We start from the raw sequence: 57671 nt of genomic DNA, 5'->3' as shown, positions 1-57671 counted from the left end.
TCAATACGGCCATGCCGGCGGCGAGCGGCGGCCAGACCTTCGCGAACACGGCCGCAGCGAGCGACGCGTTCGAGATCGCCACCTCGCAGCTTGCCGAAGCCAACGGCCAGTCGGCGGCCGTCAAGAAATTCGCAGAGCAGATGATCAAGGCGCACACCGAATCGACGGCGAAGCTCAAGACCGTCACGGCCGGGCTTGCCACGCCGATCACGCCAAGCCCGACGCTCAGTGCTCAGCAGCAAGGCGTGGTCGACGACCTCCGCTCAAAGACGGGCGCGAGCTTCGATCAGGCCTATATCGCCGCCCAGCAGGCCGCCCATCAGCAGACCCTCGACGCGCTGCGCACCTATGCCGGAACCGGCGATGTCGCCGAATTGCGGACCTTCGCTTCGGACCTCACGCCGACGGTGGCGGCGCACCTCAACATGGCCAAGGGCCTGAAGCCCTGATCCGGCGGTGGTCGGCGGCGCTTATCGGGAGCCGCCGCCGACGGCCGTGCCGCGCGCCTCGACCGCGTCCGCGGGGTGATCGCTGAACACGCCGTCGACACCGAGACGCAGGAATTGACGGAGCTCGCCGACGGCATCGCCGCGCTCCTGCGGAGCAGCGCCGCGGCGCGCTTCCAACGGCAGGAAGTAATTCTCGCTTCGGAACGTCTAGGGGTGGACGAGCAATCCGGCCTTGTGAGCATCGCGCACCAGGCTCGTCGCGGCGAGACTCCTTCCTGCGGGGTCCCGCGGGACGATCAGCGCCTTGGCTGGACCGATTCCGGCAGCATAGCGGCGGATCGCGGCGAGGCCTGCCGGGGTCACCATCGCGGCGTAGCTTTCCTCCGCCGGACGATCGGCCGGATGGCCGCTTGCGTCGACAAGCTGGATCAGCGGCAGGTCGGTCAGCCGGTGAAGCCGTTGCAGATTGCCGACCTCGAACGATTCGATGAAGATCCGGGCGCCCTTTCCGGACAGCCCGTTGCGTTCGAGCAGCCCGACCAGCGCTTCGTCCATCGCGAGCCCTAGGCTGCGGTGATAGCTTGGATGTTTCGTTTCGATGTACAGGCCGATCATGCCGCGGCGTGCTTTCTCTTCCGCACGCACGAGATCGATGACCTCCTGGAGCGTCGGGATCGCCTCGTCGCCGTCGTGGCGGCGGCTTTCAGCCGCAAGTCGGGCAGGCGCTCGCGCGCGCGCAACGTCTTGAGCTCGGCCAGGGTGAAGTCCTCCGCGAACCAGCCGCTGACCGAGGCTCCGTCGATGGTCTTCGTGGTGCGGCGCGCCGCGAACTCCGGATGGTCGGCGACATCGGTGGTGCCGCCGATCTCATTCTCGTGCCGGGCGACGAGCACGCCGTCGCGGGTCATCACCGCATCGGCCTCGATGAAATCGGCGCCCTGCGCGATTGCAAGCCGATAGGCCGCGATCGTGTGCTCGGGACGAAGGCCGCTGGCGCCGCGATGGGCGATCACGATCGGCTGGGCATATGCATCGCCCGGCATGGCAGACATCATGGCGGCGGCGGCGAGAAGCGCTGAGCGGAAAAGCATGCCCCCTGCTCTAGTCCGCGGGCGTGACAATTTTGCTGCGACACAGCAGCTTTATGAGACTGCCACATAGGCTTCACATCCCCGCAACGGCCCTGCCACGGAGCGGCCCTAGGCATCCCCCGAACGCGCAGACTCGCGCACCTTTGGGAAACGACATGAAGCTTTTCCGCACCTCGATCCTGCTCACCGGCACCGCCACGATGCTGCTGGCGGCGCCCGCGTTCGCGCAGGAAGCGGCCATCGTCGACGCGGAAACCGCGGCCGGTGGCGGCGAGGAGGAGATCGTGATCATCGGTACGGGTCAAACCCGGCAGGTGCAGGAACTCGACGCCGCCGACATTGCGCTCGAAGTGCCCGGCATCAGCCCGTTGAAGGCGATCGACAAATTGCCGGGCGTCAACTTCCAGTCGTCGGACCCGTTCGGCAGCTACGAATGGTCGAGCCGAATCTCGATCCGCGGCTTCAACCAGGCCCAGCTCGGCTTCACGCTCGACGGCATTCCGTTGGGCGACATGAGCTACGGCAACCACAATGGCCTGCACATCAGCCGGGCGATCGCCAGCGAGAATGTCGGGCGCGTCGAAGTGGCGCAGGGTGCCGGCTCGCTTGCCGCAGCCTCCTCGAGCAATCTCGGCGGAACGATCGAATTCTTCACCCGCGCGCCGAAGGACGAGTTCGGGATCGAGGCCAGCGGCACCTATGGCAGCGAAGACAATGTGCGCGCATTCGTGCGCATGGACAGCGGTCAGCTCGTCGAGGGCGGCTCGGCTTTGTCGCTCAGCTATGCCTTCCAGGATGCGGACAAGTGGAAGGGCGACGGGATCCAGCGCCAGCACCAGGTCAATGCCCGCATCGAGCAGAAGCTGCCCGACGGTCGCTTGTTCGGCTTCGTCAACTTCTCCGATCGGCGCGAGAACGACTATCAGGATCTCTCCAAGGAGATGATCGACCGGCTCGGCTACGATTGGGACAATTTCGCCAAGGATTGGGACCTGGCCGTCCGGGTCGCGCACATCGCCAACAATCGCGGCGACACCGGTGCCCCGGTCAGCAACCCCGCCGCAGGAACGGTCTATCCGGCGCCGATCAAGACCGCGGATGACGCCTATTATGACGCCGCCGGCCTCCGCAAGGATTGGCTGGGCGCGGTCGGCTTCGACACCGGCCTCAGCGATGCCTGGAGCATCGCCGGCACCGCTTATTACCACCGCAACCGCGGCCGCGGCATCTGGTACACGCCCTACGTTCCCACCCCCGGGGGCGCGCCGATCAGCATCCGTACCACCGAATATGAAGTCGATCGCTACGGCTTCATCGGCTCGACCGCGCTCGAGCTCGGCGCCAATCGAATCGAGGCGGGGGTCTGGTACGAGGATAACGACTTCAACCAGGCGCGGCGCTTCTACGGCCTTGCCAATACCAGCGGCGCCCCGAGCCGCAGCAGCATCGACTGGCCGAAGAATCCGTTCGCCACCCAGTGGGAACTCGATTTCAACACCAAGACGTTCCAATATCATGTTCAGGACACGCTCACCGCGGGCCGGCTGACGGTCAATGCCGGCTGGAAGGGCCTGCGCGTCCGCAACCGGGCCGAGCCCGTCGTGCAGGGCAGTCTTGCCGTCGGCGAGATCACCGCTCGCGACTGGTTCCTGCCCCAGGTCGGCGCCCTGTTCGAGATCACGCCCGATCAGGAGATCTTCGGCACCTTCTCGCAGAACATGCGCGCTTACGCCTCGTCGGCGACAGAAGGGCCGTTCGCGACCACCCAGGCCGGCTTCGACGCCCTCGATCTCAAGCCGGAAAAATCCTCCACCTACGAGCTCGGCATTCGCACCAAAAGCCGCCGGTTCCAGGGCGTGCTCGCCGCCTATTACGTCGATTTCCGCAACCGCCTGGTCGCCTTTTCCAGCGGATCCGGAATCCAGGGCAATCCGGCCATTCTCCAGAATGTCGGCAGCGTCCGCTCCTACGGCATCGAGGCGGCCGGAACCTACCGGCTCACCCCCCAACTGTCGGTGTTCGCGTCCTACGCCTTCAACCAGTCGGAATATCAGGACGACGTGCTGAATGCAGCCGGCGCGGTGGTCGCCGCCACCGACGGCAAGATCGTGGTGAACTCGCCCAAGCATCTCGCCAAAGCGGAGATCACCTACGACAGCAACGGCGCCTTCGCGCGGCTGGGCGCGAACTACACCTCCAAGCGTTACTACTCCTACGAGAACGACGCGTCGGTCGGCGGCTTCGTCGTGCTCGATGCGAGCCTCGGCTATCGTTTCACTTCGGGAACGCTGGACGGCGTCACCCTCCAGGCGAATGCGGTGAACCTGCTCGACAAGAAATACGTCTCGACGATCGGCACCAACGGCTTCGCCAATCGCGGCGACAGCCAGACTTTGCTGGCCGGCACGCCGCGCCAGCTGTTCGTCACGCTGAAAACGCAATTCTGAGCGGCGGGATGCGGCGGTTCTTTGCGAACCGCCGCATCTTCCCGGTTCGACACAAAGCGGAAAAGCTCCGGACATGATCGGGCTGCACAAGCGCCCCCTCGATTCAGCTTCGGAGACAGACATGATCGATCACGACGGACCGGCCCGCCGCTATGAAGTGCGCGGCGCGGATGTTCTGGGCGACCTCCACAGCTTCCGGACCGACGACCGCCAGCGCGCGCTTGAGGTTGCAGAGTTGCTCCGCGAGGAAATCGGCACGGTCACGTTCATCGATCATGCGGCCGAGGGCAGGCCGGACCGCGCGCGGTTGCGCGTGGCCTGATCGCCGGGCTCAGTCGAGCACCATTTCGGTCACGTAGAAGCGCGGGATGTCCTTGTCCGTGGCGTTCTGAACCCAGAATCCCTCGATGGTCTTGTCCCCCGCACCGAGCGCGGTCAGCGGCACCTCCATCTTCGCCCAGCCGCTCGCCGGCAAGGTCACCAATTTGCCCTCGGCGTTGACCGGCTTGCCATCGGCGATGGCGAGGATGCGCAGCTTCTGCCCGCCGGGCGCGGCGCCTTGGACCAGCAACGAGAGCCGGCGGAGCCCGGCCGTGCTGAACGGCGCGTGGTGCAGATACAGCGCCTGCCACGCGCCCGCATCGACTCCGATCGGCGTGCGCGTCGAGCCGTTGACGGCGAGGCTGAGCTCGGTCTTCGCCCAGCTCCAATTCTGCCAACCCTCGCCCAGGGCCTTGTCGTAGACGACCATCGGCGCCGCGTCTGCCGCTGCAGCCGGCGTCGCGGGAATCGCCACGGTACCAAGTGCGATCAGCACGGCACCGAAGCAGCGCATGTTTACTCTCATATCAGCTCCCCCTCCTGCTTTCTTCTTGGGCGCATCTCACACTGGAATCGCGCTGAAAGCAAAGCGGAAAATCGGGCGCCGCGACATGAAAAGGGGCGGCCCCGCGGCCAGGGCGATCGCATTTGAGTTTGTGGGGTCTTGCCTCGAAGATCGCCAATCCTCCCTGTCGCCGTAGGCGATGGGGAGGGATGATCCGGTATGAACTGCCCCGCAGTTCATAGCCATGCCAGCGGCATGGCGGTCGGATCATCACGAAGTGCGGTGGAGGGGCGCTCCGGCGCCGGAGCGCCCCTCCACCAGCTTTCAGCTGGTCCCCCCTCCCCATCCGCTTCGCGGACAGGGAGGATGAGAAGGTCAAATGCAATCGCCCTAGCGCCGCGGCACCGCCCCTTTACGCCTTCGTCGCGGTCGATCAGCCTTGCGGCGTGGTCGCGCTGTGCACGGCGGCGTCGAATTCCGCCTTGCTGATCTGCAGCAACAGGCCCTTCTTGTCCTTGCCGAACGCTTCGGTCGGCACCTTGACCTTGCCTGCGGCAGAAGCGACGACGACACCATCGGCCTCGACGCCTTCGATCATGCCGATCTCGGCGCCGCTCTTGTCACGCACCTGACTGCCGACGACCAGATCCCCAGCGCTCGCCGGCACCGCCTTGATCCGGCGCCCGGGCTTGCTGTCCTTCGCGCCGAGCTGCCGATTGTAATCGGCCTGCGACTCCCGATTGCCAGCGACCACCGCCTTGGAATCGGCAGCACCGGGCAGAGGCGCTGCGCCGCCCGCCCCTTGCGCCAGAACAGCATCCGCGGCGCACAGGGCGAGCACCCCAGCGATCGCGCCCTTCAAACGAATGTTCATCAGTCCGCCTCCCACAATCTCGTACGATTTCAGCCTGCAATGCCCGCTTTGAATGCGGCGCGCAACGCTGCGACAAAGGCTGTGCACTGCCCTGAAATGCGCTAGCACCTTCGCAACGCGGCGCCACGGGAGCGCGATGGCATGGGGGCAATGAGCGCAGCATGAATGCACGGCAGCCGATCCGGGACGTGGTGATCGTGGGAGGCGGCACCGCCGGCTGGATGACCGCGGCGGCGGCGGCACGCTTTCTCGCCGGCGGCGGCAAGCGCCGCATCCGTTTGATCGAATCCGAGGAGATCGGGACGGTCGGCGTCGGCGAAGGCACGATCCCGCCGATGATCGAGTTCAACCAGCTGCTCGGCATCCCCGAGGCCGATTTCCTCGCCGCGACCAAGGCCACCTACAAGCTCGGCATCGATTTCGTCGGCTGGGGGGCTGAGGGCGAGCGCTATTTTCATCCGTTCGGCAAGCTCGGCCTCAACCTCGATGGGATCGATTTCCATCAGGTCTGGCTCAAATATCGCGATCATCCCGCGATCGGCCCGATTTCCGATTATTCGATCGCAGCACTCGCCGCGCGCGATCATCGCTTCGCCCACCCGGACAAAAGCGGGCGCTCGCCGCTCGCCAATCTCGGCTACGCTTATCATCTCGATGCCGGCCTCTATGCGGCGATGCTGCGCCGATATGCGGAGCGCGGCGGCGTCGAACGGATCGAAGGGAGGATCACGACCGTCGATCGCGATCCGGAAACCGGCAATGTCGCCGCCGTCGTCCTGGAGAGCGGGCTACGCATCGAGGGCGAATTGTTCATCGACTGCTCGGGGTTTCGAAGCCTTCTGCTCGGCCAGACGCTGGGCGTCGAGTTCGAGGACTGGAGCCATTGGCTTCCTTGCGACCGGGCGATTGCGGTGCCGAGCGCCCGATCCGAACCGATCACGCCCTTTACCCGCGCCATAGCCCACAAGGCGGGTTGGCAATGGCGAATCCCTCTCCAGCACCGCACCGGTAACGGTCACGTCTATGCGAGCGCCCATATCGACGATGGCGAAGCCGAGGAGATACTCGTCGCCAATCTCGACACCCAGCCGATCGGCGCGTTCAACCGCCTGCGCTTCAAAGCCGGGCGGCGGGTGAAATCGTGGGAGGGCAACGTCGTCGCAATCGGCCTGTCGTCCGGCTTTCTGGAGCCGCTGGAATCGACCAGCATCTACCTCATCCAGTACGGCATCCAGCGGCTGTTCGGCCTGTTCCCCGACAGTCGCTTCTCGGCCAGCGAGCGCACCGAGTATAACCGATTCATGGCCGACGCGTACGAGCTCGTCCGCGATTTCATCATCCTCCATTATCAGGCCACACGGCGCCCGGAACCCTTCTGGCAGGAGGTCCGCTCCGTCGAAATGCCCGCGAGCCTTCGGCGCAAGATCGATCTGTTCGCCGACAAGGGCCGCATCTTCCGCTACAGCGACGAATTGTTCGAGCTGCCGAGCTGGGTCGCGGTGATGCTCGGTCAGGGCATCGTGCCCGCCGGCCACGACCCGTTGGCCGACTCCCTGCCGGACGACCAGGTCATTCCCGCCATTGCCGAATTGCGGCGAGGTTATGCGCGGATCGCCCAGGGTCTGCCCCGCCATGCGGACTTCATCAGCCAGGCGCTCGCTGCGGCCAAAACCGGCTGATCAATTCGCGCGCGCGACAATCCGGTCGAGGAACGCGCGGTGAGACGGCAGACCGTCGACCCTCTCCCGGATCGCCGCCCGAATTTGCGCCAGAGCCAGACGGAGATCGTCGTCCGGCATCGCATCGGCGAGCGGGTGATAGCCCTGCGGCGTCAGGCCCTGGCCGTACAGCACCGCGAACCAGTTCGTTTCGGCGAAGACGTCGTGCGCTTCGACGAGCACCTGGCCGCGAGTGCGGAACAGGTCGAACTTGTCCTGAAGGCTCGCGGGTATCTCCATCGCGCGGCAATAGCGCCAGAAGTCTGTGTCGTCGCGTTCGGTCAGCCTGTAGTGCGCGATCAGGAAATCGCGGACGGCCTCGTAGAGCGAGTCCATCTCCGCATTGAAGCGCCGCAGGATCGCAGGATGGAAGTCGCGGTCCGGGAACATGTCGAGCAGCTTGGTGATTGCGACCTGGATGAAGTGGATGCTGGTCGATTCCAGCGGTTCCAGGAAGCCGCTCGACAGACCGATCGCAAGGCAGTTGCCGACGAAGGAAGAGGTCCGTCGCCCAGCCTTGAAGCGGAGAAGCCTCGGATCGGCCTGCGCTGCTCCATCGAGACGCGACAGCAGCAGCGACGTCGCCTCGTCCTCGCCGAGGAAGGCATCGGAGAAGACATAGCCGTTGCCGGTGCGATGCTGCAGCGGAATGCGCCACTGCCAGCCGGCCTCGCGCGCCGTTGCCCGGGTGATCGGCGCGGGATCGCCGGCCGATGCGCACGGCACCGCCACCGCGCGATTGGCAGGCAGCCAGCGGCTCCAGTCGTCATAGGCCACGCCGAGCGTCTCTCCAAGCAACAGGCTTCTAAAGCCGGAACAGTCGATGAAGAAGTCGGCGGCGACGCGCCGTCCGTCGGCGAGCGCCACGTCCGCGATGAAGCCGTTCTCGGGATCGCGGCGAACATCGACGACCCGTCCTTCACAGCGCACCACACCTCTCGCTTCCGCAAAGCGGCGCAGAAAGGCGGCATAGCGCGCCGCATCGAACTGGAAGGCATAATTGATGTTGGGCAGCGCCCCTCCGGTCGGCGGCGTTCGCCCGAAACGGCCGAGCCGCGCCGCCTCGCCCTCGGCGCTGAACAAGATGTTGTCCGGATTGCCCCCCTCTTTCACCCAGCGCAGCCAATAGTGGCTGAAGGAGACGCCGGTCTTGAGATCGGCTCCGGCGAGCCCGAACGGATGCAGATAGTGATGACCGTGACGGCGCCAGTCGACGAATTCGATGCCAAGCTTGAAGGTCGCCTGAGTCTCGCGAACGAACGCATCCTCGTCGATGCCGATCAGCTTGTTGAACGCCTGGATCGGGGGAATTGTGGCTTCGCCGACGCCGACGGTGCCGATATCCTCCGATTCCACCAGGGTGATCGAGAGCGAGTGGGTTCCCGCCGATCTTGCAAGCGCAGCCGCAGCCATCCAGCCGGCGGTGCCGCCGCCGACGACCACAATGCTGCGGATCCTTCGATCGTCCGTCATCGGGCTACCCGCGGGACGAAAGGGTCGCCGCGACATAGGCCGCTGCACTCGGCATCGCGCGAACCTGCGCGGCGATATCGCGGAGCCGCTGCTGGATGCGCTGGAGGTGCTGCTCCTGCGGGACGAGATCGACGCGCGGGTCCCAGCCGGCGGGAACGACTCCATGGCCCACGAGCATCCCGCTCCAGCTCTGCTCCTGAAACGTCTCGTCCTCGCGCAGCGCCACCAGCCCACGACTGGCGAACAGGCGGATCCTCTCGTCGAGGGCGCCGGGCCCTGGAGCGACGCGGACGTGGTCCCAGAACGGCTCCCCGTCGCGCCGATTGAGCTTGAAATGCGCCGCCTGGAAGTCGCGGAGGTTGGCGACGTGCGAGGCCACCACACGGTTGTAGACGAGCGCTTCGGGCATCCTTTCGGCATTCGCCGGAAACAAAGCGACCAGGTGTGAAACCCCGATATGGATCAGGTGCAGCGAGATCGCATCGAGTGGTTCGAGGCTCGCCGCCGCATCGCCGATCGCGACGCAATTGCCGCGCCACGGCCGATCACGCATTCCAGGCTGCAGAGACGTCACGAACGCGTCGCCGTCGATGGCGATGCCGGCCAGGATCGGCAGGCGCTCGACCATCTCCGCATCCTCCATCGCTCCGCTAGCGTAGCAGGCAATGACGGCGGTGCGATCCTGCAATGGATAGAGGCCGATCCAACCAGCCTTGAACGCCGAAATCTCGCTGAACGCCGGCAATTCCGGCAGACGTGGCCCCGACGCCGCGAGCAGCCGATCGCAGGGAAGCCATTGCGACCAGGACGAGAATTCACCCTCCTCCGGCGGGCCGATCAGCGCGCCTTGGACACCTGACGCATCGACATAGAGATCGGCCTGAAGCTGCTCTCCGCCGCGAAGCGTTACGGCATCGATCCGCTCGCCATCCCGCCTGATCTGCGCCACCGGCTCCGAGCGGACGTCGACGCCGCTCGCGAGCGCGCGCCGCCGAAGCAGTTCGACATAACGGAGTGCATCGACATTGTAGCCGGGCGCGGCGCTCAGGCCGCCCTCGCCCGCGCCCGCCGACGGGATGCGGCCCTGCTTGGCAGCGGCGGCCGCAAGACTGAAATCCTCCAGTTCGACCCGGAGCCCTTCGCTGCGTGCCTTCAGCCAATATTGCAGGAATCCGACCTCGGCGCCCGTCGGAACCGGCGTATCATAACCGAGCACGAAGCCGCCGCGCGCCCGCGCCCAGTTCGAAAAACGCTGCCCGATCACGGGCGCCGCAGCGCAGGCCGACAGCAGCTCGGCTTCCCCGATCCCGAGCAATCGGTTGAGTGCGAGGAAGGCGGGAAGGGTCGGATAGGCGTCGACGGACCTGAGCACGGAGGGCAGCTCGAGCAATTGCACGCGAACCCCGGCGGGGCCGAGCGAGCGCTGAACGGCAAGCGCCGCAATCCATGCTGCCGCATCGCGCCCGACGACGAGCACGCGCTCGATCCGGCGAGTCACGAGCGGACCGTCCCGGCACCCGCCTGGAGACCGTCGGCCGACGCGTAGCGCGCCACGAAATCTGCATGGTCCGGCATCTGCTCGACACGCGTGCGCACCTGATCGCGCAAAACGCCAAGTTGCTCGATCAGGCGATCGCGGGGCAACACGTCGGCCATCGGATGATGGCCGGTGGGCCTGACGTCCTGCCCCGCATAGAGCGAGACCCAGCTCGGCAGTGTGAACAGGCCGTCGCGATATTGCTCGATGAAGCCGGAATGACGGTACAAGGCGAGCCTGCGTTCAAGACTCTCCGGCACCTCCATCGCCCGGCAATAGCGCCAGAGCTCGGAATCCTCGCGGGTGTTGGCGTGATAGTGAAGGATCAGGAAATCGCGGATGCGCTCATATTCGATGTCGGTGCGCCGGTTGAATTCGTCCGCCAGCACTGGATCGCGCGGGCCGCGCGGCAGCAACGGCAGCAAATTCACGATCGCGACCTGCACGAGATAGATGCTCGTCGATTCGAGCGGCTCCAGAAAGCCGCTGGCGAGGCCGAGCGCGACGCAATTGCGGGTCCACGATTTGAGCCGACGCCCCGCCTTGAAGCGCAGCATGCGCGGTTCCCCGAGAGCCTTCGCATCCAGGTTGCGCATCAGCGTATCGGCCGCTTCGTCCTCGCTGATGAAAGCGGAGGAGAAAACGTGGCCATTGCCGGTACGATGTTGCAGCGGGATCCGCCATTGCCAGCCTGCGGCGCGGGCAGTCGAGCGCGTATAGGGGGTGAAATCGGTCGCACGTTCAGAGGGAACGGCGAAGGCGCGGTCGCACGGCAGCCATTTGCTCCAATCGTCCCATTGGCTGCCCAGCGCCTCGCCGAGGAGCAGCGAGCGGAAACCGGAGCAATCGATGAAGAAATCGCCCGTGATCGTTTCGCCCGATTGCAGGCGCAGCGCGGCGATGTCTCCGCTTTCCGGATCGAGGACGACGTCCTGGATCTTGCCCTCGGTTCTGCGCACGCCGCTCGCTTCCGAAAGACGTCTCAGCAGGCGCGCGTAAAGCGATGCGTCGAAATGGTAGGCGTAACTGTAGGTGTGCTCGATCTTGTCCGGATCCGCGCTCGGGAAATCGAAGCGATTGAGACGGCTCGCGACGATCGCGTAGGAGAAATCGCCGATGTCGAACTCGGCACCGGACTGGGCGGCGCGCAGCCAATGCTGGTGGAAGGGCAAGCCGGCAAGCGGCCGTCCGTGGTCGCCGAACGGATGGACGTAGCGCCTGCCCATGGCGCCCCAGTCGACGAATTCGATGCCGAGCTTGAAGGTGCCGTTCGTCGCCCGCATCATCTCTGCCTCGTCGAGGCCGATGCTGTCGTTGAACGACTTCATGTGCGGCAAAGTCGCCTCGCCGACGCCAACGGTGCCGATCTCGTCCGATTCGATCAGCTGGACGCTGCAGATGCGCGGACCGAGGATACGGGACAGAGCCGCCGCCGCCATCCACCCGGCCGTTCCGCCGCCGACGATCACAATCTTCAAAGGCTCATTCACGACCAACCTCAACGCAGCGATACCTCCAACGTCCGCGAGCCGAACGTTCTTGGCAAGTCGGCCAAAACCCAGGGCCGCCGCAAACGAAAAGGGAGACGTCGCCTTTCGGGCAACGCCTCCCTCTCCTCCCCCTGCGAAGCTTAGAAGCGGACGCGGACGCCGGCCGTGAAGCGGCGGTCGTTCTGGAACCAGCCGTTCGGCACGAGGACATTCTTCCCCTCGGGACTCTCCGAGTCGGCGACCTGGGTCCTCAGGACTGACTTGGTGTTCAAGAGGTTGCTGCCTTGCAGACTGAGCTCGACATTCTCCGTGATGCCGTAGCGGATCGAGGCGTCCAGATAGCCGGCTGATTGCTGCCACACCGGAAGGTACACGCAACAGTCGACGACGGTGACAAGATATTTCGAACGCCAATTGTAGGCGACACGGGTGGCCAGCTTGCCCTTCTCGTACATGCCGACGACGTTGAACGAGTGCTTCGACAATCCCTCGAGCGAACCCGGCTCGAGCGCCGTGCCGGCATTGCCCGCATTCGTCTGAGCACCGCCGGTGCTGCCGACCGGCGTCAGCGCGCTGTTCGGAACACCGCTATTCTTGACGTAAGTGTAGTTGGTCTGGATGCCGAGTCCGTTCAGCGGCTCGGGCAGGAAGTCGAAGAAGCGCTGATAGGCAACCTCGAAACCATAGATCTTCGCACCTGCACCATTTGACGGGCCTCGGACGAACACGTCGCGCGTCACATCGCCACGGGTGATCGTCTGCACGAACGTACCGTATTGGATGTAATTGGAGAACGTCTTGTAGAAGGCAGCTGCCGAGAACGAGCCGACGGCCGCAAAGTAGTTCTCGATGCTAACATCGAACTGCCAAGCAGTAGTCGGCTTCAGCAGGGGATTATAGGCTTCCGCCTCGTAGGACGGATTTACCCCGGTGATTTCCCCGGCCGCGTTCTTGATCCAGCGTGGATCGCTAGTCTGCGATTCGGATGGAAGGCCGGCCGTAACCGAAACGAAATTCTTCAGGAACCCGATATCGGGGCGAGACAGCGCCCGCGACGCCGCGAACCGAACGAGCCACTGGTCGCTGAGGTCAATTCGCAAGTTGAAGCTCGGCAACCAATGATGATGGGTCGCCTTCGCCGTGTTCTCCTCGCCACCTCCGTTGATGAACGACCGGTCTGCCGGAGACAAGAGGCAGTGCGCGGGGTCGACGGGTTTAGTCTTGTCAACCTCGCCTGTGACCGGATCCTTAGGCGGAATGCCATCGCACTCCAGTCGATTGTAATCGTATTCGGGGTATCGGAGGAATCCGGTGCTTTCGTTCTTTGTCTCGACGTAGCGAAGACCGAGGTTACCCGACACGCGCAGCCCTGCGACGGTGGCATTCTCGCCGCCGAAGCGGAGCATGGCATAAATCGATTTTACCTCTTCCGAGACATCGGCGATTTCGTTGTCGACGAAGCAGCTGTCCGGCATCTCGTTCAGGCGCTCGCAAATCGGACGGTATTCGCCGACGCCGATCAGGTCACGATTGAACTTGTCGGCATCGCGATTCTTGAGCGCGTTGAACGGAACGAACGGGAACGCGCCGAGGTTGCCGCCGAAGAACGACTCGCCAAAGGGCGAGACTTCGATCAGGCCGGTCGGATAGCCGTTGAAGCTTCCCGACGGTGCGTAGCTGTTGGCGTTCCAATAGGGGTTCGGCCCGCCGGTGTCCGTCCAGGTGTTGGCGACATTGGCCCAATTGTAGGTGCTCCAACGGACCGTTTGATCGCGCTTGGCATAACGGCCGCCGACCTTGATCGATTCGAGCCAGTCGGTGTTGAAATCATATTCCGCGTCACCGCGGAATGCCCATTGATGGCCTTCGCTCTCCTCGAGGTGATCGTTGATGCTGCGGAGATACCAGTTGCTCGGATTGGAAAGACCACCAGGCGACTGGTTGATATTGCTCGGCGGGTTGAGCGCCGTGATCCGCGGATATTTGCCGCTCGCGTCGAGACCGACGTCCGCGAAGGAATGGTATTCAACACCGACGTCGTAATTGTCGACGGTCGAATCGACATATTGACCGTCGAAGTTGAAGCGCAGGCGATCGCTCGCCTCCCATTTGATGTTCAGGCCCGCATCCTGAGTCATGTTGCGGTTCTGATTGATGCGGCTGCCGGTACCTACGTCGATGCCGTAGAGGGGACGTCCGAAGGAATCGCGTGTACAGCCTGGCGAATTGCCCCATTCGTAACAGGCGTTGAACATCGGCTGACCGGCCTCATTGACGCCGTAGCCCGGATTTGCACCCGGATTGCCCCACCACATGGTTTGGCCCTGACGAGCGATCGTTCCGCTCTGGAAGAAGCCGTCCTCGTCGAAGGTGAATGCGGGCGTTGTGCCCGACGGTACCGGGATCCGATCTTTGAGATTGGTCGGGCTGACCCGCGTTCTGATGTTGAGGCCGTAGAGATCCGGCCCAATTCCGAACGAACCGAACGAACGTTCCTGCCAATCGTTCTTGTACACGGAGCGGTTGAACTGCGCCGTAACCAGGAACTTGTTGTCGACATCGCGCCATTGCGCCGCGAAGGCATAGCCGTTGCGCTCGCGGCGATATTCGTTGTCGAGGAAGTTGATCGAGGCCGGAATGTACGCAGTGGTCGGTGCTCCGGTGCCAAGCAGGTCAGCGGCATTGGCATTGTCGATGATTGCGGTGCGGCCGTACTGGATACCCTGCGACGCAGTCCGAATCTTCGAATAGGCGATGTTCGCCATGATGCCGAACTCGCCGATGCCGGTCATCCAGCGGTTCGAGTAGAAGACGTTGGCGTCGGGCGTAATCGCATCGGCGAGATCGTTGTAGTTGAGATTCGCGCCGAACTGGAACAGCTGCCCCTGCGCATCGAACGGGACACGGGTGCGCAGGTTGATCGAGCCGGCGATGCCGCCCTCGATCATCTCGGCCGTCTGGTTCTTGTAGGTGTCGACGCCCGCCATCAGCTCCGGCGTGATGTCACCCCAGCTGAGACCGCGCGAGGAATTGGCGCTGAACGTGTCGCGGCCGTTGAACTCGGACCGGACCTGCGGAAGGCCGCGCACGATCACGCCCGAAGGCTCGGCGGAGAAGTGGGCGGTGTCGCTGGTCGCGGCAAAGCGATTGACGGTGATGCCGGGCACGCGCTGCAGCGCTTCGGCGACCGACTTGTCTGGGAACGAGCCGATGTCGGTGGCGGTGATCGAATCGACCAGAGTGTCCGCATTGCGCTTGATGTTCTGCGACGTGCCCAGCGCGCGGCGCGTGCCGGTGACGATGATGGCATCGTCGTCCGCGGCGGCCTCACCCGAATTGACGGCACCAGTCGGATCGGTGTCGGCACTGACCGACGTCGATTCCTGGTCGGCAGCCGCCTGATCCTGCGCCCAAGCGGCAGACGGGGCGAACAGCATCGCCAGGCCGAGCGCGAGACTGGAGGCGCTGCCCTTCAAAAGGCGCGCCTGGACGGACAGATTATCCGAAGAAACGTTCATTCATCACCTCCCCAACACCCCCGCGACAGGATGTCGCCAGGGGGGCCGCCGCACCGCCGTCTCCACGCGGCCGTTACGACGAGCCAATCGCCCGATGTCCGTCGGCATTGGTAGCGCTAACAAAGGGAGGAAACTAAGGTTCAGCGCGTATCGCCCGACCGCCAGTCACGGTCGATCCCGCCCGAACATTGCCCCCTGAAATCGCATCCTCGGCCGTTCGTATCACTCGAACTTGACAGCTGTGTAAGCGGGATTTCGGCGGCCGGTCAATGGCTTCGGACAGGGCCGCGCAATAAACAAACGGAATGCGTCAAATATGTTGCAAGCCCATCACAGTCCAATTTTCGGCAAGAAAGTTGGAAGCGGTTCCAAGGCCTGGCACCGCGGATGAACCGCTCGTGGCCATGATCTTGGGGCTGTGATCGCGTCCGCGGCGAGCAAGGCCGGGTCCTTTCTCCGGGCGCGCCTCATTTGCTGCGAGGCACCCAAGCACCTAAGGACATGACTGATGGCTGGACGGGGAGATGCGTGTGCGGGGAGTGTTTTGGAGTTTGGCATGTCTGCTGCTCCTTGGCGGGTGTGTCGGCTCTCCCCGCCCGGCCGCCGTTTCCGCGCCGACCGGCGCAGCGGAGTTCGACTGGTTCCTTTATGAAGGCAACGATCCGCAGGATGCGGCATCGCTGGTGACGGCGGACCGCTATCGCAACCCGATCCTGCAGGGCTTCTATCCCGATCCGAGCACCACCCGCGTCGGTGACGATTATTACCTCGTCGGTTCGACCTTCTCGTGGTTCCCGGGCATTCCGATCTTCCACAGCCGCGATCTCGTGCGCTGGACACAGATCGGCAATGCCATCGATCGCCCCGAGCAGCTCGATTTCGGCACCCTCGGCATGTCGCGAGGCGTGTTCGCGCCGGACATCTCGAATCACGCCGACACCTTCTACATCGTCAACACCTGTGTCGATTGCGGCGGCAATTTCGTGATTACCGCCGGCGATCCGGCCGGGCCATGGTCGGATCCGATTTGGCTTCGGGATCTTGAGGGCGGCATCGACCCGTCGCTGTTCTTCGATGACGACGGCAGCGCCTGGATCGTTAACAATGGGCCGCCGGTCGGCGCGCCCCTGTACGAAGGCCACCGCGCGCTCTGGATCCAGCGCTTCGATCCGGTCGCGCGCAGGACGTTCGGTCCCCGCACCCTACTCGTCAACGGCGGAGTCGACCTTGCACGAAAGCCCGTCTGGATCGAAGGTCCGCACATATTTCGCAAGGACGGCTTCTATTACCTGACCGCTGCCGAAGGCGGGACCGAGGTCAATCATTCCCAGGTCGTGCTTCGCAGCCGTTCGGTAACCGGCCCGTACGAGCCGTACGCCGGCAATCCGATCCTCACGCAGCGCGACCTCCCCGCGGATCGTCCGAACCCGATCACCTCGGCGGGACATGCGGACTTCGTCGAAACACAGACCGGCGAATGGTGGGCGACGTTCCTGGCCGTGCGCCCCTATCAGGGCGATTTCTACAATACCGGCCGCGAGACGTTCCTGCTGCCGGTCAGCTGGCAGAATGGCTGGCCTCGGATCACCGCGCCGGGCGCGCCGATCCCCCTCACCCACCCCCGTCCCGATCTGCCTATCGGCGCGTCGGCGCCGGTGCCGACCAACGGGGCGTTCTCGGTGCGGGAAGATTTCGACGGTACGGCCCTTCCGCCCACCTGGCTAATGATGCGCAACCCGCGCCAACGCTGGTACGCCCTCGCCAACGGCCGTCTCTCGCTACAGCCGCGGGCGGTATCCCTCGGCGACTTCGGCAATCCCTCGCTGCTGGGCCGGCGCCAGCAGCATCTGAACGCAACGGCGTCTACGAGCGTCCGCTTCGCACCGCACGGCGAGGGCGATGAAGCGGGCCTGGTCGCCCTGCAGAATGACGAATATTGGTTCTTCCTGTCGGTGTCGCAGCGAGACGGCCACCGCATCGTCAAGCTCGAGCGCCGTGCCGGCCCCTCCGATCCGGCCGGCGGCGTCGAAATCGCAGCGGCCCCACTGCCGGGGAATGCCGAGGCGCCGGTCTCCCTGCGCATTCGGGCGCGCGGCGGAAGCTACGACTTCTTCTACGCGACGCGCGACGGCGCCTGGCAGGCTTTGCGGCAAGGCGAGGACGGAAAGATCCTCAGCACTCGTATCGCCGGCGGTTTCGTCGGGAGCTTCTTCGGTCTCCACGCGTATCGAGGGTCCTCGCCTCCCAACCGCTGACGGATTCCCGTCTGATGACGAAAAGCCGCCAGCGATGGGAGCCTGAAGGCAGCGCTCAGTCGATCACGCTCAGCGTGGCGCTCTTCAAGTCCACCGAATTGGGACCGGCCGAGATGGTGAACGTGCCTGGCTCGACCACCTTCTTCATCTCGCGGTTCCAGAAGGCGAAATCGTCCGGCGTGAGGTCGAACGTCACCGTTCGCCGCTCCCCGGGCTTCAGCGTCACGCGCTCGAACCGCTTCAGTTCCTTGACCGGGCGAGTGACGGAGGCCTCGTCGTCGCGGACGTAGAGCTGGACGACCTCGTCCCCGGCGCGACGGCCGCTATTGGTCACGTCGACGCTGACCCGGACATTCCGGCCCATCTTCACTTTCGCGTCCGCCAGACGGGGCGCCGAGATCGCGAAGCTGGTGTAGCTGAGACCATAGCCGAACGGATAAAGCGGGCTGGTCTGATCGAACAGATAGCCGCGCCGCGCCGTCGGCTTGTGATTGTAGTAGACCGGCAGCTGGCCGACGTTGCGGGCGATCGACACCGGCAGCTTGCCACCCGGATTGGCGCGACCGAACAGCACGTCCGCGACCGCATTGCCGGTCTCCTGCCCCAGGTACCAGCCTTCGATCAGCGCCGGCGCCTGTTCGGCGAGATAGTTGACCGAGAGCGGACGCCCGTTGAGCAGCAGCACGACCGTCGGCTTGCCGAGGGCGAAGATCGCCCTGGCCAGTTCCTCCTGCTGGCCGATCAGGTCGAGCGACGCGCGGTCGCCGAGATGGGCATCGGCCCAGGCCTCACGGCTGGTCTGCTCGTTGTCGCCGAGCACCATCACGACGACGTCGGCCTTCTTCGCCATTTCGACCGCTTCGGCGATCAGCTTTCGATTCTCCTCCGGCGGCACGAGATCGACCGGACCGGCCGACCAGGATCGGCTGCGGGTGATTCGCACGCCTTCCGCATAATCGACCTGGAACTTGCCTTGCCCTTCCTTCTGGATGCCCTCAAGTACGCTGACGACATGGCGCGGCACGTCCGAATAGCCGCCGATCGGCGTGTCGCGCGCATGGGTGCCGAGCACGGCCACGCGCTTCAACGCGCTTGCGTCGAGCGGCAGCACCTGCTTGTCGTTCTTGAGCAGCACCATCGCCTTGCGCGCCGCTTCGCGCGCGAGCGCCACGGCGTCGGGTGTGGCGGTGCGTGCATCGGCGGCTGCAACATCGACATAGGGGTTCTCGAACAGACCCGCCTGAAACTTCATGGTGAGGATCCGGCGCACCGAATCATCGATCAGCGCCTGCGGAACCACCCCCTTGCGGACCAGTTCCGGGAGGTGAACATAGGCTTCGCCGTCGGGCGTTTCGGCATCGACTCCGGCTTTCACTGCCATCTCGGCGGCGACCGTCGGATCATCGGTCATCTTGTGACGGGTGATGAGTTCGCGAATGGCGAAGTAATCGCTGATCACGGCGCCCTTGAAGCCCCACTCGCCGCGCAGCACGTCCGTCAGCAGCCACTTGTTGCTGTGCGATGGGATGCCGTCGATCTCGTTATACGAGGCCATCACCGACATCACCGGCAGTTCCTTCACCGCACGCTCGAACGGCGGGAAGAAGTTGGTGCGCAGATTGCGCTCGGAGATGTCGGCCGGGCCGACATTGGTGCCGTTCTCCGGCTGGCCATGTCCGGTCAGGTGCTTGAGCGTGACGAAGACCTTGTCCCGCGCAAGCGGCAGGCTGGTGCCCTGATAGCCCCTGATCGCCGCGAGGCCGATGGTGCCGACGAGGTACGGATCCTCGCCATAGGTTTCCTCGATCCGCCCCCAGCGCGGATCGCGGGCGACGTCGACCACCGGTGCCAGCGCCAGATTGGCGCCAGCCGCCCGCATTTCGCGCGATGCGACGGAAAAGACCCGCTCGACCAGGGCCGGATCCCAGGTGCTGGCGAGGCCGATCGACTGCGGAAAGCTGGTCGCACCGCGCGCGACATAACCGTGCAGAGCCTCCTCGTGCATCAGCAGCGGAATGCCGAGGCGAGTCTTCTCGACCGCCCAGCGCTGCGCGGCATTGGCATAGTCCGCGGCCTCGCCGGCGGTCCGATTGACGACACCGGCGGCAGCTCCGGCCGCGCCGTTGCTGCCCGGCGCGTTCTCGGCCTTGACCCCGCGACGGTCGGAAGGTCGGGAAATCTGACCAAGCCCGTTCGGGAAATTCCTGGAGGCGAGCGCGGGCGAGAAATCGCCGCGCGGAGTCTGGATCTTGTCCTTATGCTCCCAGATCGAGAGCATCTGCGCCACCTTTTCCTCCAGGCTCATGCGCTGGAGCAAATCCTCCACCCTCCGCTCGACCGGCTGCGAGGCCTCCTTGTAGAGCATCTTCTCGGAAGCCGTGCGGCGCGCGGTCTGCGCCCATGCTCCGGACACGGAGATTGTCGCGGTGGCGGCCAGCAGCCCCAAAGCAAGCACCCGCGCGGCAGTGCGCGGGGTCGAGAGCGTGGCGGTCATTTCTGGATTCCTCTCCTGCGGCCATGCCGTTCCGCGGGTGCGGCCAGCCTTTTGTGTTAGCGCTACCAAAGACTTGGCACGACGCTTCCCGGCGGTCAACACGCGCGGTCCGGACAGGCGAGACCATTTACAAGCGCTCCGCTGTCACCATAGGCTCCGCGTCGAATGTAGGGGGATACGGATGAGCAGGCCGAGCCGAAGAAGCCGAGGCACCGTCACGATCGAGGACGTCGCGCGCGCCGCGGGCGTTTCGGCGATGACCGTCTCGCGCGTGATCAACGGCGGCAAGAACGTGCGCGAGAGCACCCGCGTCTCTGTGCTCGAGGCCGTCAAGACCCTGAATTACTCCCCCAATAGCGCGGCGCGGAACCTCGCGGCGGGGGAGGCGACCCATATCGGCCTGCTCTACGCCAACCCTTCCGCCGCCTATCTCAGCCAGTTCCTGATCGGCGCGCTCGAAGCCGCGCGGAGGGCGGGTTGCCACCTGGTGATCGAAAGCTGCGAATCGGAAAATGGCGGCGAACAGGCCGATGTCACCCGGCGCTTTGTGACCAGCGAGGTCGAGGGCGTCATCCTGCCCCCGCCTCTTTCGGAATCCGTGGCGATCATGGATGCGCTCCGTGAGATGGGAATCCCGGTCGTCACCGTGGCGATGGGCAGCGCCGACCATGAGAACCCCAACGTGCGCATCGACGATTTCGGCGCGGCCAAGGAGATGACCAAGCATCTGCTCGATCTCGGCCATCGCCGGTTCGGCTTCATCAAGGGTCATCCCAACCACATCGCCAGCCACGATCGCGAACGCGGGTTCCTTGCCGCGATCGTCGAGCATGGCCTCAAGCCGTCGGAAGTGGCCGCCGTCGAGCAGGGTTATTTCACCTACCGTTCCGGCCTCGCCGCCGCCGAACGCCTGCTCGCCGATCCCCACCCGCCGACTGCGATCTTCGCCTCCAATGACGACATGGCGGCGGCGACGATCAGCGTCGCGCACCGCCGCCACATGATCGTGCCGGAAGACCTGAGCGTCGTCGGCTTCGACGACACCTCGCTCGCGACCACAGTGTGGCCGGAGCTCACCACCGTGCGCCAGCCGATCTCGGCGATGGCGGAAGCCGCGCTCGACATGCTGCTCGCCGATATTCGCGCACGGCGGGCGGGCGGGCGCTGCGACACCAACGAGATCGTCCTCGAACATGAGATGATCGTCCGGGAATCGACTGCTGCCGCGATCGTCGTCCCGAATAAGAGCAGAAAGGCGCGCTCGCCGGCGGTTCAGCCTGCCTGACGGGCATGCAAAATACCCCCTGTTCAGACCGCGTCCGTTAACGCTAACATCGCCGCAGACACACCCGGGTTATCCGGGGAGAGGGAGGATCTTTCATGACCGAAGCAAGCCCGGCCCGGGCGAACATGGGCTTCATCGGCGCGATCGTCGCGGTGGCGACGATCGGCGGATTGTTGTTCGGCTATGACAGCGGGGCCGTGAACGGGACCCAGGAGGGCCTGACGCAAGCGTTCAATCTATCGAAGGACGGGCTTGGCTTCACCGTGGGTTCGCTGCTGATCGGCTGCTTCATCGGTGCGTTCCTGGCGGGCTGGCTCGCCGACCGGCTCGGCCGGCGCAACGTCATGATGCTCGCCGCCATCGTGTTCCTGATCGGCGCTCTCGTTCAGGGCTTCTCCCACGTTCAATGGCTGTTCGTCGTCGCCCGAATCTTCGGCGGCATGGCTGTCGGCGCGGCGAGCGTGCTCTCGCCAGCCTACATCTCCGAAGTCGCTCCGGCGAGCATCCGGGGCCGAATGACGACCGTGCAGCAGATCATGATCATCACCGGTCTCACCGCAGCCTTCGTGGTCAACTACTTCCTCGCCGCCTCGGCGGGTGAATCGACCGCGCCCTTCTGGGGCGGGATCGAAGCCTGGCGCTGGATGTACCTGATGCAGGCAATTCCGGCCGCCATTTTCCTGATCGCTCTCCTCTTTATCCCGGAAAGCCCGCGCTTTCTGGTGTCCAAGGGGCGCCATGAGCAGGCCCGGACCGTGCTGACGTCACTGTTCGGCGCTGAGGTCGCGGATGCCAAGCTCGAAGAAATCCGCGCCAGCTTCAGCGTCGATCACCGCCCCCGCCTCAGCGATCTGATAGCGCCGGGCGGCGGCATCCGGCCGATCGTCTGGGCCGGCCTGCTGCTCGCCGTCTTCCAGCAGCTCGTCGGCATTAACGTGATCTTCTATTACGGTGCGACGCTGTGGCAGCTCGCCGGCTTCACCGAAGACCAGTCGCTGCAGATCAACATCGTGTCGGGCGCAGTCTCGATCGCCGCCTGCTTCGTCACCATCGCGCTGGTCGACAAGATCGGCCGCAAGCCGCTGCTGCTGATCGGCTCGGCCGGCATGGCGGTGACCCTGTTCGCGCTCGTCTACGCATTCGCGAACGGCACGCTGGATGCCGGCGGCAAGCTCCAGCTGTCGAGCAACCTCGGCACTCTCGCGCTGATCGCCGCCAATCTCTACGTGATCTTCTTCAACGTCAGCTGGGGCCCGATCATGTGGGTGATGCTGGGCGAGATGTTCCCGAACCAGATCCGCGGCTCTGCACTCGCAGTCTGCGGTTTCGCGCAGTGGTTCGCCAATTACCTCATCGCACAGACCTTCCCGCGCATGTCGGAGTGGAGCCTTGCCGGCGCCTACACCTTCTACGCCTGCGCCGCGCTGATCAGTTTCTTCCTCGTCAAGAAATTCATCCACGAGACGAAGGGCAAGGAACTGGAGCAGATGCAGGGCTGAACGCTCTTTTGTCGAACACTTACCGGGGGCGCAGCCGTTTGGCGGTTGCGCCCCTTGCCTTACCGGAGACGATCATGACCCGCACGCCCGCCCGCCCGTTTCGCTCCCGCGAATGGTTCGACGCGCCGGGGCGGAGCGACATGACCGCACTCTATCTCGAACGCTTCATGAACTACGGGATCACCCCGGCCGAATTGCGCGGCGGCAAGCCGATCATCGGCATCGCCCAGTCGGGCTCCGACATCGCGCCGTGCAACCGCATCCATCTCGAGCTCGCCGACCGCATTCGTGCCGGCATCCGCGATGCCGGCGGGATTCCGATGGAATTCCCGATGCACCCGATCTTTGAGAATTGCCGCCGTCCTACGGCGGCGCTCGACCGCAACCTTTCCTACATGACCTTGGTCGAGATCCTGAACGGCTATCCGATCGACGCCGTCGTCATCACCACCGGCTGCGACAAGACGACGCCGGCCGGCATCATGGCGGCATCCACCGTCGACATTCCGGCGATTACCCTCAATGGCGGGCCGATGCTCGACGGCTGGCACGAGAACGAGCTGGTCGGCTCCGGCACCGTGATCTGGCGCTCCCGCCGCCTGCTCGGCGCGGGCAAGATCGACGAGGAGGAATTCCTTCGCCGCGCCGCCGACAGCGCGCCCTCCGCGGGCCATTGCAACACGATGGGCACCGCCTCGACGATGAACGCAATTTCCGAGGCCCTGGGCATGTCCCTGCCCGGCAACGCCGCGATACCGGCGCCTTATCGCGAGCGCGGCCAGATGGCCTACGAGACCGGCCGCCGCGCGGTCGAGCTTGCGTTCGAGGATTTGCGTCCGTCGGATATCCTGACGCGCGAATCGTTCCTGAACGCGATTCGGGTCACCACTGCGATCGGCGGGTCCAGCAATGCCCAGCCGCATATCGTCGCGATGGCGCGCCACGCGGGAGTCGAGATCACGCACGAGGACTGGATGGAGCATGGCTACGATCTCCCCCTCCTCGTCAACATGCAGCCGGCCGGCAAATATCTGTCCGAGCGCTTCCACCGCGCCGGCGGCGTCCCGGCGGTGATGTGGGAGCTGCTCAACGCCGGCAAGCTCGACGGCAGCCAGCGCAGCGTCACCGGCAGGACGATGGCGGAGAACCTGCAAGGGCGCGAAGCCAGGGACCGCGATGTGATCTACCCCTATGACCAGCCGCTGAAGGAGCGCGCCGGCTTCCTCGTCCTCAAGGGCAATCTGTTCGATTTCGCGATCATGAAGACGAGCGTGATCTCCGAGGAATTCCGCACCCGCTACCTAGCCGAGCCGGGCCGGGAGGGCGTGTTCGAAGCGCGGGCGATCGTCTTCGACGGATCCGACGATTATCACCACCGGATCAACGATGCTGCCCTCGAAATCGACGAGCATTGCATCCTCGTCATCCGCGGCTCGGGACCGCAGGGCTGGCCCGGATCCGCCGAAGTCGTCAACATGCAGCCGCCCGATGCGCTGCTCCAGCGCGGCATCACCAGCCTGCCGACGCTTGGCGACGGGCGTCAGTCCGGCACCTCGGACAGCCCCTCGATCCTCAACGCCTCGCCCGAGAGCGCCGTCGGCGGCGGTCTCGCCTGGCTTCGCACCGGCGACACGATCCGCATCGATCTGAACAGCGGCCGCTGCGACGCACTGATCGATCCGGGCGAGATTGACCGGCGCAGAGGCGAAGGCATCCCCGCGACGCCGGCGAGCAATACGCCGTGGGAAGAGATCTACCGGGAGAAGACCGGGCAATTGGGCGAAGGCGGCGTGCTCGAGTTCGCAACCAAATACCGCCAGACCTCCGCCAAGGTGCCGCGCCACAATCATTGAGGGGCCGAGCGCTGCGCCAGAAATCCGTTGCAGCGGGAGCTTATAGGATGTCTTTCGTCAAAACGGATTGAACATCTGCTGCCAAGCCATTGCAGCCGGGTTGTGCTGGTTGCATATGGCTACGGATGTTGCTTCGAGATTCGCCGTACCAGATCTCTTCGCGTCTGAACGTGCGGTACGAGAAGATCGGTGCGGGGATACCGGTCCTCTTCGTCGATGATTTCTATGCACGCCCCGACGACGTTCGCGAAGCGGCCCTGCGCCTTCCGTTCGAGAAGGCTCCGTTCTTCTATCCCGGCAGGGTCGCCCCGGTGCCTGCCGAAGACGGCGCACTCAGGGAGGTTCGTCGGAAGGTGTTGGAACTGGCAAATGGCGAGTACCTTTCCCGCGTGCCCATCCGCAAGGACGGTGCGCGCATTGCCGCCTTCGATGATCTGCACACGGATTTCGCGGTCGTCGACGTCCATCCCGACGCCTTGTCGCCGCAACAGCGCAAGCCTCATACCGATCCCGTCGCCGTCTTCGGTCTCGTCTACCTCAGCCGGGCGCCCCGCGGCGGCACCTTGTTTTTCGAACAGACGGCCGGGGAACCGGACGGTGGTCGGGGCTATTTCAGCGGCAGCACCGCCGAATATCAGCTGCGCGGACGGATCGAGGCTGCGTTCAACAGGCTGGTCATCTATCCCGGCTTCATACCGCATTCGGCGGAGATCGAGGGCGACTGGATCAAGGGTGACGAGAGATTCCAAGCGCCGCGCCTGACCCAGCGTTTCGCGTTCATCGCCTAAAGCATGGTCTGCATCTTGATCACCTCAGGTCGGAGCTAGACGCTCCCAACCTGAGGTGATCAGGCTCTAATATGCTGGATGCAGCGTGCCCGCCTCGCGCTTGCCCCGCACCTCTCGCGCCGCGATGTCGCGCCCCGCTACCAGGCGCCGGCGAACGACGAGTTCCGGGGTGGCTTTGCCGCCGGTTGAGCGGCACGTTCAGACGATCCCGAAATGCCGCTCGAGCGCCAGCCGTCCGGGCGGCATGATCGCGACTGCGCGACTGTCGGCGGCCTGTCGCATCCAACCCTTGTCGACGAAGCCGCGATAGAGTGCGGCGCCGACGGCACCGGCGATATGCGGCCGCCGCTCGCTCCAATCGAGGCACGGACGGCAGAAGGTCGCACCGCCGCGGCGAGCCCCCACCGCAATGTCGAGCGTGCCGAGGAACGTCCTTCCGGCTTCGGTCAAGGCAGCCCCGTCGCCGCTGAGATCGAGTTGTCCGCGCTCCGCCATCGCATCGGCAATCGCGACGGCGACTTCGCCGGCGAGATGGTCGTAGCAGCGGCGCGCGCGCCGGAGCGCGCGATCCTTGGGCCCGGTGGCGATCCGCTTCGACGGCGCTTCGTTCCGAAGCGCCGTGTCGAGCGCCATCATCCCTTCGAGCGTCGCCGCCACTGCGGGGCTGGCGAGGCGATAGTAACGGTGTCGGCCCTGCCGCTCGAGCGCCAGCAGCCCGCCTTCCAGCAATCTGCCGAGATGGCCGCTCGCGGTGGCCGCGGTCACGCCCGCCGCCTCGGCAAGCTCACCCGCGGTGAGCGCGCGACCGTCCATCAGCGATACCAGGATCGCCGTGCGCGCCGGCTCCCCGATCAGCGAGGCGATCTGGGCAAGCGATCCGATGCTCGACATCCTTTCTCCTTCCCGTGCCAAGCTGCCCGGTTCATCGACCTCGATGCTTCGGCTTCGGCCGAACCGTTCCCCCTCCTCTGCGGCCTAGATCGAGCGGGCCAAGGAGGACCTCCGATGATCACCTGCTTCATCCGCTACGAGCTCGATCCGCACAAGCTCGACGCGTTCGACCAATATGCGCGCAATTGGGGACAGGCGATCCCCCGCTGCGGCGCCGATCTGATCGGCTATTTCGGGCCGCACGAAGGCTCGGCGACCACCGCTTACGGGCTCTACACGATCGACAGCCTGGCCGCCTACGAAGCGTATCGCGCCCGACTGAGAGACGATCCGATCGGCAGGGAGAATTATGCGTTCAGCCGGCGCGAGCGCTTCATCCGGCGCGAGGATCGAATCTTCCTGCGCCTCGTCTCAGGCCCGCATGCGCCTTTGGTAAGGCCATGATTGCGGTGCTGTTCGAGGTCTGGCCCGACGACGCGGAGACCTATCTCGATCTCGCCGGGTCACTCCGCGCCGAGCTCGACGGGATGGACGGCTTTCTTACGATCGAGCGTTTCGAGAGCCTCTCGGACCCGGGCAAGCTGCTCTCCCTCTCCTTCTGGCGGGACGAGGCCGCCGTTGCCGGGTGGCGGAACGGCCTTGTTCATCGGACGGTGCAGGCGAAGGGACGTGCCGGCGTGTTTCGCGACTACCGTCTGCGCATCGCCGCGGTCGTCCGCGATTACGGCATGCACGATCGAAACGAGGCACCGCCCGATAGCCGGGCGGTGCATGGCTGAAGACCCTTCAGGCGGCGATCGCCATCGGCTGCTCGGCTTCGGCCTCGATCTGCGGCTGGCCGGTCTCAACCCGGGTCTTGCGGTTGAAAGGCCACATCCGCTCGCCTTCGGGAACAGCAAAGCGAGAGATCATGACGACCAGCCCAAGTCCGAAATAAGCCGCGACCACCCCGATGGGGCTGAAGTAGAGCGCCGCCGCAAAGGCGATGCGCAGCAGGACGGGAGGAAAGCCGAGATCCTCGCCGATCGCCTCGCAGACGCCGAGAATGGTGTGGTTGCGGAAAGCGACGTTCTGATGGTCGGCGGACATGACAGGCTCCGTGCTGAGATTGGCGTCGATTGCGACACCAACCCCTCAGCACGAGCCGTGCCAAATTCCTGCCGCCTAGTGTATTCAGCCACTTAGCGAACCCGAACCCGTCAGGCGCACAGACCCGATCAGCGCATCGCGCCAATATTTGGCGAAACCCACCGATTCACGCGCTTGCCTCAGAAGCTGGCGCGCACGCCGAAGTTGAAGCTGCGCCCATATTCGTGGATCTGGTACGGCCGAGCCTCGGTGCCCTGATAGGCGGCTTGCCGCTCGTCGAGCACGTTGGTGCCCTCGACGAAGATCTCGAGCGCCGGATTGATCTTGACCTTGGCACTCATGTCGAGCGTGCCCGAGCCATCCTGCACGATCGCGTCGAGCGGGTTGGTGACGGCGTTGCTGCCGGGCGAGATATTGCCGTTGGTGCTGAAATCGGATCGCCACGTGTAGCTGAAATTGGCCTCGACCGGTCCAAGCTTGAAGAACGGGCTGATCGAGAAGCTGGTATCCGACACGCCCTGCAACTGCGCCTTGATGAGGCCTGCCGGAGTCTCGATCTTCGCTTCGCTGTCGGTGAACGTCGCGCTGCCGGCGATGCCGAAGCCATAAGCGATCTCGACCGCAGCGCCGATCTCGATGCCGCTGACCTTGGCGTCGCCGATATTCTGCGGCCGGGTGATCAGGAAGTCGGCAGTCACGGTCTGGCCGGTGCGGGTGTTGAGCACGACCTGCTCCGTCCGTCCGATCGACCCGATGAAGTTCTTGATGTCCTTGTGGAACAGCGCGACCGAGAGGCCGCCGAAGCCATCGAAATAATATTCCAGCGAGGCGTCGAAGTTGAGCGCGGTATAGGGTTTGAGATCGGGATTGCCGCCAACGCCGTTCAGCGCCGATGCCGGCCGTTCGTCGATCGCCGCCTGGCCGCGGTCGTAAACGTCGGAAATCACCGAGCTGTTGGGCACCGTTGCCGTGCGCAGATCGGCAAGCGACGGCCGGGTGAGGGAGCGCGACGCGGCGAGACGCAGCACGAGATTGCGGGTGAGATCGAAGTTGAGGTTCAGGCTCGGCAGCCACTCGTCATACTTGCCCTCGAACCGGGCCGGCTCGATGATCGTCGTCGCCGCGCCGTTCGGCCCCGTTCCCGCCCTGAGGATGGTGCCGTCGACCTCGGTGCTGGTGGTGACGTAGCGCAGGCCCGCATTGCCGCGCAGGCCGATCGCATCGGCAGCGAAATCGGCGCGGACATAGCCCGCCTTGATCTTCTCGCCGATCGCATAGGATTGCTGGAGATCCTGGCCATTGGCGACGAGATCGTCCGACTGGGGATCGGTGCCGTCATATTCGCCGGGGACGATGAAGGCGTCCTTGAACGCGTCACGATCGTAGCTCACCCACCGGCCGTAGAAATCGTCGATCATCTGATTGAACACGTTCGAAGGGACCAGCTGATCGACGAACGATCCGTCGACGCTCGCCCCCGGGCGCAGCGACACGGTGCGATCGCGCCGCTGATAGTCGCGGCTGCGATCGGTATATTGCCCGCCGACGCTGATCTTCGACAGCACGAACCCGCCGAGATCGGCCTCGAACGTTCGGCTGATGTCGACCAAGGCCGTCTTGTCGTCGTCGAGCGAATTGGTCGGACGGATGCGGTAGCGATAGAAGGGCGCCGCATTCGCCTGGGTCAGATCGAGGTTGGTCTGAACCCGTCCGATCCGCCGATTGCCGACCGGATCGTCACCATAGACCAGGCTGTAGACGAGACCGGGCTGATTGTCGGCGGTACGCCCGTCGATCCGCTGCAGCGGCAGATCGAGACCGCTGTCCGCCCGCGAATAGCTGAACGACGGCGCGATCCGCCACCCGCTCGCATCGTAGGTGGCGCTCGCCTGCAGGAATAGATTCTCGTGGGTCTGTTCGGAGAATTCGGCGTTGCGATTGATCCGGCCGCCGCGAAGCTCGCCGCCATAGAGAACGCCGTCCTTGATCACGGCGCTGCCGGGGACGAGCTTGCTCGCGAAATCGGCACGGGTACCCCATTCGAAGCTGACCCGATCCTCCATGATCTCGTTGTTGAAGTTGGAGTAGAGCGCTTCCGCCTTGAGCCGCAACGCGGGAATGGGAGCCCATTCGACGCCGCCCATCGCGCTCAAGCGCCGGCGATCCTCGCGTTCCAGGGTGGTCACGACATCGTTGGGGACGCTGACCGTCTGCCCCGCAATCACCCGATCGGTATAGCCGAAATGCTGGAAGCGCTCGAACTGAACCTTGCGGGTCTGGTAGGAGATGCCGCCGATCACGCCGAGCGTGCGTGCGTCGTTACGCCAGCCGGCCGACAGCGAGCCGTTCGGCGTGAGCTCCTCGGTCCTTTGCTCATAATGCCCGAACGCTCTTGCGCTGACGAAGCTCGCCGTGTCGAGCGGGCTGGCGATGCGGATATCGACAGCGCCGCCGATGCCGCCATCGATGATGTCCGCCGTCGGCGCCTTGGTGACGACGATCCCGGAGATGAGGTCGGCCGGAATGACCCGGAACTGGAACTGGCGGCCGCTCTGATCCGAATTGCGGATATTCTCGTTATACGCGATCGGCGCACCGTTCAGCGTCACGTTCGAGAAATTGGGGCCGAGGCCGCGGACGGAGACGAACTGGCCCTCGCCGGCCTCTCGGGAAATCGAGACGCCGGGCAGCCGTTGCAGCGCCTCGGCGACGTTGACAGACGGGAAATCGCCGATGTCGGCGGCAGAGACCGCGTCGGCGATGCTGTCGGCCCGGCGCTTGATCCGCAGCGCGTCGTTGAGGCTCTCGGCGAACGAGCCGGTGATGACGATCTCGGCCTCTTCGCCGGCGCCGCCCGCGCCATCGTCCGGACCTGCGGCAGCATCCGTCGCCTGGGCGGCGGCGGCCGCAGCGAAGCCGAACAGGGCGCAGCCGGCAAGCAGCCGGGTGGCGAGCGTCGTACGTGTCATGTCATTCCCCCTGGAGATCACCCGTTCGCGCTGCGGTGCGGCGGCATCGCTGCCGCACCGCGTCGATCGAGCCGAAGCCCATCCAACAACGGCCCTTGATGGAGCCGCCGGTGAACGTTCACGCGTCCTAGCCGGGGGTCGTGTCAGCAGCGCTGCGGGAGTGTTGCACCACCGTTACGAATACACGAAGACTTCGCGACAATGGGCGCGCGTCAGCTTTCGGCAGCGATGGTGCGAAGCGCGCCTTCGAACGCATCGGCCGGCTGCCCGCCCGAGATCAGGTAGCACCCATTGATGATCACCGCCGGCACCGCCGAGATGCCGCGCGACTGCCAAAGCTTCTCGGCGGCACGAACGTCCGGGCCGTAGCGGCCGGAGCCGAGCACCTCCGCTGCCGCTGCCGGATCGAGGCCGGCCGCGCGCGCCGCATCGACCAGGACTTCGTGATCGCCGGGATTGCGGCCGTTGGTGAAGTAAGCTTCGAACAAGGCATGTTCGAGCGCTTGCTGGCGGCCGTCATACCCTGCCCAATGAAGCAGACGATGCGCGTCGAACGTGTTGTAGATCCGGCTTTCGTCCGAAATCGCGATGGTGAAGCCGACATTAGCCGCCCGGTCGCGGATCGCGATTCGATTCGCTGCCGATTGCTCCGGCGTGGAGCCGTATTTGCGGCCGATATGCGCGACGATGTTCTCGCCTTCGGGCGGCATGTCCGGGTTGAGCTCGAACGGGTGGAAGCGAATTTCGGCCGCGACTTCGCCCTCCAGCCGTCGCAACGCCTCCTCCAGTCCGCGCATGCCGATCACGCACCAGGGGCAGACCACGTCCGAGACGAAATCGATGATCAGGGTCTTGGGCATGGACGTTCCTCCGACGTGACAGCGCCCGCTTCCCCGAATTGCGAGGCGAGTTCAACCGAGCAGCCTGCGGAATGCGTCGGACCGCGGGCCATCAACCCCGATCGCAGCCTGGGCGCTAAAAGCCGATCCCCAAGGAGAGCACGATCGCGGATCCGCCGCCAAGGTCTTGGGCCAGATCGGAGTCGACATAGGTCACACCTGCCGTCACCGGGCCCAACGACGTTTCGATGCCGGCAGACCAGTCCACGTAATGATCCTCGAAGGCGAGGCTGCCGCTGGAGCGTCCGACGTGCGCGTTGAGGGTCAGCGGTGTGCCCGGCAGGTCTGCAGAAGCGTCGCCGAACAGGTAGAGATTGTCGCCGCTGATCGCCGCCTGCTCCCAGGAGTAAGCGATTCCGGCCGAAGTTTCGACGGGACCAAGCGTGCGATCGAGCTTGGCGACGGCTTCGGCATAGTCGCTGTTCCCGGCCGAGGCCCTGCCGCGGGGATAATGATAATAGGTCACCGACAGATCGGCTGTCGTGCCGGTCGCCAGTTCGCCGGTCCAGCCGCCAATGAGATCCAGCTCGATATCGCCCATCAGGGCGCTGTCCGCGATCGTCGAGCCCCAGACCCCGGCGTAGAAGCCGTTTTCATGCGCAATCGTGATCCCGCCCTGCAGCGCCGGGTCGTTGCCCGACAGCGATAGGCCCCGAAAACGATAGTCGGACACCAGAGTGGCATCGCCGCTGATCGTGATGCCGCTGCCGCTCTCCGCAGCAATGGCGTGAGCCGGAGACAGCGAGGCGAGCGCCGCGCAGGCGGCGACGCGAAGGCGGACTGGATTGCGCATGGATCCTGAACATTTCGATGTGTTTTCAGGATCTATAGCAGGGCCCGCTACCTCCATACGGCCAGTTGCGGCTTTTCTCGGCCTGCGCTCGGCGCCCTACTCCCCCGCGCCGGGCGCCGCTTCTTCGTCGAGGAGCATCGCAAAGCAATCCGGGAAGCTTTCGGACACCGGCCTGCGCGGCACCAGCGCGGGCGGCGGGGTTTCCTTCTCCGGCGCGTCCGCGGCGGGCACCTTGCGCCGCGATACGTTGGGCTTGTCGACGATCATGTTGTTGACCACGGCGCCGACATAGCTGCCGTCCAGCCGATAGGCTTTCTCCGCCACGACACGGCCGATCGGGGTCCCGTCGAGCGCGTAGATGAAACCGCTGAGCCTGAAGCCCTGCGGCTGCCCGTCGCTGGTATAGATGCCGTCCGCCATCCGCCCCGTGTAGGCGCGGGCGGCCCCGCTCCGCAATGATCGAAAGCAGGCTTTCGCGACAGCCGTCGCCATCCGGTGGCGCCGCGTCCCGACGGGCCCGGTCTGATCGGTGGATCCGGATTCAGCGGATCGGCAGCTCGAACGGTCCCGGCGGCAATGTCGCCTCGTCGTAAAGGTTGGTGACCGGCGTGTCGGCCCAGGCGTAGCGGACCCGGGTGGCCGGCTTGCCGTCGTCGGCGATACGCACGATCGAACCGTCCGGAACCGCGTCGGCGAAGCGGCAGCTCTCCTGGGTTGCGCCGCACAGCTCGAAGGCGAGCGCCCGCGTTCCGCTCCACGACACCAAATTGCCGGTCACCCCGGTGAAACGAACCACGATTCCCGCTGGCGTGCGCTCGGCTGACGCTGCCGCGGGCCCGACCGGCTCAGGCTTTCCATAAGCGACATGGCGGGCAGCCCGGGCAAGGCGGCGACCGACATCCTGCTTGTTGGCCGGATGGATGTCCGTCCGCTCGCCCAGATCCATGGCGACGACCAGAGCCGCATGACGATCCCGGGCGACACCGATCCGCTGCTGCTCGCGCAGCTCCGCCCAGCCGCTCGCCCGCGGCGCCGGCTGAGGCGGGCCGTAATTGGCCAGGCTGACGACCAGGAACGGCAGCTCCGGCGCGCGAAATTGCTTGCGCCAGCTCGCCATCAGCGCGCTCAGCTTGTCGGCATAGGGCTTGTTGTTGGCGACGTCGCTCTCGCCCTGATACCAGGCCGCGCCCTTCAGCCCATAAGGTCCGAGCGGCGCGATCATCGCGTTGTAGATAAGCGAAGCGCCGGCATTGCTGTCCCAGGGCGGCCGCGGCGGATCGACCACGCCGGCCGGCGCAAGCGCATAGTCCCAGCCCTCGCCCAGCTTCTTGGTCTCGCCGCCGGTGACCGCGAGGCTGAGCGCGTCCGCGGGGCCCTGGAACCCGCCGAAGCCCCAGCTGTCGGATATCGCGATCAGGATCTCGTTCTCGCCCGCCTTGAGCAGGCGCGAGGGCAGTTCGTAACGCCGTTTCAGATCCCAACCGAAACTGTTGCCGACGGCGACGCCGTTGACGAAGGTCTGGTCGGCATCGTCGACCACGCCGAGGGAGAGCGTCGCGCCCTGCTTCGCCTCCTCGGCGGACAAGGTCACCTTGCGGCGGGCCCACACCAACCCGTCATAGTTGCGCAGCGCGGGATCGCCCCAGCTCTCCCAATAGGACGCGGAGGGCATCGGCTTCCACGTCAGCACGGAGGAATCCCGCCACGGTTCGTTGCCGACCCGCTCCTTCCACCATGATGTCCAGCGCTCGCCGAAGCGAAGGTTGGCAGCGAGCGGATCGCGCTGGAAGAGCGCGAGCAGTCCGGCATTCTGCTTCTCGAACGGTGCCGCGGTGTCGAGATCGATCCACGGCGCGATCTGCGTGCCGCCCCAGCTCGAATGAATCGCGCCGATCGGCACTTTCTCGGATGCGCGCAGTTCCTTGGCCATGAAGAAGCAGGCGGCGGAAAAACCGGGCAGGCTCTGCTTGGTGGCCGGAGACCAGGCGATCGTGTCGGCGAAGCGCGGCAAGGGCGTCAGCGACGTTTTCCGAGTCACCGTGATCAGCCGGATCTGATCGTCCTCGCCGTTGGCGATCTCGGTGCCGGACGCGAGCGTGCGCTCGAGCGGATATTCCATGTTCGACTGGCCCGAGCAAAGCCAGACATCGCCGATCAGGATGTCGCTCGCGGTCGCCGACGCGCCGTTCCCCGACGCGGCCAGCGTGTAGGGACCGCCCGCTGGCATTTGCGGAAGCGACGCCTGCCAGTCGCCCCTGCCGTTCGCCGTCACCGTGCGGCTGACGCTGCCGAGCGTGACGGTGACCTTTTCACCTGCGGCAGCCGTGCCGTAGACGAGGATCGGCCGGTCGCGCTGGAGAACGGCATGATCGGAGAAGATCGGATTCAGCGTCGGCGCAGCCGCTGCAGGCACCGCCGCGCCGAGGAGAATAAGCGAAGCGAAACGTCTGATCATGCAGCCCCCAAGGCCGGTCAGAGTGCGATGAGCGATCCAGGCAGGCCGGGAACATCGAGATCGACGGCGAACAGGCTGCCCGCCTCCGGCTGCTCCGCGAGCGCGTCGGGCTTCAGACCCTGCTGCGCCGAGGTCGCGTAGAGCGTCTTCAGATCCGGCCCGCCGAACGCAACCTTGGTGATGTTCGACGTCGGAAAGCGAACCCGGCCGATCAGTTCGCCGGCCGGCGAGTAGCGCCGCGCTTCCCAGCCGAAATACAGGCCGACCCAGACGCAGCCTTCGGCATCGACCGTCGGACCGTCGGGAAAGCCCTCGCCTTCGCCGATGCGGACGAACGGCCGTGACGGTCCAAGGGTGCCGTCCTCCGCGACGTCGCACGCCTGGATGGTCTGGGCGAGCGTGTCGACATGGTAGAGGATGCGGCCATCGGGCGAATGGACCGGACCGTTGGTGATGGTGATCTTCGGCAATTCGGCCTCGACATGCCGGCCGTCTTCGAACCGGTAGAAGCAGCCCGTGGCCGATTCTTCCTGGTTGTCCATCGTACCGAACCAGAGCCGGCCAGAGGGATCGACCGTGCCGTCGTTGATCCGGTTGCCCGGAAGATGCGCTTCGACATCCACGATCTTGGAAAAACTTCCGCTCAGCGCGTCGAAGCGGTGAAGGCCACTCTGCATCCCGGCGACGAAACCGCCCGATGCCGCCGGCAGCAGGAATCCGATCTGCTCGGGCGCGTTCCAGCTCTTCTTGTCGGCCGAAGCGGGGTCGAAGCGATGAATCTTCTGGCGTTTGATGTCGACGAACCACAAGGCCCGATCGCGTTCGACCCAGACCGGACCTTCGCCGAGTTCGGCGCCGACCTTCCAAATGGCCTCCGGCCGGGAATCTTCCAGCGACGCCATCTTAGCGCCACCCCGCATCGACGAAATATTCGTGGCCGGTGATCAGCCGCGCATCATCGGAGGCCAGGAACATCACCAGCGCCGCCACGTCTTCCGGTACCAGCCGGCCCTTGAGGCATTGCGCATCGACAATCTCCTGCTCACCCTCGGGCGTATACCATTTGAGCTGGCGCGGAGTCCGCACATTTCCCGGAACCACGCAGGTGACGCGAATACCATCCTCGCCGAGCTCGCGGGCGAGCGAGCGGGTCAGCCCCTCGATCGCGGCCTTCGCCGTCTGGTAGAGGGTAAGCTCGGGAAGGCCGAGATGCCACGAGATCGAACCGAGATTGACGATCGCTCCGGCCTTCTTCTCCCGCATGCCCGGGATCACCGATTGCGCCGCGAAGAAAAGGTGCTTCAAATTGACGTTGAAGCGGTTCTCCCAATACTCCTCGGTGACTTCATCGATGGTGTGCCGGTCGTCGTTGGCGGCATTGTTGACGAGCACGTCGAAGCTGCCGTCTTCGGCGATCAAACGTGCGATGGTTGCCTTCACGGCCTTGATGTCGGTGATGTCGACGCGCTCGAACCGCGCGCCGAACTGCGCGGCGATCGCGCGGCTATCCTCTTCCGCGATGTCGAAGAAGGTGACCTCAGCGCCTTGACGGGAGAAGCCCTCGACGATGCCGGCGCCGATGCCGGAGCCACCCCCGGTGACGAGAACGCGCTTGCCCCGCAGGCTGGGGTATATCGCGCGCGTTTCTGAATCTTGGGTCACTGCTCCTCCCCGGATCGACTGTTCTGCTTGTGTGATAAAATCAGGTGGCGGACTGGCCGCCGCCGCTGAGGCCGCGGGCGGCCAGGTTGCGCATGAGCGCGCGGACGCCGAAGGTCCAGGGCGGCGCCGCCTTGGACGTCGTCACCCGGTTGAGCAAAGCGCCGAGCTTCGGCGTCGAGATGCGGACGAGATCGCCGACCTTGTGGGTGAAGCCCCGGCCCGGCTCGTCGCGATCCTGCACCGGCGCAAACAGGGTCCCCAGAAACAGGGTGAACCCGTCGGGATAATGGTGCTCACTCTGCGCCTGACGAATCAGCTCTTCGGGGTCGCGACTGATCTCGCGCATCGTGCTGACGCCCTCCAGCCTGAAGTTGTCGCGGCCTTCGACGACGAGCTCGACGACCGCGTCGCGCACATCGTCCATGGTGAAGCCCTGATCGAACAGGCGCACGAACGGGCCGATCGAACAGGAGGCATTGTTGTCCTTGGCCTTGCTCAGCAGCAAGGCGCTGCGTCCTTCGAAATCGCGCAGGTTGACGTCGTTGCCCAGCGTGGCGCCGACCGGGCGGCCGTTCTTGTCGGCGACGAGCACGACCTCCGGCTCGGGATTGTTCCAGGTCGAATCGGAGCGAACGCCGATCTCGCCGCCCCAACCAACGGTGGACAGCACCGGTGACTTGGTGAAGATCTCCGCATCCGGGCCGATCGCGACCTCGAGATATTGCGACCACATGCCGTCTTCGATCAGCGCGGCCTTGAGGCGCATCGCGTCTTCCGATCCGGGCACGACCGAGCGGATGCCGCCGCCGATACGCGCCTCGAGTCCTTCGCGGATTTCGGCGGCACGCTCCGAATTGCCCCGGGCGCGTTCCTCGATCACGCGCTCGACAGCGGAAACCGCAAAGGTGACGCCGGCAGCTTTCACCACCTGCAGATCGATCGGCGAGAGCAGGTAGGCGCCGGGCTCCGACGCGGCCACCCGGTCGATCAGTTCGTCGAGCGGGAACAGGCGGCGCCCCTCGGTCGCGGCCGGATCGGCACGGTCGAACAGATCCGCGACGGTCGGCGCAGCCTGCGAGACGTCGAACACCTCGCCTGCGCGAATCACGATCGGGGTGGGGCCCTCTTCGAGCATCAGACGGCCCGCCAGCACGGCCGAATCCATGTCTGACGGCAGCATTGCCGCCGAGAATGTCTGTTCCATGCCTCTCCCTCACCCGTCTGTGTTGTGGTAGCGCTACCAATCGGCGCGGCAGGCCCCTAAAGTCAAGCCGCTCGCCATTCTTCCGCCCACGCTTTTCTTCGTGGCTGGGGAAGCGGTGTCATAACGTACGAACGGGGAGAGATACTGAATGAAGAAGAGCCTTGCCGTATTCGCCCTTGCCGCCTCCATGCTCGCGCTGTCGGCGAGCGGATCCGGGTTCGCCGCGCCTGCGGCCAACCGGCCGTGGATGAACACCGCGCTTACGCCCGAACAGCGCACCGATGCGGTGCTCGCGAAAATGACCCGCGACGAGAAGCTGCGGCTCGTCTTCGGCTATTTCGGCACCGATTTCGAGCCGAAGAAGTACAAGGCGCCGAAGGAGGTCCGCTACGGGTCGGCCGGCTACATTCCGGGTATCCCGCGGCTCGGCATCCCGCCGCAATGGCAGACCGATGCCGGAATCGGCGTCGCCACCCAGGGCAGCGCCCCGACCAAGCGCGAGCGCACCGCCCTTCCCTCCGGAATGGCGACGGCGGCGACCTGGAATCCGGACCTCGCTTTCCAGGGCGGTGCGATGATCGGACGGGAGGCGCGGCAATCGGGCTTCAACGTCATGCTTGCCGGCGGCGTCAATCTGGTCCGCGATCCGCGCAACGGCCGCAACTTCGAATATGGCGGCGAGGATCCCCTTCTCGCCGGAACGATAGTGGGCGCCCAGATCGCGGGCATCCAGTCGAACAAGATCATCTCGACCGTGAAGCATTACGCGATCAACGATCTTGAGACCGGACGCGATTATCACGATGCCCGGATCGATCCGACTGCAGCGCGCATGTCGGACCTGCTCGCTTTCCAGATCGCGATCGAGAAATCGGATCCGGGTTCGGTGATGTGCTCCTACAACCGCGTCAACGGCCTCTATGCCTGTGAAAATCCGTGGCTGCTGACCGACGTCCTTCGCCGGGACTGGGGCTGGAAGGGCTATGTGATGTCGGATTGGGGCGCCGTCCACAGCACCGCGCAGGCGGCCAATACCGGCCTCGATCAGCAATCCGGCAACCCGTTCGACAAGGCCCCGTATTTCGGCGCCCCCCTCAAGGATGCGGTCCGTACGGGACAGGTCTCCGAGCGGCGGCTGAACGAGATGGCCGGGCGGATCCTGTACGCGATGTTCGACAATGGCCTGGTCGACAACCCGGTCGGCGAAGAGCCGATCGATCTTGCCGCTCATGCTGCGGTCACCCGGGCCGATGCCGAGCAGGGTGCGGTGCTGCTCAAGAACCAGGGCCGGATCCTGCCGCTCAAGCCAGGCACGAAGAAGATTGCAGTGATCGGCGGTTATGCCGATCGCGGCGTGCTTTCGGGCGGCGGATCCTCGCAGACCTACCCGGCGGGCGGCAATGCGGTTCCCGGACTGGAGCCGACGGGGTGGCCGGGACCGGTGGTTTACTATCCCAATTCGCCGCTGGCGGCCATTCGGGCCCAGGCCCCCGATGCCGAGGTGACCTTCGTCGACGGCCGGGATCCCGCCGCTGCGGCACGCGCCGCCGCCGACGCCGATGTCGCGCTCGTCTTCGTCACGCAATGGACGAGCGAGTCGATCGATGCCTCGGTAACCCTTCCCGACAATCAGGACTCGCTGGTCGCGGCGGTGGCGGCCGCCAATCCGAAGACGGTGGCCGTGCTCGAGACGGGCGGTCCGGTGCTGATGCCCTGGGCTGGCCAGGTCGCCGGCATTCTCGAGGCCTGGTATCCGGGCACGGCCGGCGGCGAGGCGATCGCGAACCTGTTGTTCGGCAGGGTCAATCCGTCGGGCAAGCTGCCGGTCACCTTCCCGCGCGACGAGACTCAGCTTCCCCGCCCGGTGCAGCCCGGCCTCGGGCTCGCCAAGGACGAGATGTTCTCGATCTCCTACAGCGAAGGGGCGGCGATCGGATATAAATGGTTCGACAAGAACGGGTTCGAGCCGCTCTTCCCATTCGGCCACGGCCTGTCCTACACCGATTTCGACTATGGCAAGCTCAGGGCCGACGCCGCCGGGGGCGACCTGACGGTAAGCTTCCGGGTCGAGAATGACGGCAAGCTGCAGGGCATGGACGTGCCCCAGGTCTATGTCGCGCCGGCGGCCGGCGGTTGGGAAGCACCCCAGCGCCTCGCGGCGTTCAAGAAGATCGATCTCGCACCGGGCGCGGAGACCACCGTCACCCTTATGGTCGACCCGCGCCTGCTGGCGACCTGGGATGAATCGGCCAAGCAGTGGAAGATCGCCGGCGGGGCCTACAAGGTCATGCTCGGCAGATCGTCGCGCGACATCGAGGAGACGGTAACCGTGCAGGTGCCGGAACGGACTCTGCCGGCAGGCTGGAGGCCAGCCGTCTGATCGATCGCTTCATGATCCCTCCGCCGCGTCGGGCGGCGGAGGGGTGAAGCTCAGAGCGCGATCCGGCGTCGCTCGCGGGCGCTTTCCCGCGCAAGCTCGATGATCCGCAAGGCGGCGCGGGCATCGGCCGGATCCACGGGAACAGGCCCCTCCCCGCGCACTGCTCTGGCGACCGCAGCGTAGAAGTCCCGGTAGCGGCCTGCCTGCGTCGGAATTCGCTCGGGCTCTCCCCTTACGTCGGTGAACGTGGCGTAGCGCGCTTCCGAATCCTCGCCAAAGCCGCTGCTGCGCGGGTCGATGCCGTCGCGCAGAGCCGCTTCCTGTGGATCGAGGCCGTATTTCACGAGCGCACCGGCCGTTCCATAGACAGCGAAGCGCGGGCGCGGCGCGGTGACCAGCGTGGCTGCCGAGAGGTTCACCCGCAAACGTCCGTAATGGAGCGTCAGCCGGAAATAATCGTCCACATCAGCGGCCGCGCGTTGCGCCCCGATATCCGCGGTCAGCGCTTCGGGTGTTCCGAACAAGATCAGAGCCTGATCGATCAGATGCGCACCAAGATCGAAGAACAGCCCGGCGCCCTCGGCCGGGACCTCGCGCCAGCCCGGCTTGATCGCGGGCCTAAACCGATCCCAATGCGCCTCGAACAGGGCGATCTCGCCAAGACGACCGCCGGCGAGGACGTCCCGCACGGTCAGAAAGTCGCCGTCCCACCTGCGATTCTGGAAGACGGTGAGCATCCGTTCGCGTTCCGCGGCGAGCGTGATCAGGCCCACTGCTTCGGCCGAGGTGACGGTGAGCGGCTTGTCGACCACGACATGCTTGCCGGCCTGCAAGGCCGCTTCGGCAAGCGGATAATGGCTGCGATTGGGTGTTGCGATCACGACCAGATCGATGCTCGGATCGGCAAGCAGCGCCGCCGCATCGGCGGAGCCGGCCGTGGCGACCAGCTCCAGATCGGCAACGGATCGGATCAACGGCGCGTGAAAAACAGTGCCGGCCATACCCCGGCCGATCAAACCAACTCTGATCAAGGTGCCTCCGCCGTCGATCCGCGCTGGACCAACGTATATGCAAGTTCGGTGCGCGCCGGCGCCGGCCGCCCGCGGATGAGATCGATCAGCAGGCCGGCTGCCGTGAAGGCCATCTCATAGGCCGGCTGGCGAATGGTGGTAAGAGCCGGCCAGACGATTGCGGCGATCTGGCTGTCGTCGAAGCCTGCGACCGAGAGCTGGCGCGGCACGTCGATGCCGAGTTCGTGCGCGGCCTGCACGACCCCGGCGGCCATGTCGTCGTTGGAGGCGAAGATCGCCGTCGGGCGCTCGGCAATCGAGAGCAGACGGCGTCCCGCCTCGTAGCCTGACGCGGTGTCGTTATAGCCCTGCTCGATCGGCTGACTTGCGCCGATTTCGGCGGCATCGAGCGCCGCCTGGTAGCCAAGCCTCCGCAGGCGGCTCGAAGGATGGTCGGGATGGCCGGCGACGAAGCCGATTCGGCGATGGCCGAGCTCGAGCAGGTGCGCGGTCATGTCGTGTGCCGCCGCTTCGTCGTCCATGATCACGCACGGGCCACCCTTGCTGGTGTCGTCGGGGGCCAGGCGGACATAGGGCAGACGCCTTTCGTCGAGCGCGGAGATCAGGGCCGGATCCGAGGATAGCGGCGGCGTGACGACGAGCCCGTCGACATGGGTCTGATCGATCATCGCCAGCACCTCCTCGACGCTCTCGCCGCCGAGATCGTTGCACGACTGGATGAACAGGCGAAGGTGTGCGTTTCGGCAGCGGGCCATTGCCCCGCTCTGCACGTCGAACACGTAATTGGCGCTGGGATTGTCGTAGACGAGGCCGAGCAGGTTCGAGCGCTTGCCGGCCAGGCTGCGCGCCGGGAGGCTCGGGCGGTAGCTCAGGCTTGCGATCGCGTCCCGCACCCGGTTCCGCGTCTCGCTGCGCACACCGGGCTCGTCGTTCAGCACGCGCGACACGGTCTTGATCGAGACCCCCGCGGCGGCGGCGACGTCGTCGATCGTAGTGCGCGCCATCAGGCGCGCTCGTCCGCGGTCGATCTGCTGGCCATTCGTTCCTCGCCGGTTTTCCTGCAACTCTACAGGATCGGGAGGCACCGGCAACCGGCGCCTCCCGTCACTCTGAAATCGCGATCATCCCCCGCGCATCAGGCGGACGCAGCTCGGTTTATTCCTGGCCGCAGCTCGCCAGCGGCGTCGCCGTGCTGGCGACGCGCACATCGGAGACCGAGAGCGCTAGGCGACCCGCAGTGGCAATGGAGAATGGGATGGTAATCCGGTTCATCGTCACTCCGGCCCTCGCGAAGCAGCGAAGGGGAATCGCGACGCTGGCCCATTGTCCCACGGTTGCCGCGCGCAGGACGCCGCCGAGCGGGAGCGTCGCCCCCTCCATGCCGATCGTCACCGGCGCCGTCGGCGCGCCGTCGACGCGGTATTCGAGCACCAGGCTCAATTCGCCGTTGGACTCGCGGGTGAGGTCGATCGGCTGCGCGGCGAGGATCTGCGCCGCGGCCCAGCCCTGACCGCTCCAGGTGAAGCGGCGCGCATCTTCCTGGGCACGGCGGTCGACACCGGCGACCCGCAGCCGCCCGGTTCCGGTCGCGCCCGCATTGCCGGTCACCGGGGATGCCGGGCCGCCCTCTTCGCGAAGGCCGAGCGACCAGCCGCCGGGCACGGTGCCGCGCCCGAACAGGACTCCGTCGGCGCCGGTGCGGGCACCCGCCGGGCGCTCTTCGGACAGCAACGCGAGATTGCCGGCGTCCGCATAGGTCAGACCGAAGCCGTAGGCGAACAGCGGATCGTAATTGGCGTCGCCGCGGTTGAGCGGCGACTGATTGACACGCTTCGGCCACGAATAGGACAGCTTGCCCTTGAAGTCGTTGCGCGCCTTGCCCGCGGCATCCGCGAACAGGACGTCGGCGACACCGCCGCCTTCGGAGCCCGGAAGAAACGCCGCAACGAACGCGTCGGAGGCATTGATCTCCGGATTGACCCACATCGGCCGCCCCGAGAGAAACACCGCGACCACCGGAATGCCCGCCTTCTTCAGGCGCTGCAGGAGTTCGAGATCCTTCTTGTCGGCTGGGCTGTATTCGATCGTCGGACGATCTCCGACGAATTCGGCATAAGGCTCTTCACCGAAGACCACGATCGCGGCATCGGGCTTGCTCTTGTAGCTGCCGTCGACGCTGAGGGTGGCCGTTCCACCCGCAGCCTTCACCGTGTCCGCGATTCCGCCGAAGATCGACTGGCCGTTGGGGAAGTCCTTGTTGCTGATGCCGGTACCCTGCCAGGTGATCGTCCAGCCGCCGGATTGCTTGGCGATGTTGTCGGCACCGTCGCCGGCAACCAGAATGTTGCGCTTCGGAGAAAGCGGCAGCAGCTTGTTCTTATTCTTGAGCAGCACCAGCGATTCCCGCACCGCCTGACGCGCGACGGCGCGGTGCTCGGCCGAGCCGAGGCGGTTGAACTCGCCGGCCATCGGCCGCGCCGACGGCTTCGGCTTCTCGAAGATACCGGCGCGGATCTTGACCCGCAGGATGCGGCGGACCGCCTCGTCCAGCCGCGCCTGCGGAATCTCGCCCGAGCGCACCTGGGCAAGAGTGGCGTCGTAGAGGCCGCGCCAGCTGTCCGGCGCCATGTACATGTCGAGCCCGGCATTCATCGCCGCAGCGCACGACGTGTTGGAGCAGCCGGGCACCTGGCCGTGCGCATTCCAGTCGCCGACGACGAAGCCGTCGAAGTTCATGTCTTCTTTCAACGCAACGGTGAGCAGATCGCGGTCGCCCGTCGTCTTCTCGCCGCGCACGGACGAAAAGGAGGCCATGATCGCCTGCACGCCGGCCTCGATCGCCGGGGGATATCCAGCGCCGTGGATGTCGCGCAACTTCTCGGGCGTCGAGGGATTGTCGCCCTGATCCTTGCCGCCTTCGGTGCCGCCGTCGCCGACGAAATGCTTCGCGGACGAGATCACCTTGCCCGCGCCGAGGAAGCCGGGCGTCCCGGGGCGTCCCTGCAGGCCTTCCACCATACGTCCGGCATAGGAGCGGACGATCTCCGGATCCTCGGAGAAGCCTTCATAGGAGCGGCCCCACCGATCGTCGCGTACGACGGCCAAGGTAGGCGAGAAATCCCAGTCGATGCCGGTCAGCGCCATCTCGCGGGCAGTGACCTCACCGATCTTCTGGATGAGATCGGGATTACGCATCGCACCGAGGCCGACATTGTGCGGGAAGATGGTGGCGCCGACGACATTGGTGTGACCGTGGACGGCGTCAGAGCCCCAGATCGGCGGAATCTTCTCGCCGGCCCAGTCCGCCGCCATCGCGGCGTCCCAGAAGGCGTCGGCGAGCGCCAGCCAATCGCGGGCCGGCGCCGTCTCGTTGTTGCCGGGGGCCGAATTGCCGCCATTGAGGATCGATCCGAATTTGTAGCGGCGCATGTCCTCGGGCGTGACCGATGCGATGTCGGGCTGAATGGTCTGGGCGACCTTCTCTTCCAGGCTCATCCGCGCCAGGATCGCTTCGACCCGCGCTTCGACGGCGGGATCACGCGCCACCGCGCTGTGTACGGCGGGCCAGCGAACATGATCGGCACTCGGTTGCGCGGGCGCTGATGCCGGGGCCGCCTCCGCCGGGGCCGCAGGATCGCCAGGCGCCGCGTCGGCGGTCTCGATCCCTCCTGAAGCCGTCGTCGCGCAGCCGGCCGTGCCGAGCAGCAGTGCAACCGCGAGCGCGCGAGTCCAGCCCTGACGCTGCGCCGGGCGCAGGAGTGCGGAAGAATTCATGGCGTTTCCTTAGTCATCCCCGTGGCCGGCACCGTCGCGGCTCCTCGTTGCGGATGCCTTCGACTGCCGGTTCGCTCGGTCTGTATGGGACAAGACCGGCACGGTGCAAGCGACGAGGAGGTCTGCCTGGAAGCGGTTACAGATTTCTGCGTCGAGGCAACGGCAGTCAGCGGCCGCCGAGCGCCTTCATGGTGTAGACCGCCGCCTTTGCGGCAAAGGCCGGTGAAAGGCTGTCGGCCGCCGCCGCACGCGCATAATGGGCCGCAGCCGGGAAGTCTCCGGCCTCCGCGAGTTCCTGCGCGAGCTTCTGCAGGGTCCATGTGCGATGGCGGCGGCCCGCGGTGCGCATTTCAGGACTACGGGCGAACAAGGCGGCCTTGTCGGCGACGCGAAGCTGCTGAAGCCGCTTCGCCGCCATGCTGAGGGCCGTGGTCATATTCGCCGATTTGGTTGGATCCGGGATGTTGTGCCGGGAGACGATGGCGGGATGGTGCAGCATCGGGCCGGTTGCGGTGTCGATGAGGCGCAGATAGAGATCACGATCGCATTCCCAGCGTATCGCTTCGTCCATGCCGCCCACCTGTTCCCACAGGCCGCGGCGCACGATCAGGCAGTTGAGATGGCAGAAGCCTTCGATGGCAAGCAGGTCGTCGAGGGTGAGGCGCCAGCTCCCGTCCGCGTCCGCGGTGCGCTCGGCAAGCCTGCGCTCGAGCTGCACGAGCCACAATCCCTCCGATACCGGCTCGCCGTTCCGGAAGCCGCGCTGGTTGGCCATGTAGAGGTCGGTGCGCGGCGCGTGGCCGATCGACCGGGCGGCCCGGGCGAGATGTTCGGCATCGGTCCAGACGTCGTCATCGTCGAGGATCGCCAGATAGTCGCCAGCCGCATGCGCCGCGGCGACGTTCAGCGAATAGCTCTGGCCATGGCCGCTCGGGCGCCTGACCAGGCGATGGTGCTGCAGCCGCAGGCCGGGACGCGTGCGAGCGGCGGCGAGCACCTCTGCATAACCGGCGAGATGCTGCTCCGCGCTGCCGTCGTCGACGACGACGATTTCGAAATCCTCGAAGCTCTGGGCGAGCACCGAGGCGAGCGCGTCATCGAAAAGCGCGGGGCGGTCGCGGGTGGCGAGAAGGATGGAAAAGAATGGCACGGCGCGTCCTTTAACCGGCAAATCTTTAGAGGATGTATACCACGCGGGGATTAGGCCGACCCGGCATCCAAGCCGGGAGTGAATGACGTTGCGTTCGAACTGCGCGCCCCGAGGGCGGCTCTGATCATGCGCGCGCTCGTCATCGGCGACGATACACGATCGTTCCTGGCCGTCGTCCGATCGCTCGGGCGGCGGAACTGGCACGTCGATGCGGCGCCCTACGACCTCTCATCGGCTGCACTGGCATCGCGCTACGTCCATCGGATCCATCGGCTTCCGCCTTACTCACTGTCCGTCGATCGCTGGTGCGAGCGGCTGCGCGCGCTGATCGCGGCGGAGAAATATGATCTGGTCATTCCGTGCGACGATCGCAGCCTCATCCCACTCCAGCGCCATGCAGCGCTCTTCGAGGCCACTCGGCTCGCGCTGCCGAACCCGGAGGCGTCCGCAATCTTCTTCGACAAGGACGCGACTCGCGGGCTTGCAGCATCGCTCGGGATTCCCGTGGCGCCCGGGCGGGCGCTCGCCGCCGCCGACGATGCGCGCGGACTGGCGCAGGCCTTCGGCCTTCCGCTCGCACTCAAGCCGCGCAAATCCTACACGCTCGGCCAGCCGGGTGCGAAAGCCGCGGTGCGCATCGTCCGGACCCGTCCCGAGCTCGCCGAAGCGCTCGACGCCATCGAGACGCGCGATCCCTGGCTGGTCGAGGGCTTCTTCCATGGCGAGGGCGTCGGCTTGTCCGTCCTCGCCGACCGCGGCGAGATCCTGATCGCCTTTCAGCACCGCCGCCTTGCCGAAGCGTCGGAGACCGGCGGCAGCTCGCGCCGCATCGGGGAGCCGATCGATCCACGCATGCTTGAGGGCGTGGCAGCGATGGCGCGGGCCACGGCGCTGCACGGCGTCGCCATGTTCGAGTTCCGCCGTGATCCGGCCAGCCGCCGCTTCATCCTGCTCGAAGTGAATTGCCGCTTCTGGGGTTCGCTTCCGCTCGCCGTCGCATCCGGCGCCGATTTCCCGGCTGCCGCAGCCGCGCTTTACGTCGATGGCAAGTCCACGGCCGGCACCGCCATTCGTACCGGCTTGGTGCTGCACGATCTCGGTGGGGAATATTATCGCGTACTCCGACACGCAACCGCCTCGGGGCCAAAGCCGCTCAAGGCGATCAAGGCCGCCGCCGGCCTTGCGCGACTTGCCCTCAGCCTGCCGTTCGGCCGCCGGTTCGACAGCCATGCGCCGGACGATCCCGAACCGTGGCGACGCCAACGGCGCGAGCTCGTGCGGGCGATTGTCGGTGCCGCGGCGAAGCGGCTGACTCGTGCGTCGGGCCGCCGCCGACGGGGGCACGCAGCGCTGCGCCGGCTGCAGGCCAATGCGAAAAAGGGCCGCAATGCCGTCGTCATGCTGTGCCAGGGCAACATCTGTCGGAGCCCGTTCGCCGAGCACCGGCTGCGGACCAAGGCGGCGGCCGCCGGGCTGACACTCGACGTCGTCTCGGCCGGGACCATCGGTCTGGAAGGGCGACGTTCGCCCGACGATGCGATCCGTGCCGCCCGCGCCTGGGACGCCGATCTTTCCCAGCATCGCTCCCGTTTCCTGGACGTCGACGTGGCGCGTGCCGCTGCCGCCGTGATCGTGTTCGACGATCGCAACGTCGACGAGCTCCACCGGCTGGGGCTCAACGGCGACGTCAACCTCCTGCGCCTCTCGGATCTGAGCGGACGGCGCGAGATCGGCGATCCGTATGGACATGGGGCGGAAGGCTTTGCCCGGGTGTATGGCGAGATCGAGGATGCAGTGGACACGCTCGTCGCCGCCCTCAGCGGGCGCGGAGCCACGCCATGACCAGGCCGCAACTCGCCATTGTCGTCGATACGGAGGAGGAGTTCGACTGGACGAAGCCTTTCGCCCGCGAAAATCGCGACACGCACAGCATTCCTGCCCAGGCGCTCGCGCACGCCGTCTACGACCGCCTCGGCATGGTGCCGACCTATGTCATCGACCATCCGGTGGCGACGGACCCGCGCGCGGTCGATTTCCTTCGCGGCCTGCAGCGCGATGGACGCGCCGAGATCGGCACCCACCTTCACCCATGGGTGTCGCCGCCGCATGACGAGGAGGTCAATCGCCGCAACTCCTACCATTGCAATCTGCCGCGCGCGCTCGAGCGCGCCAAGATCGAAACATTGACCGACCTCATCGAAGGCGCCTTCGGACACCGCCCGCACGTGTTCAAGGCGGGGCGCTACGGCTTCGGGCCGCATACGGCAGAAGTGCTGGCCGACCTCGGCTACACGATCGACTGCTCCTACGTGCCGTGGATGAACTTCGCCGACGATGGCGGGCCCGATTACCGCAACACACCAGATCAGCCATTCTGGCTCGACGATTCGCAGACCCTGCTCGAAGTGCCGCTGACCAGCGGCTATTACGGGCTGCTCGCAGCAGCCGGGCCGACCTTCCAGCAGCTGCTGAACAGCAGCCGCGCGGCGCGCTTGCGGGTACCGGGCCTGCTCGCCCGTAGCGGGCTTCTCGCCCGCTCGCGATTGTCTCCCGAGGGAGTGTCCGCCGAAGAGCAATGCCGGTTGGTTCGCGCGATGGTGAAGGGCGGCCGCCGTTTCTTCACGCTCACCTACCATTCTCCGAGCCTGGCGCCGGGCCACACGCCCTATGTCCGCTCCGATCAGGACGTGCGCGACTTCGTTGGCCGCATCGAACATGTCCTGCTCTTCTTCCGCGACATGCTCGGCGGGGAATTCACCACCCTTACCCGCCACCGCGAGCGCCTGCTCGCGTCGCGCGCGGAGGCAGCGTGACGATCGATCGCGCGACCCTTTACCGCTCAGCCTTCCTGGCGGTCACCATGCAATGGGGCGTGCGCGCTATCGGCCTCGTCTCGGTGATTACGCTCGCCCGTTTGCTCCAGCCGAGCGATTTCGGGGTCGTCGCGATCGCCCTTTCGGCGGCGGCGTTCGTTGAGCTGTTCGGCTGGATCGGCCTCCGCCAGGCCCTGCTCAGGGTTCCCGATCCGGATCGATCGCATTACGACACCGCCTGGACGATTCAGCTGATCCTGTTCATGCTGCTGGCGGTGGCGATGCTCGCGATCGCGCCGCTCGCGGCGAGCTTCTACAAGATCCCGGCGGTGACCGGCATTCTCTGCGTCATGTCTCTGCGCATGGTGGCCCTCGCCGTCTCGAATATCGGTATCGTCGATTTCGAGCGCGACATGACCTTCGGCCGCGACATGGCAATGCGGCTCGGCGTTCGCGTCGCCTCCCTCCTGGTTTCTCTGGTCGCCGCCTTCACATTGCGGAATTATTGGGCGCTGGTGATCGGGATGGTCGCGCAGTCGATTTTCTGGATGATCGGCACCTACGTCGCCCATCCTTACCGGCCGCGGCTGAGCCTGGCGCGACGCGCCGAGATCCTCGGGGTCTCGCTGTGGATGTTCGTCAGCACCTTCTCCGAATGGGTGCAGTCGCAGATCGAGCGGCTGGTGCTTGGCCGCTTCGTGCTGCCGGCGACGGTGGGCCTTTATTCGGTGTCCAAGGACCTTTCGAGCATCTTCACTCAGGAAATCGCCACCGCGCTCAACCGGGTCACGTTCGTTACTGTCGCCCGCAGCGAAGCCAATGGCAGCACCAATGTCGCAACGGTGATCGGCGCCTATGCAGCGATCGTAGCCCCGCTCGCGGCGGGACTGGTCGCCACCGCACCCGACACGATCGCCGTCCTGCTCGGCGCCAAGTGGCTGCCGGCCGCGCCGCTGATGCGGATCATCGCGCTCTATACGGGCGTGCAGGCCGTGTCGCTGATGGTGGCCTCCGTCTTCCAGGCATCCGGCCAGGCGCGGCGCGCGGCGACCCTGAACATCGCCGGCGCCTTTTTGTCCGCGGCGGGTATCGGCACCGCAGCCTTCTTCTTCCGGCGCCCGGAGGCGGTCGCGGTGGCGGCACTGTGCGTCAACGCAACGATGCTGACGATCGGTATCGTCCTCCTCGCCATGGACGCGAAAACCAGTGCGGTCAGCCTCGCCGCCAATCTCCTCCGGCCGCTCTTTGCCGCCGCCGCTATGGCCTTCGTGCTGATGCGCCTGCTCAGCGTCGAAACCGGCCACCCGCTGCCCGATCTCCTGGTCGAGGTTGCGGTGGGCGCTGTCGTTTATGGAACGTCCCTTTTCTTCCTCTGGTTCGCCTCGGGTCGGCCGGGCGGCGCCGAGCAGGAAGCCGCCCTGCTGATCGGCGGCCTCACACGGCGCCTGGCGCCCGGGCGCTGATCAGCCAGCAGGCGGCGGTGAAGCGGACGTCCTCACCGCGCACATAAGGCTCGAACGCCGCGCGAACCGTAGCGACGATCTCCGCGAGTGCCGCACCCTCTATCCCACGAAGATAGCGGGCGATTGGCCCGAAGCGGGTGAAATATTCTTCCAGGCGCGCCTCCGGGAGCGCACAATCGAAGTCGAACGGCCGCACGTCGCCCGCGGTCCAGCCGCTTTGTTCGAGGATCGAGAGGATCCTGTTCCGGTCGGCGAAAGCGAACTGGCCGGGCGCGTCAGGATCGCGCGCGGGCATTTCGGGGAGCAACGGCGCCGCGGCCCGCTCGGCCGTCGTCATGAACGGATTGTCCGCCGGGCTCCGCCACGCGAACATTCGCAGCGCCGCTCCCGGCGCCGATGCGCGGCGCAGATTGGCGAACGCTCGGACCGGGTCGGCAAAGAACATGACCCCGAAGCGCGAGACGATCGCATCATATCCGCCGGCCGGAAGGGGATGGGACTGCGCATCTGCACAAAGGAAGGCAGCACCTACGGATTCCTGCGCCGCAGAGGACCGGGCGGCGGCGAGCATCGGCTCCGAGATGTCGATGCCGGTGCAATCGGCACCGCCACCGAGCCTCCGTGCCATCGCGATCGTCGTGCTGCCGGTCCCGCAGCCGACGTCCAGCACCGATCGGACCTCTGCTTCTGCCACCCAGCCAGCCAGATCGTCCTCGATCGGCTGAAACATCCCGTCGAGGACGCTTTGCGCCGCGACCCAGGATCGTCCGGCATCGCCGTTCCAGAGTGCCGCCTGCTCCTCCGCGGTGCTGTGTGCCTGCGTCATCTTCGTCTCCCTTGCTTGTCGTTTCCGTACGAAGACGGCATCCTGCCACTTCAAGTCGACTTGAGGTCAAGAGGGTGCAGGCTCTGGATATCTCCGAGGTCGCGGGACGCTCCGGCGTCCCGGCCTCGGCACTGCGTTTCTACGAGGAGAAAGGGTTGATCGCGTCGATCGGCCGGCGCGGATTGAAGCGGATCTTCGCGCCGGATGTGATCGAGCGTCTGGCGCTGATTGCCCTCGGACGCGCCGCCGGATTCTCGCTAGCCGAGATCGGCGGCATGTTTGCCGCGGACGGAACGATGCGACTCGACCGCACGCTGCTCAACGCCAAAGCGGACAGGCTAGACGCGACGATCCGCAAGCTCGGCATCCTGCGGGACGGGCTGCGGCATGCCGCCGCCTGTCCCGCGCCGAGCCATATGGAATGTCCCACCTTTCGCCGCATCCTCAAAGGTGCGGCAGCCCGCCGCCCGGCGAGGAAGCAGGCCGAAGGGATCCGGTAGAGCCCTTTCGATCCAGTGTTGGAGATATCTTAACCATCGCGCGCCAAGCTGTGCGGAACGCCCGGCAGGAGGCCAACTTGTTCTATCGTCCGATCCCGCAGACGCAATTGCTCACCAAGCGAATCGTCGTGATCGCGACCCTGGACGTGCCCGCCAGCTACCAGGTCGGATCGCTGATGCGCCAATGCGCGACGGTGATGCGCAACCAGTGTCGCGAGGCCAATCTGCAGGTCACCGAGGTCGACATGAAGATGGACCTTACCGGGACGCTGGCGGTCGGCTCGTTGTTGACCAAGAACCGGCGGCGGATCGGCATGGCGGTGACCGTGCGGGTGCCGACCATGGCGATCGCCCTCGAAGTGCGCGACCGCTGCGAAGCGCGGGTCAAGCGTGCCATCGCCACCGCCGGGATCACCGGTATGGCGGCGCCCTACATCGCCGACGGTGACAACGGGATGCCTGCGCTGCCCACCTTCAAGTCGTAATCGCGCTCAGTCGCTCTCCGCCTCATCGAGCGAATAGCCGGCGGACCGGACGGTGCGGATCACGTCCTTCTCGCCACCTTCGTTGAGCGCCTTGCGCAGGCGGCGGATGTGGACGTCGACAGTGCGCACTTCGATATCGGCATCGTGCGACCACACAGCGTCGAGAAGGCGCTCGCGGGAGAAGACCCGGCCCGGATGCTCCATGAAGTGGCGCAACAGACGAAATTCGGTCGGCCCGAGCGCCACCGTGCGTCCGCCGCGCCGAACCTTGTGCGCCGACACATCCATTTCGAGATCCGCGAAGCTCAGGCTGCCGCCGGCCAGGGCAGGACGGACGCGGCGCAGCACCGCGCCGACACGCGCGATGAGTTCGCGCGGGCTGAAGGGCTTGGTCACATAATCGTCGGCGCCGGTCTCGAGCCCACGGATCCGATCGGTCTCCTCGCCGCGGGCGGTCAGCATGATGATCGGCACGTTGGCGGTCGCCTCGCGCCGCCGCAGGCGCCGGCAGACTTCGATTCCGGGCACGCCCTCGATCATCCAGTCGAGGATGACGACGTCGGGCGGCCGCTCGTCGGCCAGCATCAGCGCCTCGTCGCCGTCGCTGGTATGCTCGACCTCGAACCCTTCCTTGCGAAAGTTGAACAGGAGGAGTTCCGACAAGGCCTTGTCGTCCTCGACGAGGAGCAAGCGTCCGCGGTTCATCGATTATCCTTCGCGTCGATCAGGATTTGAGCTCGGTGCCGTCCGGCCGCACCGGACTGCAATCGTCGAGGGTCCCGAAGGCGGGATCCGAGGGATGACGCCGATTGTAGCGGGCCGATCCGTAGAGGGAGAGGCCGATGAACACCGCGCCGACCACGCCGGTGATCACTTCGGGGATGTGGAAACGTGCCGAGAGCAGCATCACCACCGCCAGCGCGATGATCGCCCAGAAGGCGCCATGTTCGAGATAGCGGTAATGCGCGAGCGTGCCCTTGTCGACGAGCATGATCGTCATCGATCGGACGAACATGGCGCCGATGCCGAGGCCGAGCGCAATCACGAAGATGTTGTTCGACAACGCGAACGCGCCGATCACCCCATCGAACGAGAAAGCGGAATCGAGCAGGTTCAAGTAGAGGAAGCCGGCAAGTCCCGAGCGGGCGGCGCCGCCGGCAATGGCATGCTCGTCGGGCTCGAGCAGCGAGTTGACCGCTTCGACGGCAAGGTGGGCGAGGATGCCGAAGATGCCGCTGACGATGAAGGTCAGCGCTTCCGCCTCGCTGTGCAGCAGCCGGGACACGCCGTACAGGCAGAGCAGCACCACGCCGATTTCGATGGCATGCACCGACGCGAGGCTGGCGAGACGGCGCTCGATCAACCCGATCCAATGGATGTCCTTGTCGCGGTCGAAGAAGAACTTCAGCCCGACCATCGCCAGAAAGGCGCCTCCGAAGCCGGCGATGCCGACATGCGCACTGGTGATGATCCGCTCATATTCGGTCGGATTGCCGGCGGCGAGCTTCAACGCCTCGATTGGACCCAGATGGGCGGCGATGGCAACGATCAGCAGCGGGAAGACGATCCGCATTCCGAACACGGCGATGGCGATGCCCCAGGTGAGGAAGCGCTTGCGCCAGACCGGCGACATCTCCTTCAGCACCGATGCGTTGACCACGGCATTGTCGAAGGAAAGCGAGACTTCGAGAATGCTGAGCACGACCACGATCCACAGCACGCCGGCGGTGCCGATCACGCTGCCGGTCATCTCCCAGCCGAGCCATACGGCCAGTGCCAGGCAGACGATCGTGAACAGGAACGCGCCCTTGAAATACCCCAGCATGCCAACCCTTCCCTGTTCGCGCCGCGCGCACCGCGTTGCGACCCCATAGTCGAGGATCAGGCGTGGCTTCAAACCTTTGCGTGATCGTGGCGGGACAGCGGCGTCCGAACACCTATGTTCACGCTCTTCGCACGGGCGCCATGACGAGGCGGTCTATGATTGCGCCCACCGCGTCGCAATCCATATCGGGAGCCTCGTCGAACCACCAGGCAAGGATGCCCAGTGTTGCCCGCACCGAATGGGTGATGGCGAGGCCGAACGGCAGCCCGGGCGGATCGGGCAGGCCCGTGGTCTGGGCGCGGGCCATCGATCGCTCGGTGAGGATGCGACAGACTTGCGGCTCGGCACCGCCTGCGAACAGCGCCCGACAGATCGCCTTGCGGCCGGCAATGAAGCGGCAGAGTGCAACCGAGGCGCTGAGCGTGTCCTCGTCCCGGAGTGCCGGCAGCATCGTGGGCAGGAGCTCATCGATCAGCTGATCGGCGGCATCGAACAGTAGATCCTGCTTCTCCCGATAGTGGCGAAAGAAGGTGGCATAACCGACATCCGCCCTTGCGGCGATGTCGGCGACGGTGATCGTCGAGAAATCATGCTCGGCGATCAGCTCGAGCATCGCTTTGGCAAGCGCGGCGCGCGTCTTTCCAATCCTCGCATCCACCACTCAGAACCGCTCCCAACAAGCTGCTTGCGCTCATTATCACGCTCACTTATGATACAGACTATATCATAAGTTAAGGTTCGAACATGTCCGATGCGCCCGCCTCCGGCGGTTCCAACGTCATCGGGGGGGTAGAAGTTGCCGAGGCGCGCTGGGGGCGGCTCGGATGCGTTTGTGCGTGGCGGCTGATGCCGATGCTGCTGATGGTGGCGCTGGCCGGTGGCTGCACGACCGGCAGGAGCCCCCGTGCTCCGGATGTTCGACTGCCGCAGGCATTCGACGCGCAAGCGGCCGCGGGCGCGACGATCGCGCTCGACCGCTGGTGGACGGTCTATGACGATCCTCAGCTGACCGCCCTCGTCGAGCAGGCGCTGGCGACCGGCTTCGATACCCGCACCGCTCTGGCGCGTCTCGACGAAGCCCGCGCGCTGCGTGCGGCGACCCTCGCCCAATTGGGACCGCAGGGGAATATCGAGGGCAGCCGCGAGGTCAGGCAGACAGAGGATCTCGGCGGACAGCAAAGCATCGACATCCCCGGTATCCCGCCGGGCTTCTCGCTGACCCCAAGCGGTCGCAGCGCCACTGCGAATCTCAACTTCAACGTCAGCTACGAGCTCGATTTCTTTGGCCGGCGCAGCGCCGCCCGGCGCACCGCCGAGGGTGATTTCGCGGCGGCCCGCTTCAATGCCGAAGCGTCGCGAGTCGCCGTCACCGCGGAGATCGCGGACACTCTGTTCCAGGCCCGCGCACTCGCGGTGCAGGTCGAGGATGCGCGCGCTACGCTCAGGATCCAGGAAGAATTGCTGCGGATCGCCCGAATTCAGGGGCAGCGCGGCCTCGCTCCGACCGCAGACGCAGCCCGGATCGAGGCGGACGTCGCGCAAGCCTCAGCCCAATTGCGCGATCTCGAAGCCCAATTGCGTAATCTGCGGCGCTCGCTCCTCCTCCTCACCGGCAATGCCGGCGCCAGCCTCGACACGGTTCCGGTGACTGCCGATCTCGGGGCCATCCCTTCGCCCCCCGCGCTCATTCCCGGCGACCTGCTCGTCCGCCGTCCGGACGTCCGCGAGGCGGAAGCGCGTATCCAATCCGCCGCAGGCAATCTGACCACGGCGGAGCTCGAGTTGTTTCCTCGGATCTCGCTCCGGCCGGGCTTGGGCCTCGGACTCCAGCGCGGCACCTTCGAGAGCACCACCGCCTTCTGGGCGTTTGGACTGGGCCTCACCCTCCCCGTGCTCGATCGTCCGCGCCTGCTTGCCGAGCTGCGCGCCTCGGGCGCCCGCGCCGAGCAGGCGGTCCTTGCCTATGAGCGGGCGGTGCAGACCGCCTATTCGGAGGCCGATCAGGCTATGACCCTGCTCGAGTCCGACCGAAACCGCTTCGCCGTGCTCGATGCGGGGGAGAGCCGGGCGCGGGTGGCCTTTGATGCAGCCCGTCGGCGCTATGCCCTTGGGCTCGACAATCTCACCGCCGTTCTGGACGCGGAGCGGGCCTGGCGAACCATCAGGTCCGCGGCCGCCGCTGCGCACGCTCAGGCGCTTCGCCGCTCGGTCCAGACGTTCCGCGCCTTCGGCGGGGGCTGGACACCTGCGCCGGCCGGAAGGCTAAGCTGATGATCACCGGGAGAGAAATTTTGCGCGCAGTGGCGATCGCGAGTTGCCTTGTTCTCGCCGCCTGCGGCGGAAGCGAGGAGACCGCCAAGAAGGCCGACAGCGCACCGCGCGACGTCGGGGTTACGCGCATCGAGTTACGGCCGCTGGTCGGCGGCATCACCGCATCGGGCGTGCTGGTGGCGCGGGAGGAGGCTGCGGTCGGCGCCGAAGTCGCAGGCTACCGGGTCACCCAGGTGCTTGCTGAGGAAGGAGATTTTGTGCGCGCGGGTCAGCCGTTGGTGCGAATGGATCCGACTCTCCTCGAGGCGCAGATCGCCCAGCTTCAGGCCAACCTTGCCCAGCAGCGTGCTTCAGCGGCGCAGGCACGTAGGGAGGCGGCGCGTGTCAGCGGTCTCGACCGCGAAGGCGTGGTGGCGACCGAACAGATCGAGCAGCGCCGCACCGCGGCGGCAACGGCGGCGGCGCAGGTCCGCGCCGCGGAGGCGCAAATCGCCGAGCTGCGCACCCGATTGAGCCGCCTCATCATCCGTGCGCCGGTCTCCGGTCGCATTCTCGCACGTGCGGTCAGACCGGGCGACATCGGCGCCGTCGGCGGCACGCCGATGTTCCGCATTGCCAGGGGCGGCCTCGTCGAGCTGCGGGCCGATGTGCCCGAAGCCGAACTCGCTACCATTCGCGTCGGCCAGTCGGCGCAAGTGCAGCTGCCGAGCGGTGAGATGGTGACCGGCACCATTCGCACCCTCTCTGCCGAGGTCAGCGGCGACTCGCGCCTCGGCGCGGTGCTGGTCACGCTTCCGGTCCGCAACGATCTTCGAGTGGGCGGTTTCGGGCGTGCCAACTTCACCGGCGCGACCACCCAGGCTCCGGCGCTTCCGGAGGATGCGCTGCGCTTCGATGCGGAAGGCGTATCGGTGATGGTGCTCCGGCCAGGCAATCGCGCCCATCGCGTTCCGGTTCGAACCGGTCGGCGGGTCGGCGGGTGGGTCGAAATCCTCTCGGGGCCGCCGGTCGGAACGATGGTTCTGCTTGGCGGCGGCGCGTTCGTGCTCGAAGGCGAACAGGTGCGGCCGGTCCGCGGCCGCACTGACGGAAGTGGCGCGAGTGCCCCGCCACCGCCCGCCGAGGTCACGAACGCCCCAGCGACGCCCCGCGGCGGCGGCACGACCTTCGCCCCGCAGCAGCCGGGATCTGGATCGGGCCCGGCTGGCGCGGCGCCAGCCGGCGGAGGCGCCGCCCGATGAGCGAGCATCACGGCGTTGCCGGCATTTCTTCCTGGGCGATCCGGAACCCGATCCCGGTCATCGTCCTGTTTCTCGGCCTCAGCATCGCCGGCATCGCCGCTTATCTGTTCCTCCCAATCAAGCAGTTCCCGGATGTCTCCTTCCCGGTCGTCCAGGTCTCGGTCATTCAGGAAGGCGCCGCTCCCCAGGAGCTCGAAACCCAGGTCACCCGTCTCATCGAGGATGCGGTGACCAGCGTCTCCGGCGTCGACAACGTCACCTCGACGATCACACAGAGCTCTTCCCTGACCACGATCGAATTCGAGGTCGGTGACGATCCCCAGCGCGCGACCGACGACGTCCAGCGCGCGGTC

The 57671-nt window shown here is 65.8% G+C and carries 45 protein-coding genes and 1 pseudogene (2 of these 46 cut by a window edge); 20 read left to right on the top strand and 26 right to left on the bottom strand.

The window, feature by feature from the left end; genetic code table 11:
* Nucleotides 1-449: the 3' portion of a DUF4142 domain-containing protein gene (locus ETR14_RS16070; protein WP_129386186.1), read on the top strand. 136 nt of this gene lie to the left of the window's left edge; the window shows 449 of its 585 coding nt (coding positions 137-585); the start codon falls outside the window, past its left edge; the stop codon is at nucleotides 447-449.
* Nucleotides 450-470: 21 nt separating this feature from the next.
* On the opposite strand, the pseudogene ETR14_RS16065 reads toward ETR14_RS16070, so the two are convergent.
* Nucleotides 471-1540: pseudogene (locus ETR14_RS16065) on the bottom strand (glycerophosphodiester phosphodiesterase).
* 155 nt (nucleotides 1541-1695) lie between these two features.
* Here ETR14_RS16065 and ETR14_RS16060 point away from each other — a divergent pair.
* Together ETR14_RS16060 and ETR14_RS16055 are read left to right on the top strand one after the other, a co-directional pair.
* Nucleotides 1696-3987 carry a TonB-dependent receptor gene (locus ETR14_RS16060; protein ID WP_129386184.1) on the top strand — a complete coding sequence of 764 codons (2292 nt, stop codon included), beginning with the start codon at nucleotides 1696-1698 and terminating at the stop codon, nucleotides 3985-3987.
* 121 nt (nucleotides 3988-4108) lie between these two features.
* Nucleotides 4109-4309, top strand: a complete 201-nt coding sequence (locus ETR14_RS16055) for a hypothetical protein (RefSeq protein ID WP_129386183.1) — start codon at nucleotides 4109-4111, stop codon at nucleotides 4307-4309.
* 9 nt (nucleotides 4310-4318) lie between these two features.
* On the opposite strand, the gene ETR14_RS16050 is transcribed toward ETR14_RS16055, so the two are convergent.
* Complete coding sequence (locus tag ETR14_RS16050; RefSeq protein WP_129386181.1) at nucleotides 4319-4834, bottom strand: hypothetical protein; 516 nt, start codon at nucleotides 4832-4834, stop codon at nucleotides 4319-4321.
* Nucleotides 4835-5246: 412 nt separating this feature from the next.
* Nucleotides 5247-5687 carry a hypothetical protein gene (locus ETR14_RS16045; RefSeq protein WP_129386179.1) on the bottom strand — a complete coding sequence of 147 codons (441 nt, stop codon included), beginning with the start codon at nucleotides 5685-5687 and terminating at the stop codon, nucleotides 5247-5249.
* Between the two features lie 161 nt (nucleotides 5688-5848).
* Between ETR14_RS16045 and ETR14_RS16040 the strand changes: the two genes are divergently transcribed.
* Nucleotides 5849-7366: a tryptophan halogenase family protein gene (locus ETR14_RS16040; protein WP_129386178.1), complete on the top strand. Its 1518-nt coding sequence runs from the start codon at nucleotides 5849-5851 to the stop codon at nucleotides 7364-7366.
* On the opposite strand, the gene ETR14_RS16035 is transcribed toward ETR14_RS16040, so the two are convergent.
* From ETR14_RS16035 to ETR14_RS16020, 4 genes are all read right to left on the bottom strand, one after another.
* Complete coding sequence (locus ETR14_RS16035; protein WP_129386176.1) at nucleotides 7367-8878, bottom strand: tryptophan halogenase family protein; 1512 nt, start codon at nucleotides 8876-8878, stop codon at nucleotides 7367-7369.
* A gap of 4 nt (nucleotides 8879-8882) precedes the next feature.
* Nucleotides 8883-10376 carry an FAD-dependent oxidoreductase gene (locus tag ETR14_RS16030; protein WP_129386174.1) on the bottom strand — a complete coding sequence of 498 codons (1494 nt, stop codon included), beginning with the start codon at nucleotides 10374-10376 and terminating at the stop codon, nucleotides 8883-8885.
* Nucleotides 10373-11884 (bottom strand): tryptophan halogenase family protein, encoded by a 1512-nt coding sequence (locus ETR14_RS16025; protein WP_371416819.1) that lies wholly within the window; start codon nucleotides 11882-11884, stop codon nucleotides 10373-10375. The genes ETR14_RS16030 and ETR14_RS16025 overlap by 4 nt, the downstream gene beginning before the upstream one ends.
* 161 nt (nucleotides 11885-12045) lie before the next feature.
* The gene (locus ETR14_RS16020; protein ID WP_129386172.1) at nucleotides 12046-15423 is read right to left on the bottom strand and encodes a TonB-dependent receptor; all 3378 of its coding nucleotides are present in this window, start codon (nucleotides 15421-15423) and stop codon (nucleotides 12046-12048) included.
* A 551-nt stretch (nucleotides 15424-15974) separates the two neighbouring features.
* Between ETR14_RS16020 and ETR14_RS16015 the strand changes: the two genes are divergently transcribed.
* A complete protein-coding gene (locus ETR14_RS16015; RefSeq protein WP_243455545.1) occupies nucleotides 15975-17678 on the top strand; it encodes a glycoside hydrolase family 43 protein in 1704 nt (567 codons plus the stop codon).
* 55 nt (nucleotides 17679-17733) lie between these two features.
* Here ETR14_RS16015 and ETR14_RS16010 read toward each other — a convergent pair whose 3' ends face one another.
* Nucleotides 17734-20172 carry a glycoside hydrolase family 3 N-terminal domain-containing protein gene (locus tag ETR14_RS16010; protein ID WP_129386168.1) on the bottom strand — a complete coding sequence of 813 codons (2439 nt, stop codon included), beginning with the start codon at nucleotides 20170-20172 and terminating at the stop codon, nucleotides 17734-17736.
* Nucleotides 20173-20353: 181 nt separating this feature from the next.
* On the opposite strand from ETR14_RS16010, the gene ETR14_RS16005 reads away from it, so the two are divergent.
* From ETR14_RS16005 to ETR14_RS15990, 4 genes are all read left to right on the top strand, one after another.
* Nucleotides 20354-21457, top strand: a complete 1104-nt coding sequence (locus tag ETR14_RS16005; RefSeq protein ID WP_129391966.1) for a LacI family DNA-binding transcriptional regulator — start codon at nucleotides 20354-20356, stop codon at nucleotides 21455-21457.
* Nucleotides 21458-21552: 95 nt separating this feature from the next.
* Entirely contained in the window at nucleotides 21553-22956 is a 1404-nt protein-coding gene (locus ETR14_RS16000; RefSeq protein WP_129386166.1) for a sugar porter family MFS transporter, read from the top strand.
* A 71-nt stretch (nucleotides 22957-23027) separates the two neighbouring features.
* Entirely contained in the window at nucleotides 23028-24809 is a 1782-nt protein-coding gene (locus ETR14_RS15995) for an IlvD/Edd family dehydratase (RefSeq protein WP_371416818.1), read from the top strand.
* A gap of 125 nt (nucleotides 24810-24934) precedes the next feature.
* Nucleotides 24935-25597, top strand: a complete 663-nt coding sequence (locus tag ETR14_RS15990; protein ID WP_129386162.1) for a DUF6445 family protein — start codon at nucleotides 24935-24937, stop codon at nucleotides 25595-25597.
* A 198-nt stretch (nucleotides 25598-25795) separates the two neighbouring features.
* Here ETR14_RS15990 and ETR14_RS15985 read toward each other — a convergent pair whose 3' ends face one another.
* Nucleotides 25796-26488, bottom strand: a complete 693-nt coding sequence (locus ETR14_RS15985; protein WP_129386160.1) for a helix-turn-helix transcriptional regulator — start codon at nucleotides 26486-26488, stop codon at nucleotides 25796-25798.
* A gap of 114 nt (nucleotides 26489-26602) precedes the next feature.
* On the opposite strand from ETR14_RS15985, the gene ETR14_RS15980 reads away from it, so the two are divergent.
* Both ETR14_RS15980 and ETR14_RS15975 read left to right on the top strand, forming a co-directional pair.
* Nucleotides 26603-26932 carry an NIPSNAP family protein gene (locus ETR14_RS15980; protein WP_129386158.1) on the top strand — a complete coding sequence of 110 codons (330 nt, stop codon included), beginning with the start codon at nucleotides 26603-26605 and terminating at the stop codon, nucleotides 26930-26932.
* Nucleotides 26929-27267 (top strand): antibiotic biosynthesis monooxygenase, encoded by a 339-nt coding sequence (locus ETR14_RS15975; protein WP_129386156.1) that lies wholly within the window; start codon nucleotides 26929-26931, stop codon nucleotides 27265-27267. Before ETR14_RS15980 ends, ETR14_RS15975 begins: the two co-directional genes overlap by 4 nt.
* Before the next feature lie 7 nt (nucleotides 27268-27274).
* On the opposite strand, the gene ETR14_RS15970 is transcribed toward ETR14_RS15975, so the two are convergent.
* The 9 genes from ETR14_RS15970 to ETR14_RS15930 form a co-directional block, all read right to left on the bottom strand.
* Complete coding sequence (locus ETR14_RS15970) at nucleotides 27275-27577, bottom strand: PspC domain-containing protein (protein WP_129386154.1); 303 nt, start codon at nucleotides 27575-27577, stop codon at nucleotides 27275-27277.
* A 179-nt stretch (nucleotides 27578-27756) separates the two neighbouring features.
* The gene (locus ETR14_RS15965) at nucleotides 27757-30546 is read right to left on the bottom strand and encodes a TonB-dependent receptor (protein WP_129386152.1); all 2790 of its coding nucleotides are present in this window, start codon (nucleotides 30544-30546) and stop codon (nucleotides 27757-27759) included.
* 212 nt (nucleotides 30547-30758) lie between these two features.
* Nucleotides 30759-31406 (bottom strand): DsbA family oxidoreductase, encoded by a 648-nt coding sequence (locus ETR14_RS15960; RefSeq protein WP_129386150.1) that lies wholly within the window; start codon nucleotides 31404-31406, stop codon nucleotides 30759-30761.
* Between the two features lie 115 nt (nucleotides 31407-31521).
* The gene (locus ETR14_RS15955) at nucleotides 31522-32238 is read right to left on the bottom strand and encodes a TorF family putative porin (RefSeq protein ID WP_165356476.1); all 717 of its coding nucleotides are present in this window, start codon (nucleotides 32236-32238) and stop codon (nucleotides 31522-31524) included.
* 96 nt (nucleotides 32239-32334) lie between these two features.
* Nucleotides 32335-32658, bottom strand: coding sequence for a 4-fold beta flower protein (locus tag ETR14_RS15950; RefSeq protein ID WP_129386146.1), 324 nt, complete (start codon nucleotides 32656-32658; stop codon nucleotides 32335-32337).
* Nucleotides 32659-32779: 121 nt separating this feature from the next.
* Nucleotides 32780-34693, bottom strand: a complete 1914-nt coding sequence (locus ETR14_RS15945) for a sialate O-acetylesterase (protein WP_243455544.1) — start codon at nucleotides 34691-34693, stop codon at nucleotides 32780-32782.
* Nucleotides 34694-34710: 17 nt separating this feature from the next.
* On the bottom strand, nucleotides 34711-35613 hold the full coding sequence (locus tag ETR14_RS15940) for an SMP-30/gluconolactonase/LRE family protein (protein WP_243455543.1): 903 nt from the start codon (nucleotides 35611-35613) through the stop codon (nucleotides 34711-34713).
* Complete coding sequence (locus tag ETR14_RS15935) at nucleotides 35597-36355, bottom strand: SDR family NAD(P)-dependent oxidoreductase (RefSeq protein WP_129386142.1); 759 nt, start codon at nucleotides 36353-36355, stop codon at nucleotides 35597-35599. Before ETR14_RS15935 ends, ETR14_RS15940 begins: the two co-directional genes overlap by 17 nt.
* Before the next feature lie 40 nt (nucleotides 36356-36395).
* Entirely contained in the window at nucleotides 36396-37559 is a 1164-nt protein-coding gene (locus tag ETR14_RS15930) for a fumarylacetoacetate hydrolase family protein (RefSeq protein WP_129386140.1), read from the bottom strand.
* 148 nt (nucleotides 37560-37707) lie between these two features.
* Between ETR14_RS15930 and ETR14_RS15925 the strand changes: the two genes are divergently transcribed.
* Nucleotides 37708-39939 (top strand): glycoside hydrolase family 3 C-terminal domain-containing protein, encoded by a 2232-nt coding sequence (locus ETR14_RS15925; protein ID WP_129386138.1) that lies wholly within the window; start codon nucleotides 37708-37710, stop codon nucleotides 39937-39939.
* Nucleotides 39940-39989: 50 nt separating this feature from the next.
* On the opposite strand, the gene ETR14_RS15920 is transcribed toward ETR14_RS15925, so the two are convergent.
* The 4 genes from ETR14_RS15920 to ETR14_RS15905 all read right to left on the bottom strand — a co-directional run bounded on the left by ETR14_RS15920 (nucleotide 39990) and on the right by ETR14_RS15905 (nucleotide 45894).
* Nucleotides 39990-40940: a Gfo/Idh/MocA family oxidoreductase gene (locus tag ETR14_RS15920; protein WP_243455542.1), complete on the bottom strand. Its 951-nt coding sequence runs from the start codon at nucleotides 40938-40940 to the stop codon at nucleotides 39990-39992.
* Between the two features lie 26 nt (nucleotides 40941-40966).
* On the bottom strand, nucleotides 40967-41974 hold the full coding sequence (locus tag ETR14_RS15915) for a LacI family DNA-binding transcriptional regulator (protein WP_206185846.1): 1008 nt from the start codon (nucleotides 41972-41974) through the stop codon (nucleotides 40967-40969).
* Nucleotides 41975-42125: 151 nt separating this feature from the next.
* Nucleotides 42126-44744: an exo 1,3/1,4-beta-D-glucan glucohydrolase gene (locus ETR14_RS15910; protein ID WP_129386134.1), complete on the bottom strand. Its 2619-nt coding sequence runs from the start codon at nucleotides 44742-44744 to the stop codon at nucleotides 42126-42128.
* Nucleotides 44745-44910: 166 nt separating this feature from the next.
* Nucleotides 44911-45894, bottom strand: a complete 984-nt coding sequence (locus ETR14_RS15905; RefSeq protein ID WP_165356475.1) for a glycosyltransferase family 2 protein — start codon at nucleotides 45892-45894, stop codon at nucleotides 44911-44913.
* A gap of 126 nt (nucleotides 45895-46020) precedes the next feature.
* On the opposite strand from ETR14_RS15905, the gene ETR14_RS15900 reads away from it, so the two are divergent.
* From ETR14_RS15900 to ETR14_RS15895, 3 genes are read left to right on the top strand one after another with little or no spacing between them, the layout of a single operon-like run.
* A complete protein-coding gene (locus ETR14_RS15900; protein ID WP_129386130.1) occupies nucleotides 46021-47736 on the top strand; it encodes an ATP-grasp domain-containing protein in 1716 nt (571 codons plus the stop codon).
* Nucleotides 47733-48707, top strand: a complete 975-nt coding sequence (locus ETR14_RS28410) for a polysaccharide deacetylase family protein (RefSeq protein WP_165356474.1) — start codon at nucleotides 47733-47735, stop codon at nucleotides 48705-48707. Before ETR14_RS15900 ends, ETR14_RS28410 begins: the two co-directional genes overlap by 4 nt.
* A complete protein-coding gene (locus ETR14_RS15895) occupies nucleotides 48704-50170 on the top strand; it encodes an oligosaccharide flippase family protein (protein WP_165356473.1) in 1467 nt (488 codons plus the stop codon). Before ETR14_RS28410 ends, ETR14_RS15895 begins: the two co-directional genes overlap by 4 nt.
* On the opposite strand, the gene ETR14_RS15890 is transcribed toward ETR14_RS15895, so the two are convergent.
* Nucleotides 50142-50996, bottom strand: a complete 855-nt coding sequence (locus ETR14_RS15890) for a class I SAM-dependent methyltransferase (RefSeq protein ID WP_129386126.1) — start codon at nucleotides 50994-50996, stop codon at nucleotides 50142-50144. The genes ETR14_RS15895 and ETR14_RS15890 overlap by 29 nt on opposite strands.
* A gap of 74 nt (nucleotides 50997-51070) precedes the next feature.
* Here ETR14_RS15890 and ETR14_RS15885 point away from each other — a divergent pair, with 74 nt between their 5' ends.
* Entirely contained in the window at nucleotides 51071-51496 is a 426-nt protein-coding gene (locus ETR14_RS15885) for a helix-turn-helix domain-containing protein (RefSeq protein ID WP_129386124.1), read from the top strand.
* Between the two features lie 77 nt (nucleotides 51497-51573).
* Nucleotides 51574-51981: a hypothetical protein gene (locus ETR14_RS15880; protein ID WP_129386122.1), complete on the top strand. Its 408-nt coding sequence runs from the start codon at nucleotides 51574-51576 to the stop codon at nucleotides 51979-51981.
* A gap of 6 nt (nucleotides 51982-51987) precedes the next feature.
* Here ETR14_RS15880 and phoB read toward each other — a convergent pair whose 3' ends face one another.
* From phoB to ETR14_RS15865, 3 genes are all read right to left on the bottom strand, one after another.
* Nucleotides 51988-52686 carry a phosphate regulon transcriptional regulator PhoB gene (gene phoB / locus ETR14_RS15875; protein WP_129386120.1) on the bottom strand — a complete coding sequence of 233 codons (699 nt, stop codon included), beginning with the start codon at nucleotides 52684-52686 and terminating at the stop codon, nucleotides 51988-51990.
* Between the two features lie 19 nt (nucleotides 52687-52705).
* On the bottom strand, nucleotides 52706-53806 hold the full coding sequence (locus tag ETR14_RS15870) for a DUF475 domain-containing protein (RefSeq protein WP_129386118.1): 1101 nt from the start codon (nucleotides 53804-53806) through the stop codon (nucleotides 52706-52708).
* Between the two features lie 118 nt (nucleotides 53807-53924).
* A complete protein-coding gene (locus tag ETR14_RS15865) occupies nucleotides 53925-54419 on the bottom strand; it encodes a TetR/AcrR family transcriptional regulator (RefSeq protein WP_129386116.1) in 495 nt (164 codons plus the stop codon).
* 131 nt (nucleotides 54420-54550) lie between these two features.
* Between ETR14_RS15865 and ETR14_RS15860 the strand changes: the two genes are divergently transcribed.
* The 3 genes in view from ETR14_RS15860 to ETR14_RS15850 are tightly spaced (each overlapping or abutting the next) and all read left to right on the top strand, a layout consistent with a single transcriptional unit that may run on beyond the window.
* Nucleotides 54551-56077: an efflux transporter outer membrane subunit gene (locus tag ETR14_RS15860; RefSeq protein ID WP_129386114.1), complete on the top strand. Its 1527-nt coding sequence runs from the start codon at nucleotides 54551-54553 to the stop codon at nucleotides 56075-56077.
* On the top strand, nucleotides 56077-57318 hold the full coding sequence (locus tag ETR14_RS15855; protein WP_129386112.1) for an efflux RND transporter periplasmic adaptor subunit: 1242 nt from the start codon (nucleotides 56077-56079) through the stop codon (nucleotides 57316-57318). The genes ETR14_RS15860 and ETR14_RS15855 overlap by 1 nt, the downstream gene beginning before the upstream one ends.
* Nucleotides 57315-57671: the 5' end (the start) of an efflux RND transporter permease subunit gene (locus tag ETR14_RS15850; RefSeq protein ID WP_129386110.1), read on the top strand. Its footprint extends 2730 nt past the window's final position; only the first 357 of its 3087 coding nucleotides appear in the window; it begins with the start codon at nucleotides 57315-57317; the stop codon falls past the right edge of the window. The genes ETR14_RS15855 and ETR14_RS15850 overlap by 4 nt, the downstream gene beginning before the upstream one ends.

It is taken from the genome of Sphingosinicella sp. BN140058, from assembly GCF_004135585.1.
In the GTDB taxonomy this organism is placed as follows: Bacteria; Pseudomonadota; Alphaproteobacteria; order Sphingomonadales; family Sphingomonadaceae; genus Allosphingosinicella.
Note: the sequence above shows the minus strand (reverse complement) of the source record. Positions and strands in the feature narration are given on the sequence as shown.

What these genes read in the sequence shown, in the direction of transcription:
- ETR14_RS16060 (WP_129386184.1), top strand. Translation starts at nt 1,696, where the DNA reads ATGAAGCTTTTCCGCACCTCGATCCTGCTCACCGGCACCGCCACGATG.
- ETR14_RS16055 (WP_129386183.1), top strand. Translation starts at nt 4,109, where the DNA reads ATGATCGATCACGACGGACCGGCCCGCCGCTATGAAGTGCGCGGCGCG.
- ETR14_RS16050 (WP_129386181.1), bottom strand. Translation starts at nt 4,834, where the DNA reads ATGAGAGTAAACATGCGCTGCTTCGGTGCCGTGCTGATCGCACTTGGT.
- ETR14_RS16045 (WP_129386179.1), bottom strand. Translation starts at nt 5,687, where the DNA reads ATGAACATTCGTTTGAAGGGCGCGATCGCTGGGGTGCTCGCCCTGTGC.
- ETR14_RS16040 (WP_129386178.1), top strand. Translation starts at nt 5,849, where the DNA reads ATGAATGCACGGCAGCCGATCCGGGACGTGGTGATCGTGGGAGGCGGC.
- ETR14_RS16035 (WP_129386176.1), bottom strand. Translation starts at nt 8,878, where the DNA reads ATGACGGACGATCGAAGGATCCGCAGCATTGTGGTCGTCGGCGGCGGC.
- ETR14_RS16020 (WP_129386172.1), bottom strand. Translation starts at nt 15,423, where the DNA reads ATGAACGTTTCTTCGGATAATCTGTCCGTCCAGGCGCGCCTTTTGAAG.
- ETR14_RS16010 (WP_129386168.1), bottom strand. Translation starts at nt 20,172, where the DNA reads ATGACCGCCACGCTCTCGACCCCGCGCACTGCCGCGCGGGTGCTTGCT.
- ETR14_RS16005 (WP_129391966.1), top strand. Translation starts at nt 20,354, where the DNA reads ATGAGCAGGCCGAGCCGAAGAAGCCGAGGCACCGTCACGATCGAGGAC.
- ETR14_RS16000 (WP_129386166.1), top strand. Translation starts at nt 21,553, where the DNA reads ATGACCGAAGCAAGCCCGGCCCGGGCGAACATGGGCTTCATCGGCGCG.
- ETR14_RS15990 (WP_129386162.1), top strand. Translation starts at nt 24,935, where the DNA reads ATGTTGCTTCGAGATTCGCCGTACCAGATCTCTTCGCGTCTGAACGTG.
- ETR14_RS15985 (WP_129386160.1), bottom strand. Translation starts at nt 26,488, where the DNA reads ATGTCGAGCATCGGATCGCTTGCCCAGATCGCCTCGCTGATCGGGGAG.
- ETR14_RS15980 (WP_129386158.1), top strand. Translation starts at nt 26,603, where the DNA reads ATGATCACCTGCTTCATCCGCTACGAGCTCGATCCGCACAAGCTCGAC.
- ETR14_RS15975 (WP_129386156.1), top strand. Translation starts at nt 26,929, where the DNA reads ATGATTGCGGTGCTGTTCGAGGTCTGGCCCGACGACGCGGAGACCTAT.
- ETR14_RS15970 (WP_129386154.1), bottom strand. Translation starts at nt 27,577, where the DNA reads ATGTCCGCCGACCATCAGAACGTCGCTTTCCGCAACCACACCATTCTC.
- ETR14_RS15965 (WP_129386152.1), bottom strand. Translation starts at nt 30,546, where the DNA reads ATGACACGTACGACGCTCGCCACCCGGCTGCTTGCCGGCTGCGCCCTG.
- ETR14_RS15960 (WP_129386150.1), bottom strand. Translation starts at nt 31,406, where the DNA reads ATGCCCAAGACCCTGATCATCGATTTCGTCTCGGACGTGGTCTGCCCC.
- ETR14_RS15955 (WP_165356476.1), bottom strand. Translation starts at nt 32,238, where the DNA reads ATGCGCAATCCAGTCCGCCTTCGCGTCGCCGCCTGCGCGGCGCTCGCC.
- ETR14_RS15950 (WP_129386146.1), bottom strand. Translation starts at nt 32,658, where the DNA reads ATGGCGGACGGCATCTATACCAGCGACGGGCAGCCGCAGGGCTTCAGG.
- ETR14_RS15945 (WP_243455544.1), bottom strand. Translation starts at nt 34,693, where the DNA reads ATGATCAGACGTTTCGCTTCGCTTATTCTCCTCGGCGCGGCGGTGCCT.
- ETR14_RS15940 (WP_243455543.1), bottom strand. Translation starts at nt 35,613, where the DNA reads ATGCGGGGTGGCGCTAAGATGGCGTCGCTGGAAGATTCCCGGCCGGAG.
- ETR14_RS15930 (WP_129386140.1), bottom strand. Translation starts at nt 37,559, where the DNA reads ATGGAACAGACATTCTCGGCGGCAATGCTGCCGTCAGACATGGATTCG.
- ETR14_RS15925 (WP_129386138.1), top strand. Translation starts at nt 37,708, where the DNA reads ATGAAGAAGAGCCTTGCCGTATTCGCCCTTGCCGCCTCCATGCTCGCG.
- ETR14_RS15920 (WP_243455542.1), bottom strand. Translation starts at nt 40,940, where the DNA reads ATGGCCGGCACTGTTTTTCACGCGCCGTTGATCCGATCCGTTGCCGAT.
- ETR14_RS15915 (WP_206185846.1), bottom strand. Translation starts at nt 41,974, where the DNA reads ATGGCGCGCACTACGATCGACGACGTCGCCGCCGCCGCGGGGGTCTCG.
- ETR14_RS15910 (WP_129386134.1), bottom strand. Translation starts at nt 44,744, where the DNA reads ATGAATTCTTCCGCACTCCTGCGCCCGGCGCAGCGTCAGGGCTGGACT.
- ETR14_RS15900 (WP_129386130.1), top strand. Translation starts at nt 46,021, where the DNA reads ATGCGCGCGCTCGTCATCGGCGACGATACACGATCGTTCCTGGCCGTC.
- ETR14_RS28410 (WP_165356474.1), top strand. Translation starts at nt 47,733, where the DNA reads ATGACCAGGCCGCAACTCGCCATTGTCGTCGATACGGAGGAGGAGTTC.
- ETR14_RS15890 (WP_129386126.1), bottom strand. Translation starts at nt 50,996, where the DNA reads ATGACGCAGGCACACAGCACCGCGGAGGAGCAGGCGGCACTCTGGAAC.
- phoB (WP_129386120.1), bottom strand. Translation starts at nt 52,686, where the DNA reads ATGAACCGCGGACGCTTGCTCCTCGTCGAGGACGACAAGGCCTTGTCG.
- ETR14_RS15870 (WP_129386118.1), bottom strand. Translation starts at nt 53,806, where the DNA reads ATGCTGGGGTATTTCAAGGGCGCGTTCCTGTTCACGATCGTCTGCCTG.
- ETR14_RS15865 (WP_129386116.1), bottom strand. Translation starts at nt 54,419, where the DNA reads ATGCTCGAGCTGATCGCCGAGCATGATTTCTCGACGATCACCGTCGCC.
- ETR14_RS15860 (WP_129386114.1), top strand. Translation starts at nt 54,551, where the DNA reads ATGTCCGATGCGCCCGCCTCCGGCGGTTCCAACGTCATCGGGGGGGTA.
- ETR14_RS15855 (WP_129386112.1), top strand. Translation starts at nt 56,077, where the DNA reads ATGATCACCGGGAGAGAAATTTTGCGCGCAGTGGCGATCGCGAGTTGC.